Source organism: Mesorhizobium sp. Z1-4 (assembly GCF_004000235.1).
Taxonomy (GTDB): Bacteria; Pseudomonadota; Alphaproteobacteria; order Rhizobiales; family Rhizobiaceae; genus RCIO01.
Genome location: NZ_RCIO01000002.1, coordinates 166132 through 220178 on the forward strand (window position 1 = coordinate 166132; position 54047 = coordinate 220178).

At 63.4% G+C, this 54047-nt stretch carries 60 protein-coding genes and 1 tRNA gene (2 of these 61 only partly in view); 30 read left to right on the forward strand and 31 right to left on the reverse strand.

Annotated features, from left to right (window positions below; all coding sequences use genetic code 11):
- The 3 genes in view from EP165_RS07775 to EP165_RS07785 are tightly spaced (at most 33 nt apart) and all read right to left on the reverse strand, a layout consistent with a single transcriptional unit that may run on beyond the window.
- Nucleotides 1-225, reverse strand: partial view of a 4-hydroxyproline epimerase gene (locus EP165_RS07775; protein WP_127521181.1) — the start only. Its footprint begins 777 nt before the window's first position; the window shows 225 of its 1002 coding nt (coding positions 1-225); the start codon lies at nt 223-225; its stop codon lies off the left edge, out of view.
- Nucleotides 226-233: 8 nt separating this feature from the next.
- Nucleotides 234-1484 carry an NAD(P)/FAD-dependent oxidoreductase gene (locus EP165_RS07780; RefSeq protein WP_127521183.1) on the reverse strand — a complete coding sequence of 417 codons (1251 nt, stop codon included), beginning with the start codon at nt 1482-1484 and terminating at the stop codon, nt 234-236.
- Between the two features lie 33 nt (nt 1485-1517).
- Complete coding sequence (locus EP165_RS07785; RefSeq protein WP_127521185.1) at nt 1518-2411, reverse strand: dihydrodipicolinate synthase family protein; 894 nt, start codon at nt 2409-2411, stop codon at nt 1518-1520.
- 101 nt (nt 2412-2512) lie between these two features.
- Between EP165_RS07785 and EP165_RS07790 the strand changes: the two genes are divergently transcribed.
- Nucleotides 2513-3181, forward strand: a complete 669-nt coding sequence (locus tag EP165_RS07790; protein ID WP_127521187.1) for a GntR family transcriptional regulator — start codon at nt 2513-2515, stop codon at nt 3179-3181.
- A 140-nt stretch (nt 3182-3321) separates the two neighbouring features.
- On the opposite strand, the gene EP165_RS07795 is transcribed toward EP165_RS07790, so the two are convergent.
- A complete protein-coding gene (locus EP165_RS07795) occupies nt 3322-4818 on the reverse strand; it encodes a CoA-acylating methylmalonate-semialdehyde dehydrogenase (RefSeq protein WP_127521189.1) in 1497 nt (498 codons plus the stop codon).
- Nucleotides 4819-4978: 160 nt separating this feature from the next.
- Here EP165_RS07795 and EP165_RS07800 point away from each other — a divergent pair, with 160 nt between their 5' ends.
- Together EP165_RS07800 and EP165_RS07805 are read left to right on the forward strand one after the other, a co-directional pair.
- Nucleotides 4979-5860: a LysR family transcriptional regulator gene (locus tag EP165_RS07800; protein ID WP_127521191.1), complete on the forward strand. Its 882-nt coding sequence runs from the start codon at nt 4979-4981 to the stop codon at nt 5858-5860.
- A gap of 130 nt (nt 5861-5990) precedes the next feature.
- Nucleotides 5991-8195 carry a phospholipase D-like domain-containing protein gene (locus EP165_RS07805; RefSeq protein WP_245440080.1) on the forward strand — a complete coding sequence of 735 codons (2205 nt, stop codon included), beginning with the start codon at nt 5991-5993 and terminating at the stop codon, nt 8193-8195.
- Here EP165_RS07805 and EP165_RS07810 read toward each other — a convergent pair.
- From EP165_RS07810 to EP165_RS07825, 4 genes are all read right to left on the reverse strand, one after another.
- On the reverse strand, nt 8188-9834 hold the full coding sequence (locus tag EP165_RS07810) for an AMP-binding protein (protein ID WP_127521195.1): 1647 nt from the start codon (nt 9832-9834) through the stop codon (nt 8188-8190). The two genes, EP165_RS07805 and EP165_RS07810, sit on opposite strands and share 8 nt — an antisense overlap.
- Nucleotides 9835-9885: 51 nt before the next feature.
- Nucleotides 9886-9970: transfer RNA gene (locus EP165_RS07815), tRNA-Leu, on the reverse strand.
- Between the two features lie 85 nt (nt 9971-10055).
- Nucleotides 10056-12128: a putative bifunctional diguanylate cyclase/phosphodiesterase gene (locus EP165_RS07820; protein ID WP_127521197.1), complete on the reverse strand. Its 2073-nt coding sequence runs from the start codon at nt 12126-12128 to the stop codon at nt 10056-10058.
- A 112-nt stretch (nt 12129-12240) separates the two neighbouring features.
- Nucleotides 12241-13032, reverse strand: coding sequence for an MBL fold metallo-hydrolase (locus EP165_RS07825; protein ID WP_127521199.1), 792 nt, complete (start codon nt 13030-13032; stop codon nt 12241-12243).
- A gap of 199 nt (nt 13033-13231) precedes the next feature.
- On the opposite strand from EP165_RS07825, the gene EP165_RS07830 reads away from it, so the two are divergent.
- Nucleotides 13232-13813 carry a YqaA family protein gene (locus EP165_RS07830; RefSeq protein WP_127521201.1) on the forward strand — a complete coding sequence of 194 codons (582 nt, stop codon included), beginning with the start codon at nt 13232-13234 and terminating at the stop codon, nt 13811-13813.
- Nucleotides 13814-13820: 7 nt separating this feature from the next.
- Entirely contained in the window at nt 13821-14336 is a 516-nt protein-coding gene (locus tag EP165_RS07835) for a disulfide bond formation protein B (RefSeq protein WP_127521203.1), read from the forward strand.
- 101 nt (nt 14337-14437) lie between these two features.
- Here the strand turns inward: EP165_RS07835 and EP165_RS07840 are convergent, their stop codons facing one another.
- A complete protein-coding gene (locus EP165_RS07840; RefSeq protein WP_127521205.1) occupies nt 14438-14617 on the reverse strand; it encodes a YdcH family protein in 180 nt (59 codons plus the stop codon).
- Nucleotides 14618-14851: 234 nt separating this feature from the next.
- On the opposite strand from EP165_RS07840, the gene EP165_RS07845 reads away from it, so the two are divergent.
- The 6 genes from EP165_RS07845 to EP165_RS07870 all read left to right on the forward strand — a co-directional run bounded on the left by EP165_RS07845 (nt 14852) and on the right by EP165_RS07870 (nt 18698).
- Complete coding sequence (locus EP165_RS07845; RefSeq protein ID WP_127521207.1) at nt 14852-15055, forward strand: YdcH family protein; 204 nt, start codon at nt 14852-14854, stop codon at nt 15053-15055.
- A gap of 76 nt (nt 15056-15131) precedes the next feature.
- Nucleotides 15132-15629 (forward strand): 5-(carboxyamino)imidazole ribonucleotide mutase, encoded by a 498-nt coding sequence (gene purE, locus EP165_RS07850; RefSeq protein WP_127521209.1) that lies wholly within the window; start codon nt 15132-15134, stop codon nt 15627-15629.
- Entirely contained in the window at nt 15626-16702 is a 1077-nt protein-coding gene (locus EP165_RS07855) for a 5-(carboxyamino)imidazole ribonucleotide synthase (RefSeq protein ID WP_127521211.1), read from the forward strand. Before purE ends, EP165_RS07855 begins: the two co-directional genes overlap by 4 nt.
- 133 nt (nt 16703-16835) lie before the next feature.
- On the forward strand, nt 16836-16961 hold the full coding sequence (gene ykgO, locus EP165_RS07860) for a type B 50S ribosomal protein L36 (protein WP_127521213.1): 126 nt from the start codon (nt 16836-16838) through the stop codon (nt 16959-16961).
- Between the two features lie 57 nt (nt 16962-17018).
- A complete protein-coding gene (locus EP165_RS07865; RefSeq protein WP_501981663.1) occupies nt 17019-17591 on the forward strand; it encodes a hypothetical protein in 573 nt (190 codons plus the stop codon).
- A gap of 42 nt (nt 17592-17633) precedes the next feature.
- Nucleotides 17634-18698 (forward strand): alpha/beta fold hydrolase, encoded by a 1065-nt coding sequence (locus tag EP165_RS07870; RefSeq protein WP_127521215.1) that lies wholly within the window; start codon nt 17634-17636, stop codon nt 18696-18698.
- A gap of 4 nt (nt 18699-18702) precedes the next feature.
- Here EP165_RS07870 and pyk read toward each other — a convergent pair whose 3' ends face one another.
- Nucleotides 18703-20139 (reverse strand): pyruvate kinase, encoded by a 1437-nt coding sequence (gene pyk / locus EP165_RS07875; RefSeq protein WP_127521217.1) that lies wholly within the window; start codon nt 20137-20139, stop codon nt 18703-18705.
- Nucleotides 20136-20654 (reverse strand): DUF1036 domain-containing protein, encoded by a 519-nt coding sequence (locus EP165_RS07880; protein WP_206075882.1) that lies wholly within the window; start codon nt 20652-20654, stop codon nt 20136-20138. Before EP165_RS07880 ends, pyk begins: the two co-directional genes overlap by 4 nt.
- A gap of 170 nt (nt 20655-20824) precedes the next feature.
- Here EP165_RS07880 and EP165_RS07885 point away from each other — a divergent pair, with 170 nt between their 5' ends.
- The 4 genes from EP165_RS07885 (at nt 20825) to EP165_RS07900 (ending at nt 23503) form a co-directional block, all read left to right on the forward strand.
- Nucleotides 20825-21631: an N-formylglutamate amidohydrolase gene (locus EP165_RS07885; protein WP_127521219.1), complete on the forward strand. Its 807-nt coding sequence runs from the start codon at nt 20825-20827 to the stop codon at nt 21629-21631.
- Nucleotides 21632-21643: 12 nt separating this feature from the next.
- The gene (locus EP165_RS07890) at nt 21644-21952 is read left to right on the forward strand and encodes a DUF1244 domain-containing protein (protein WP_127521221.1); all 309 of its coding nucleotides are present in this window, start codon (nt 21644-21646) and stop codon (nt 21950-21952) included.
- Between the two features lie 108 nt (nt 21953-22060).
- Nucleotides 22061-22327: a DUF2312 domain-containing protein gene (locus EP165_RS07895; protein ID WP_127521223.1), complete on the forward strand. Its 267-nt coding sequence runs from the start codon at nt 22061-22063 to the stop codon at nt 22325-22327.
- A gap of 6 nt (nt 22328-22333) precedes the next feature.
- A complete protein-coding gene (locus tag EP165_RS07900; protein WP_127521225.1) occupies nt 22334-23503 on the forward strand; it encodes a M20 aminoacylase family protein in 1170 nt (389 codons plus the stop codon).
- Here EP165_RS07900 and EP165_RS07905 read toward each other — a convergent pair.
- The 8 genes from EP165_RS07905 to EP165_RS07940 form a co-directional block, all read right to left on the reverse strand.
- Nucleotides 23500-24690: a vWA domain-containing protein gene (locus tag EP165_RS07905; RefSeq protein ID WP_127521227.1), complete on the reverse strand. Its 1191-nt coding sequence runs from the start codon at nt 24688-24690 to the stop codon at nt 23500-23502. The genes EP165_RS07900 and EP165_RS07905 overlap by 4 nt on opposite strands.
- A 41-nt stretch (nt 24691-24731) precedes the next feature.
- Nucleotides 24732-25610: a bile acid:sodium symporter family protein gene (locus EP165_RS07910; protein ID WP_127521229.1), complete on the reverse strand. Its 879-nt coding sequence runs from the start codon at nt 25608-25610 to the stop codon at nt 24732-24734.
- 70 nt (nt 25611-25680) lie between these two features.
- On the reverse strand, nt 25681-26127 hold the full coding sequence (locus EP165_RS07915) for a GNAT family N-acetyltransferase (protein ID WP_127521231.1): 447 nt from the start codon (nt 26125-26127) through the stop codon (nt 25681-25683).
- Between the two features lie 199 nt (nt 26128-26326).
- The gene (locus tag EP165_RS07920) at nt 26327-27169 is read right to left on the reverse strand and encodes a hypothetical protein (RefSeq protein ID WP_127521233.1); all 843 of its coding nucleotides are present in this window, start codon (nt 27167-27169) and stop codon (nt 26327-26329) included.
- A 230-nt stretch (nt 27170-27399) separates the two neighbouring features.
- Nucleotides 27400-27765, reverse strand: a complete 366-nt coding sequence (locus EP165_RS07925) for an endonuclease domain-containing protein (RefSeq protein ID WP_127521235.1) — start codon at nt 27763-27765, stop codon at nt 27400-27402.
- Nucleotides 27766-28083: 318 nt separating this feature from the next.
- A complete protein-coding gene (locus tag EP165_RS07930) occupies nt 28084-28878 on the reverse strand; it encodes a TIGR02391 family protein (protein ID WP_127521237.1) in 795 nt (264 codons plus the stop codon).
- Between the two features lie 243 nt (nt 28879-29121).
- Nucleotides 29122-32382, reverse strand: coding sequence for an aconitate hydratase AcnA (gene acnA, locus EP165_RS07935; protein WP_127521239.1), 3261 nt, complete (start codon nt 32380-32382; stop codon nt 29122-29124).
- Entirely contained in the window at nt 32379-32822 is a 444-nt protein-coding gene (locus EP165_RS07940) for an SRPBCC family protein (RefSeq protein ID WP_127521241.1), read from the reverse strand. The genes acnA and EP165_RS07940 overlap by 4 nt, the downstream gene beginning before the upstream one ends.
- 81 nt (nt 32823-32903) lie before the next feature.
- On the opposite strand from EP165_RS07940, the gene EP165_RS07945 reads away from it, so the two are divergent.
- The 6 genes from EP165_RS07945 (at nt 32904) to EP165_RS07970 (ending at nt 37499) form a co-directional block, all read left to right on the forward strand.
- Nucleotides 32904-33206: an ArsR/SmtB family transcription factor gene (locus EP165_RS07945; protein ID WP_127521243.1), complete on the forward strand. Its 303-nt coding sequence runs from the start codon at nt 32904-32906 to the stop codon at nt 33204-33206.
- A complete protein-coding gene (locus EP165_RS07950) occupies nt 33203-33637 on the forward strand; it encodes an SRPBCC family protein (RefSeq protein ID WP_127521245.1) in 435 nt (144 codons plus the stop codon). The genes EP165_RS07945 and EP165_RS07950 overlap by 4 nt, the downstream gene beginning before the upstream one ends.
- Before the next feature lie 40 nt (nt 33638-33677).
- Nucleotides 33678-34313 carry a heme ABC exporter ATP-binding protein CcmA gene (gene ccmA / locus EP165_RS07955; protein WP_501981664.1) on the forward strand — a complete coding sequence of 212 codons (636 nt, stop codon included), beginning with the start codon at nt 33678-33680 and terminating at the stop codon, nt 34311-34313.
- A gap of 60 nt (nt 34314-34373) precedes the next feature.
- Entirely contained in the window at nt 34374-35039 is a 666-nt protein-coding gene (ccmB, locus tag EP165_RS07960) for a heme exporter protein CcmB (RefSeq protein ID WP_127521247.1), read from the forward strand.
- Nucleotides 35040-35142: 103 nt separating this feature from the next.
- Entirely contained in the window at nt 35143-36384 is a 1242-nt protein-coding gene (gene dinB, locus EP165_RS07965; protein WP_127521249.1) for a DNA polymerase IV, read from the forward strand.
- 95 nt (nt 36385-36479) lie between these two features.
- Nucleotides 36480-37499: an LLM class flavin-dependent oxidoreductase gene (locus EP165_RS07970; RefSeq protein ID WP_127521251.1), complete on the forward strand. Its 1020-nt coding sequence runs from the start codon at nt 36480-36482 to the stop codon at nt 37497-37499.
- A 58-nt stretch (nt 37500-37557) separates the two neighbouring features.
- Here EP165_RS07970 and EP165_RS07975 read toward each other — a convergent pair whose 3' ends face one another.
- The 4 genes from EP165_RS07975 to EP165_RS07990 form a co-directional block, all read right to left on the reverse strand.
- Complete coding sequence (locus EP165_RS07975) at nt 37558-38016, reverse strand: SRPBCC family protein (protein ID WP_164742982.1); 459 nt, start codon at nt 38014-38016, stop codon at nt 37558-37560.
- Between the two features lie 64 nt (nt 38017-38080).
- Nucleotides 38081-38494 carry a GFA family protein gene (locus EP165_RS07980; RefSeq protein ID WP_127521256.1) on the reverse strand — a complete coding sequence of 138 codons (414 nt, stop codon included), beginning with the start codon at nt 38492-38494 and terminating at the stop codon, nt 38081-38083.
- Nucleotides 38495-38529: 35 nt separating this feature from the next.
- Nucleotides 38530-38994, reverse strand: coding sequence for an SRPBCC family protein (locus EP165_RS07985; RefSeq protein ID WP_127521258.1), 465 nt, complete (start codon nt 38992-38994; stop codon nt 38530-38532).
- Entirely contained in the window at nt 38991-39311 is a 321-nt protein-coding gene (locus EP165_RS07990; RefSeq protein WP_127521260.1) for an ArsR/SmtB family transcription factor, read from the reverse strand. The genes EP165_RS07985 and EP165_RS07990 overlap by 4 nt, the downstream gene beginning before the upstream one ends.
- A 152-nt stretch (nt 39312-39463) precedes the next feature.
- On the opposite strand from EP165_RS07990, the gene EP165_RS07995 reads away from it, so the two are divergent.
- The 4 genes from EP165_RS07995 to EP165_RS08010 all read left to right on the forward strand — a co-directional run bounded on the left by EP165_RS07995 (nt 39464) and on the right by EP165_RS08010 (nt 42219).
- Nucleotides 39464-40228, forward strand: a complete 765-nt coding sequence (locus EP165_RS07995; protein WP_127521262.1) for a heme ABC transporter permease — start codon at nt 39464-39466, stop codon at nt 40226-40228.
- Complete coding sequence (ccmD, locus tag EP165_RS08000) at nt 40225-40386, forward strand: heme exporter protein CcmD (protein WP_127521264.1); 162 nt, start codon at nt 40225-40227, stop codon at nt 40384-40386. Before EP165_RS07995 ends, ccmD begins: the two co-directional genes overlap by 4 nt.
- Nucleotides 40383-40958, forward strand: a complete 576-nt coding sequence (locus EP165_RS08005) for a DsbE family thiol:disulfide interchange protein (RefSeq protein ID WP_127521266.1) — start codon at nt 40383-40385, stop codon at nt 40956-40958. The genes ccmD and EP165_RS08005 overlap by 4 nt, the downstream gene beginning before the upstream one ends.
- Before the next feature lie 220 nt (nt 40959-41178).
- Nucleotides 41179-42219 (forward strand): DUF2332 domain-containing protein, encoded by a 1041-nt coding sequence (locus EP165_RS08010; protein ID WP_127521268.1) that lies wholly within the window; start codon nt 41179-41181, stop codon nt 42217-42219.
- A gap of 154 nt (nt 42220-42373) precedes the next feature.
- Here EP165_RS08010 and EP165_RS08015 read toward each other — a convergent pair whose 3' ends face one another.
- From EP165_RS08015 to EP165_RS08050, 8 genes are all read right to left on the reverse strand, one after another.
- Complete coding sequence (locus EP165_RS08015; RefSeq protein ID WP_127521270.1) at nt 42374-42988, reverse strand: pyridoxamine 5'-phosphate oxidase family protein; 615 nt, start codon at nt 42986-42988, stop codon at nt 42374-42376.
- A 4-nt stretch (nt 42989-42992) separates the two neighbouring features.
- On the reverse strand, nt 42993-43649 hold the full coding sequence (locus EP165_RS08020; RefSeq protein ID WP_127521272.1) for a septation protein A: 657 nt from the start codon (nt 43647-43649) through the stop codon (nt 42993-42995).
- On the reverse strand, nt 43646-44482 hold the full coding sequence (locus EP165_RS08025) for a S1 family serine peptidase (RefSeq protein WP_127521274.1): 837 nt from the start codon (nt 44480-44482) through the stop codon (nt 43646-43648). The genes EP165_RS08020 and EP165_RS08025 overlap by 4 nt, the downstream gene beginning before the upstream one ends.
- The gene (ftsY, locus tag EP165_RS08030) at nt 44479-46305 is read right to left on the reverse strand and encodes a signal recognition particle-docking protein FtsY (protein WP_127521277.1); all 1827 of its coding nucleotides are present in this window, start codon (nt 46303-46305) and stop codon (nt 44479-44481) included. Before ftsY ends, EP165_RS08025 begins: the two co-directional genes overlap by 4 nt.
- Before the next feature lie 8 nt (nt 46306-46313).
- A complete protein-coding gene (gene mtaB / locus EP165_RS08035) occupies nt 46314-47597 on the reverse strand; it encodes a tRNA (N(6)-L-threonylcarbamoyladenosine(37)-C(2))-methylthiotransferase MtaB (protein WP_127521279.1) in 1284 nt (427 codons plus the stop codon).
- On the reverse strand, nt 47597-48478 hold the full coding sequence (gene dapF, locus EP165_RS08040) for a diaminopimelate epimerase (protein ID WP_127521281.1): 882 nt from the start codon (nt 48476-48478) through the stop codon (nt 47597-47599). The genes mtaB and dapF overlap by 1 nt, the downstream gene beginning before the upstream one ends.
- 61 nt (nt 48479-48539) lie before the next feature.
- Nucleotides 48540-48701: a DUF1328 domain-containing protein gene (locus tag EP165_RS08045; RefSeq protein ID WP_127521283.1), complete on the reverse strand. Its 162-nt coding sequence runs from the start codon at nt 48699-48701 to the stop codon at nt 48540-48542.
- A 56-nt stretch (nt 48702-48757) separates the two neighbouring features.
- Nucleotides 48758-49759 (reverse strand): MBL fold metallo-hydrolase, encoded by a 1002-nt coding sequence (locus EP165_RS08050; RefSeq protein WP_127521285.1) that lies wholly within the window; start codon nt 49757-49759, stop codon nt 48758-48760.
- 149 nt (nt 49760-49908) lie between these two features.
- Here EP165_RS08050 and EP165_RS08055 point away from each other — a divergent pair, with 149 nt between their 5' ends.
- From EP165_RS08055 to mdh, 5 genes are all read left to right on the forward strand, one after another.
- A complete protein-coding gene (locus EP165_RS08055; protein WP_127521287.1) occupies nt 49909-50250 on the forward strand; it encodes an ArsR/SmtB family transcription factor in 342 nt (113 codons plus the stop codon).
- A complete protein-coding gene (locus EP165_RS08060; RefSeq protein ID WP_127521289.1) occupies nt 50247-51173 on the forward strand; it encodes an SRPBCC family protein in 927 nt (308 codons plus the stop codon). Before EP165_RS08055 ends, EP165_RS08060 begins: the two co-directional genes overlap by 4 nt.
- Nucleotides 51174-51391: 218 nt before the next feature.
- A complete protein-coding gene (locus tag EP165_RS08065) occupies nt 51392-51925 on the forward strand; it encodes an AprI/Inh family metalloprotease inhibitor (RefSeq protein WP_127521291.1) in 534 nt (177 codons plus the stop codon).
- A 37-nt stretch (nt 51926-51962) separates the two neighbouring features.
- Nucleotides 51963-53132, forward strand: coding sequence for a cell division protein ZapE (zapE, locus tag EP165_RS08070; protein ID WP_127521293.1), 1170 nt, complete (start codon nt 51963-51965; stop codon nt 53130-53132).
- 252 nt (nt 53133-53384) lie between these two features.
- A protein-coding gene (gene mdh / locus EP165_RS08075; protein ID WP_127521295.1) for a malate dehydrogenase crosses the window boundary here: on the forward strand, nt 53385-54047 show its 5' portion. Its footprint extends 306 nt past the window's final position; only the first 663 of its 969 coding nucleotides appear in the window; its start codon is at nt 53385-53387; the stop codon falls past the right edge of the window.

The following is a 54047-nucleotide window of genomic DNA, read 5'->3' on the forward strand; positions in this document are numbered from 1 at the left end:
GTCGCAATCCTCTCGCGTCGGCGGGTAGAGGATCGAGCCCGACATGACGTCGTGGCCGCGCGGCTCGAACATCAGTCCTGTTCTGATCCAGTCGAATTCCTTCAGGAAATGGGCCCGGCGGTCCATCATCGTCGCGCCGTCGAGCAGCGGGCCGCCGCCAGCGACGAGGCGGACCGGATTTCCGCAGGTATGGCCGTCGATGCAGAAAAAGGAGTGACGCGCCATCCGACCCCTCAAAACCTGCTGGCGGAAAACGGCGCCAGCGGTATTGCCGGCTTCTGCCCCAGAATGAGATCACGAATCAAGCGTGCCGTAGCGGCAGCTTGCGTCAGACCGAGATGGCCGTGGCCGAAAGCGTACCAGACGCCGGGCTTGTTCGATGCGTCGATGACGGGCAGGGAATCGGGAAGCGAAGGGCGGTGGCCCATCCATTCCTTGCCGCCTTCGGTCTTCAGCCCGGGCAGGAAATCAGCGGCTTTGCGCAGCATCGCCTTTGAGCGCGCAAAGTTTGGCTGGCGCTCCAGTCCGCCGAACTCGACAGCGCCGCCCACCCTGATGCCGGTGGCTAGGGGCGAAATGACGAACCCGTGCCCGGGGAAGGAAATCTGACGGCGCAGGTCGAATGCGTCACCCGGCAGCGTCGTATTATAGCCGCGTTCGGCTTCCAGCGGGATCGTATCGCCGAGCATGGCTGTCAGTCTGTGCGACCAGGCACCGGCAGCTATCACCAGTTCGGGGGTGCGATGTTCACCGCCGCTTTCGAGCCGCAAGCGCTGTTGTCCTCCCTTATGGGTGACAGCGACAACCCGGTCCTGCATCCACTGCGCGCCGAGGCTCTCCGCGTAACGCCAGATGGCGCGCCCGATCTCGGCGGGGTCGGCGACATTGCTCCATCCGGGCACGAAGACGGCGCGAACGAAACGGGGCGACAGCCCGGGCTGGTACTGGGCGATTTCCTCGCCGGCCAGATGGTGGATTTCAATGCCGGCGCGCTCGCGTTCCAGCCAGCCCGGCCGGGAAGCTTCATGTTCGGCCACGCTCTCATAGAGCTCAAGGCAGCCATCCTCGCGCAGCATTGTCCGCGTACCGGAGGCGTCCATCAGGTCCATCCACTCGCCGCGCGCGAGATCCATCATCGCGGTTTGGGCGGCTACGGCCTGGTTGAATTTCGCGGCGCTGCCGGCGCGCCAGAAGCGGTAAAGCCAGCCTGCCAGCGATGGCAGGTAGGCCGGCGGGATCGCGAGCGGTCCGAGCGGATCGAGCAGCCAGCGCGGCACCTGGGCCACCATACCCTTGTGCGCAAGCGGCAGAATTTCCGAAAAGGCCAGGGCGGCGGCGTTGCCGGAGCTTGTTTCGGCACAGATACCGGTGCGGTCGATGACCTTTACCCTGATGCCGGCCTCGGCAAGGCGCGCCGCAATACAGATGCCGACGATGCCAGCACCGATGATTGTGACGTCCCTTGCCGCCCCGGCCTCAGCCATGCGCACCATCACTGCTCACGTTGCTCAACGCTCCTACAGTGCCGGCAGCTCCGGCCGGTTTGCCATTGCTTCGCGGACCGTCTTTTCCGCTGCCTTTCGCCGCTCGCCCTCCAGCGGCAACCGCGGCATGCGCACCCGGTCACTCGAACCGAGGGCGAGGACTTCGGCCAGCTTGATGTTCTGGACGAGATATGTCGAGACGTCGAGGTCGAGCAGCGGGCGGAACCAGCGGTAGATCGCCAGCGCCTCGGCATTGCGTCCGGCCTGCATAAGCTTCCATATCGCCACCGTCTCCGCCGGGAAGGCGCAGACCAGGCCGGCCACCCAGCCGACGGCGCCCACTGAAAGCGCCTCATAGGCGAGGTTGTCGACGCCGGTCAGCACGCTGAAGCGGTCGCCGAACGCATTGATGATCTCGGTCGTGCGGCGGATGTCGTCGCAGGATTCCTTCACCGCGACAAAAAGCGGATCGTCCGCGAGTTCGGCCATCGTTTCGACCGTCACGTCGACACGGTATGCCACCCGGTTGGAGTAGATCATGACCGGCAGCCCGCCGGCGGTGGCCACCGCTTTCAGGGTCGCTACCGTTTCCTTCGGGTTGGTGTGGTAGATCGGGCTGGGCACCACCATCAGGCCATCGGCGCCGGCCTTTGCCGCCTTTTTGGCGAGTTCGGCGCCGTCGCGTGTGGCGGCTTCGTTGATCGTCAGAAGCACCGGCTTGCCGTTCGCCACCTGGCGCGCTGCCCGGAGCACATCGAGCTTTTCCTCGGTGGAAAGCATCGGTCCCTCGCCAAGCGAGCCGCAGACAATGAGCCCGTCACAGCCGGCATCCATCATCAGCCCGAAGCAGCGCTCCATCTCGGCATGATCGAGCCGGTCGTCAGCGGTGAATTTGGTCGTGACAGCCGGGAGAACGCCGGTCCACATATGAGCCTCCATGCTTGATATGCATCTGATATATCAATTTCCGGCGCGTTTTGTCAACGGGATTCCGATCTGATATATTTGGCGTACATCAGGAGCGGCAAATGATTTCAGATGCAGTTGCAGACGTGCCATTGCGCGAGGAACCGGCCTCGGCGCGCGCCTACAGGGCACTGGAACGCATGATCGTCACCCTTGAGCTGCCGCCGGGATCGGTAGCCACGGAAGGTTCGCTGATCACGCGGCTGGGGCTTGGGCGTACGCCGGTGCGCGAGGCGATCCAGCGGCTTGCCTGGGAAGGCCTTGTCGATGTGCGGCCGCGCGCCGGGCTTGGCATCGCGCCTTTGCATGGCGGCGACTGGGTGAAGGTGATCGATGCGCGGCGCGGCGCCGAGGTCGTGCTGGCGCGCTCGGCCGCCCGGTTCGTGACCCACGAAGCCGCGGCGCTTTTCCGCGATGCAGCGCTGGCGATGCAGAAAGCTGTCGTCACTGGAAACGTGATCGCCTTTCTGGAAGCGGACAAGCAGCTCGATGCGGCGATGGCCGTTGCATCCGACAACCCTTTCGCCGCGCAGCTCGTGGCGCCGCTGCAAACCCATAGCCGGCGTTTCTGGTACCGCTATCAGAGCGACACGGGCCTGGCGGATGCCGCGGCAGGTCATCTGGGTATTATCCGCGCGGTGACAGAAGGCGACGTTGAGGGAGCCGGCGCCGCCATGGGCAGCCTCATGGATCTGCTCAGGGCCAATGCGGAAGCAGTGATGCGCGCATAAAAGACCGCCCGCGCGTCGGCGCGGGCGGTCCGGTTCTGAAGATTCATCGTCGCGACGGGAACTCGGCGCCGTCTTTGATGCCCAGCCGCCCGCCCGCAGCCGTCAAACGGCGAGGACGGGCAAACAGGCAAACTGTCGGGCTAGTTCATCGTCGGGATGACGAACTCGGCGCCATCTTTGATTCCTGACGGCCAGCGCGAAGTGATTGTCTTCGTCTTGGTGTAGAAGCGGAATGCGTCTGTGCCATGCTGGTTGAGGTCGCCGAAATGCGAACCCTTCCAGCCGCCGAAGGTATAATAAGCGATCGGCACCGGGATCGGCACGTTCACGCCGACCATGCCGACCTCGACGCGCGCGGCGAAGTCGCGGGCGGCATCGCCGTCGCGGGTGAAGATGGCAACGCCGTTGCCATATTCGTGTTCATTGGGAAGGCGGATCGCCTCCTCATAGTTCGCTGCACGCACGACCGACAGAACCGGGCCGAAGATCTCTTCCTTGTAGATCTTCATGTCCGGCTTCACATCGTCGAACAGGCAGCCGCCCATGTAGTAGCCGTTCTCATAACCCTGCATGGAGAAGTCGCGGCCGTCGACGACGAGCTTGGCGCCTTCCTTGACGCCGAGGTCGACATAACCCTTCACGCGTTCAAGCGCCTGGGCGGTGACCAGCGGGCCGAAATCGGCACCGGCATCGGTAGAAGGCCCGACCTTGAGGCTTTCCACCCGCGGGATCAGCTTCTCGACCAGGCGATCGGCGGTTTCCTTGCCGACCGGCACCGCCACCGAAACCGCCATGCAGCGCTCGCCGGCGGAGCCGTAGCCGGCCCCGATCAGTGCATCGACCGTCTGGTCCATGTCGGCGTCCGGCATGATGATCATGTGGTTCTTGGCGCCGCCGAAACACTGGGCGCGTTTGCCGTTGGCGGTGGCGCGGGAATAGATGTACTGCGCGATCGGCGTGGAGCCGACGAAGCCGACGGCCTTGATGTCCGGATCGTCGAGAATTGCGTCCACCGATTCCTTGTCGCCGTTGACGACATTGAGCACGCCGGCCGGCAGGCCCGCCTCGACAAAAAGCTCGGCGATGCGCATCGGCACGGAAGGGTCGCGTTCGGACGGCTTCAGCACCATCGCGTTGCCGGCTGCAAGTGCCGGCGCGATCTTCCACAGCGGGATCATGGCCGGGAAGTTGAACGGCGTGATGCCGGCGACGACGCCGAGCGGCTGGCGCATGGAATAGACGTCGATGCCGGGTCCGGCACCTTCGGTGTATTCGCCCTTCATCATGTGCGGCGCGCCGATGCAGACCTCGACAACTTCGAGGCCGCGCTGGATGTCGCCCTTGGCATCCGGAATCGTTTTGCCGTGCTCGCGCGCCAGCGTTTCGGCCAGTTCGTCATATTCGGCGTGCACGAGCTCGAGAAATTTCATCAGCACGCGGACACGGCGCTGCGGATTGGTCGCGGCCCAGGCCGGCTGAGCGGCCTTGGCGTTTTCGACAGCGGCGCGCAGCTCGGCGGCCGAAGCCAGCGCGACCTTGCCGCGCACCGATCCGTCCATGGGCTGCATGATATCGGCAGTGCGGCCGCTTTTGCCGGGCACGCGCTTGCCGCCGATGAAATGACCGACTTCGATCATGGCCTATCTCCCTTGTTCCGTTGGCAGCATTGAACGCCTTCGCATTGCTGAATGCAACGCGAGCCCAAAATCAGCAGATGTGCAGAATTTAATGTACGATCGCAGATGTGCATGATTTCGTGCAAATGATAAGGATCTGAAGTCCAATCGGGAGGTAGCGATGAACTGGGACGATGTGCGGGTATTCCTTGCCGTTGCCCGCGCCGGACAGATCCTCGGCGCGGCACGCAGGCTCGGCCTCAACCATGCCACGGTGTCCAGGCGGGTGGCGGCGCTGGAGGAGGCGCTCGGCGCGAAGCTGTTTCAGCGGCTGACGACGGGCACCGAGCTGACACCAGCCGGCCAGCGCTTTCTGCCGGTCGCGGAACGCATGGAGACCGACATGATCGCCGTGCGTGCGGATCTCGCCAGCGAGGGCGACGAGATCGCCGGTCCGGTCCGCATCGGCGCACCCGACGGGTTCGGGGTTGCGTTTCTGGCCTCCAGGCTTGGCGAACTGACGGCGAGGCATCGCGACCTCACGATCCAGCTGGTGCCGGTTCCGCGTTCGTTTTCGCTGTCGCGGCGCGAGGCCGACATTGCGATCACCGTCGAACGCCCGGCCGAGGGGCGGCTGGTGGCGGGCAAGCTGGTCGATTATTCGCTCGGTCTTTATGCCTCCAAGGATTATCTGGAGCGGTTCGGGCGGCCGGAGGCGGCCGAGGCGCTCGCCGGTCACAGGCTGATCGGCTATGTGCCCGACCTGATCATCAACCCGTCGCTCGACTATGCCACCGAGTTCTGGCGCGGCTGGGAAACGAACTACGCGATCTCCTCCGCACTGGGGCAGGTGGAGGCGGTGCGCTCGGGTGCAGGCATCGGTATCCTGCACACGTTTATCGCGCGCTCGCTGCCAGAACTCGTGCCTATAGAGGCGGTTGCGCCCATTCGCCGTGCCTACTGGCTTGTTTATCACGAGTCGGTACGGCCCATGCGCCGTATCCAGGCTGTGTCGAGCTTTATCTCCGAGGTTGTGGACCGCGAGAGAGGCCTGTTTCTCTGACCTGCCGGGCGGGTGCTTGGCACTGCCTCCTGCGATGGGGTAGTTTTCGCGGCTGTGATCGAGCGCGGGAAACCAATGCGGCCGGCTGGGGATGAGTTCAGTTACGCATAGTACGGAAACGGGGCGTACCGTGCAGCCGTGCAAGGCTGGCGCGGGAGCGCGACTGGGCGTGCTGCTGGGTGCACTTCTTGTGCTCGCTGCCTGCGGCACGCGCCTCGACGTGCTTGTGTCCTGTGCAGACGAGCCCGGCAGCTTCGACTGCGTTGCGCCGACGCCGTCCACGAGTGGATATGCGGAGGCGACCACGGTTGCGGTGCCGTCACGCTCACCGCGTCAACGCGATGCCATCGACAGCGAATACGAGCGGCGTTTCGTTGCACTTCTTGCGGCCAACCGCCTGTCGCACATGAACGAGGCCAATGGCATCGGCCCACATGGCAGATCCTATCTCGACGTCGGCAGCCACAGCTTCCAGACCGACTACCGTGCGGTTCGCGACATCGCGTCCGCTGTCGGCGCGCCGCTCGAGCCGCTTGCGATTGCCGCGGGCAAGCGCCCGGCAGTCCGCTATTTCACGTACCCGTGGCGCACATCGCGCAATGTGATCTACCTCGGCAAAGGCAGCAGCCTCACAAGACAAAAGACCTTCTTCTTCTCCGGTTTGCAGGCAAGAAGGGTTCTGATCGAGCTGGTGCCCGTCGACAATATGCCCGGCAGCATCACGGGCAGTTGCGACGGCGCGATGGCCTTGCGCGCGGCCGGCCGCGCCCGCGATTTTGCGGCAGGTTCGCGCATTCGCATCCCGGTCGGCGGTGCCGAGCGCGGCACAGTGCTGGAACCCGATGTCGCGCTGACGCGCTGCGATTTTACCTATGAGACGCAAGCCGGCACCTATGCCGCCCCGCTCACCCTGCTGCGTGAAGAAACGTCGGACCCGACCCTGGCCGCTTTCGACAGCCGCTACGAAGTGTGCGGCGAGCCCAAAGAAGAGCGTCTGAGCGCACTTCAGAAAGCCTTCTTCAAGAGCAGCTGGCTCTCGCAGACTTGTGCCATACCGGCGGGGCGACCGGAGCTGCTCGACGATGAACGAGCCGGATTCAACGCCAAGGTGAAGGCGCTGCTCGGCCGGCCGCTGCCTGCGCGCGCCTATGAGGAAGCCAATCCCGAATGGCCGCTCAACTTTTCCCGCGCGCCGAAGCTTTCGCTGATCTACGTGTCATACCTCGACATCAAGGCCGATTTCTCGGGCCGGGTGATCGAGCGGCTGCTGCGCTGGCACGCGGCGCGCGGCACCAAAATCCGCGTCATGGTGACCGATATTTTGCAGCGCGAGAAAGACAAAGCGCTGCTCTACAAGCTTGCCGCCGATTACCCCAATGTGCGGCTTCAGGAATTCGCCTGGACACCACCTGCGGGGTCAGCGGCGGAGCAGCAGATCTACCGTCTTTTGCGCACGCATCACGTCAAGATGCTCGGCGCGCTGTCGACGGAGCCCGGGCGATCGGCCGCGATCATCGGCGGGCGCAACATCCATGACGGTTTTCTGTTCGACGCGCCGGTCGACCTTACGGGTTTCGAGGGGCTCTACCAGCACAGCAGCGGGGAATCATCGCTCAGCCTGCATTACTACGCGAACTACAATGATTTCGAGGTCGCCTATCGCGATGAAGTCACTGTACGCCGCCTGATGGCGCAGCTTTCCACGCTTTGGCACCGCGACACCGAAACGACGATGGTGCGGCCCTACAGCGTTGCCGTGGAAGGCTACTCGGACGGCACAAGGCAACGGGCACGCCATTTCCTGTCCGTACCGTATGCGGACGGGCGCGCGCTCGAGCGCTCCTATGTCGAATTGATCGACGCCGCGCGCAAGACGATCGAGTTCGTCAATCCCTACCTCAACCCGACACCGGCGATTGCCGCTGCGATCGACCGCGCGCTCGAGCGCGGGGTTCGGATCACGGTCATAGGACGCATCGATCTCAAGGGCGATCTCGGCGGCACGGTACTGACCGCGCTCAACGAGCTGTTCGTGGAAAAATATGCCGACCGCATCGCGCTTTACGAATACAGGGTTCCCGACCTACTGCTGCACGCCAAGCTGATGATGATCGACCGTGAATTCGTGTCGATCTCGTCGGTCAATCTCAACCACCGCTCATTCATTCACGACACCGAGAACGGAATGGTCGCGCTCGACCGGCGGCTTTACCGCCGTATTAAGGCTGTGTTCGAGGGCTACCGCGCCAAGTCGGTGCGGCTCTCGTCGGATGTCGAGATTCCAAGCCTCTACCGGGCGCTTTTCCGCAAGAAGCTGATCCGCGAAGCTATGTAGCCGTCTCGGCGGCGGCTTCTTCTTTCGCGCGGTCACGGAAGATGCGGCGGATGACCTTTCCGGTCGTGGTCAGCGGCATCGATTCCACGAATTCGATCTCGCGCGGATATTCGTGCGCGGACAGCCTGGTCTTCACCCAGTCGCGGATTTCCGCTGCCAGTGCATCACCCGGTGCATGGCCGCTTTTCAGCACCACATAGGCTTTGACGATTTCGGTGCGTAGCGCGTCGGGTTTCCCGACCGCCGCAGCCAGTGCGATCGCCGGATGACCGGTCAGGCAATCCTCGATTTCGCCCGGCCCGATGCGGTATCCCGCCGAAGTGATCACGTCGTCGTCGCGGCCGAAGAAATGAATGTAGCCGTCTTCGTCGACGATGCCCTGGTCGCCGGTAGTCATCCAGTCGCCGATGAATTTCTTTTCCGTCGCTTCCGGGTTCTGCCAGTATTCGAGGAACATCACCGGGTCAGGCCGCGCAACCGCGATCTGCCCGGTCTCGCCCTGCTTCACGGGCTGGCCATCCTCGTTGATGACGGCGACGCGATGGCCCGGCACCGGCAGGCCGATTGCGCCTGCGCGAGTCACGCCGAGTGCCGCGCAGGACGAGAGCACGATGTTGCATTCGGTCTGGCCGTAAAACTCGTTGATGGTGAGCCCGAGCTCGGCCTCGCCCCACTCATAGGTTTCACGTCCAAGCGACTCGCCACCCGAAGCCACGGTGCGGAATGAGAGGTCGTAGCGGTCACGAATCCTGCCGATGGATTTCAGCATGCGAAGTGCTGTCGGCGGTATGAATGCATTGCGCACCTTGAAGCGCTCCGCCAGCGCCAGTGCCGCTTCCGGGTCGAACTTCTCGGCTGGGCTCGCCACCACGGTGACGCCGAAATAGAGGCTGGGCAGCAGTATGTTAAGCAACCCGCCGGCCCAGGCCCAGTCGGCGGGCGTCCAGGTGCGGTCGCCGGGCTGCGGGAAGAACTCGTGATGGTACTGGACGCCGGGCAGGTGGCCGAGCAGCACCCGATGGCCATGCAACGCGCCCTTGGGCGGTCCGGTGGTTCCGGACGTGAAGATCATGAGAGCCGGGTCGTCGGGGCCGGTATCGCGCGCCGCAAAGACCTTGTCATGGTCTGAAATGAGCTTGTCGAATTCCTCGACGCCCGGCGAGCCGCCGTCGACCGAGATCACGCTCGTGAGTCGTGGCAGGCGGTCGCGGATGCCGGCAATGCGCGCCGCACCGTCGGCATTGGTCACAACTGCGCTGACGCCGGCGGTGTGCAGGCGGTATTCGAGCGCTTCGGCACCAAAAAGCAGGGCCAGCGGAACGGCGACGGCTCCAGCCTTGTAGATCGCGACATGAGAGATTGCTGTCGCGAAGCCCTGAGGCAACAGCAGTGCCACGCGATCGCCGGGGCGAATACCGAAGCCCGTGAGCGCATTTGCCAGCGCGTTCGAGCGCGCCGCAAGTTCGCCGAACGTCAGCTCAGCCGCCGGGCCTTCCGCACGGCCGGCGATGATCGCGACGCGTTGCGGGTCCTGCATAGCCCACCGGTCGGAAACGGCGACGCCGATGTTGAACCGGTCGGGTATCTGCCAGCGGAAATCGCGATAAAGCTCGGAATAGGTGTCACGCCGCTCCAGCATGCGTCGAAACAGTCCTTCGTGTGTGCGCCACGCGTGCCCATGGGCGTAGCATGGTGCCCCTGGCCGGGCTCGAACCAGCACTCCTTGCGGAACTCGATTTTGAGTCGAGCGCGTCTACCAATTCCGCCACAGGGGCACGACGAAGCAGGAAGCCCGCCGAACGGCTGCGGACTATAGGGAGAAGGCGCCCGGCGTCAATAAGTAGCGAAGGTCAATTGCGCTCACGCGGTACGACGAGCTGCTTCAGATGACGCCCGGTCGTTGGCTGCACGCCATTGGAACAGAAATCGGCGGAAGCTCTCTGCGGGCATCGGTCTGGCGAAAGCATAACCCTGCAGATCGTGACACCCTTCGTCCCGCAGGAAAGTGGCCTGAGCGGCGGTTTCCACGCCTTCGGCGGTAACGTCCAGACCCAGATTTCCGGCCATCGCGATAATCGACCGGACAATCGCCGTGCCCTCCGAATCGCGGGTATCGACCATGTTGGCGAGGAAACTGCGGTCTATCTTGATGCGGGTCAGCGGGTAGCGCGTCAGGCAGCTGAGGGAAGCGTATCCCGTGCCGAAATCGTCGAACGCAATTCCCACGCCTCTGGCGCGCAGTTGCACCAGCGGCTCGAGAACCGCGTCGTTCTGTTCCAGCGCGATGTTTTCGGTGATCTCAAGCTCCAGACCGGATGCAGGCAGGCCACTGCGTTGCAGTGCGTCATCAACATCGCCGAGCAGAGAGTTGGCGCGAAACTGTGCCGGAAACAGGTTTACAGCGACCGTAGGCCCCCAACCGTCCCGGGTACGCCAGCTCGCGGCCTCCTTGCACGCCGTCGTCAGGATCCAGCGACCCAGCTCGGGTGCACCGGAGCTTTCGGCCAGCGCTTCTATGAAGGCAGCGGGCGCAAGCAGCCCGCGCTGCGGATGGCGCCATCTGAGCAACGCCTCGGCGCCCACGACCGCGCCGTCGGTCGATCTGATCTGAGGCTGAAAGAAGAGCTCGAATTCGTTTCGGGAAACAGCCTGGCGCAGCTCGGCGTGAAGGTTGCGCCGGGCTTCCGCGCGAGCTCTCAACTGCGGCATGAAGAGACGGCTGGTTCTGCCGCCGTCGCCCTTTGCCTCGTAGAGGGCGAGGTCGGCGCTGGACACAAGCTCATCGACGCTCGTGCCGTCGTTTGGCGCGATCGCAATGCCTGCGCTGGCGGAAACAAGCAAGTTGTGGCCGTCAATGCTGAAGTGCTCCGAAAGCCGGTTCAGCAGCCGGTCAACAATACCGCCGATTTCCAGGGGGTCGCCGCAATCGGCCAGCACCAGCACAAACTCGTCGCCGCCCAGCCTGTAGAAACTTGCACCGCCCGCCGCTTCGCACATCCGTATGGCGACCGCCTGCAGGAGCGTGTCGCCAACCGAATGGCCGAGCGTGTCGTTGATATCCTTGAACCCGTCCAGGTCGAGCAACGCGATTGCCGTGCTGCCGCCGCGGCCAAGCTGCCGTCCCAGATCCTCGTGCAGCCGCGGGCGATTTCCCAAACCGGTCAGGGGATCGTTTAGCGCAAGATGTTTCAGCCGGCTTTCAGCGGCAACCTGTTCGGTCATGTCGCGGCCGATGAAATAGAAGCGCTGTTCGTCATTCGACCAGACGCCGGACCAGTCGGTCGGCACCAGCCTGCCGTCCTTGTGACGGCAATTGCATTCGAAATTGCGGATGTGCCCGGTTTCGCGCAGATGGCGCAGAGCGGCCTTCGCCTGCGGCATGTCCTCGGCACAAATCAGGTCGGCGGCGCTGGAGCCGGCAAGATCGGAAGGGGCGTAGCCCAGTGTCTGTGCCACGCTGGGGCTGACGCGCCGGAAGATGCCGTCATGATCGGCGATGATGATCATGTCGACAGAGTTTTCGAACAGCCTGCGCCTCTCTTCGGCTTCCTGGCTGAGCGCTTCGCCTTTTTGCCGAAGTTCCTCTCCGGCGGCTCTCCACTCACGGCTCGCCTGGGGCAACCAGCGGATGGCAAGCAAAAACAGCACAGCCGCGGCGGCGACGACCGTGAGCCCCTTCATGGACATGACGTAGACGGGGTTGCCCAGTACAGACGTCCATTCGGGAAGCATGCCGTAGCGGCCGCTCCAGTAGACGCCGAAATAGATGTTCTCCAGCAGGTTGCGCACTGTATCTATCAGCAACACAGCCAGGAGCAGGCGCATCGCGCCGAATTCTCTTGGGTTGCGCAGATAGGACGCGCAAAGCGTGACGAGTACCGCAAGCCAGAGAGCCGCGATAAGCAAGTAGGTGAACGTTGCGGCCAGATTCATTACGTAGTTCGCCCCTATGGGACGATGAACTAACCGCCAAATAATCAACAATTAGTTGAAACTTTAGGCGTCGGGGCGCGACACATTGCGGTCTGTGCCGCGCCCCGACCGGTTACCCGTACCAGGGGCCTAACATCACTTCAGCCTTGCCGCCTGCCTCATTGAGCAAACGGGCAAATTCGGCCGGGTCCTGGGTGCCGTTGTCGCGGCCGCGATAGTGGTAAGGATAGACCACCGAGGGCGCAAATTCCGCGACTGCCGAGGCCGCCTGTCTGGCGTCCATCGTGAAGGGCAGGTTCATGCATACGAAAGCGACGTCGATGTTCGACAAGGCGCGCATTTCGGGGATGTCTTCGGTGTCGCCGGAGATGTAGAATCGCTTGCCGTCGACGGTGACCACATAGCCGTTGTCGCGGCCCTGCGGATGAAACTGGGTTCGGCCCTCCGACATGTTGTAGGCCGGGATCGCTTCGACGCCGACATTGCCTTCGGTGTGGCTGTCGCCATTGCCGATTGCGATGGCTTTGGCCTTCAGCTCGTCAGGCAGCATGGCGTGAACCGCAGGATTGGTGACGAGCCTGGTATTGTCGCCCGCGAGCGCGGCCAGCGTTTCCGCCTTGTAGTGGTCGCCATGCTCATGAGTGACCAGGATGAGGTCCGGCGCCGGATAACCCTCATATTGTGCGGGTTCGCCGACCGGGTCTGCGTAGATGACCACGCCTGGTGCTGTCATCACGAAAGACGCATGCGAGATCGGGTGAATGGTTATCTCCCCGCTTTCGCCCATGTAACTGTCGCCCTTGTTCATTGCCGCGCGGGCCTCAAAGGGCACCACGAGCATTGTGCCGACGCCGGCTGCGCCTGCAAGACCGTATTTCAACGTGTCGCGTCGCGTTAGGTTCATTGCTCCCTCCAATCGATGTCTCGATCATTGCGTTGCCACCCCCGACCATTCTCAACTAGGTCAGCCGGCCGAAAGCAGAAGGCAGGCGGTGGCGGCAGGGCGCTCACAATCGTTTGAACGCGATCGCGCGCACCAGGCCGCATTGCAACCGAGAGGCGTTGCCCGTACAGAACGGCCAACCGCACCAGGGTTCAAATCCATGCTTCGACGCCTCTATGACTGGACGATGTCACTCGCGCGGACGCGCTATGCCGAAGGCGCGCTTGCCGGCGTTTCTTTCACCGAGAGTTCGTTCTTCCCGATTCCGCCGGACGTGCTGCTTATCCCGATGGTGCTCGCAAAGCGGAGTGCCTGGATCCGTTATGCTTTTATCTGCACGGTGGCGTCGATCGTCGGCGCTCTGCTTGGCTATGCGATCGGGGCACTTCTGTACGAGACAATCGGCAAGCCGATCCTGGCGTTCTACAATGCCGAACAGTCATTCGAGCAGCTTGCCGAGTGGTACAATCGCTGGGGCGGCTGGGGCGTGCTTGCCGCCGCGATTACGCCGTTCCCCTACAAGGTGCTGACGATCTTTTCCGGCGCAACCGGCCTCAACCTCTTCGTTTTCATCATTGTCTCCATCATCGGGCGGGGACTGCGCTTCTTTCTCGTCGCCGGCCTGCTCTACCGCTACGGCGAGCCGATCCGCGAGTTCATCGAGGCGCGGCTCGGCCTCCTTTTCACCCTATTCATGGTGCTGCTGATCGGCGGTTTCGTCGCCGTTCGCTATGTTTTCTGAGGTTCCCATGACGCTCACCCAACCTGCCGGCCGGACACAGCTCATAGCCGCGATCCTGCTGGCGGCCGGGATGGCGGTTACGGTGGGAACCGCGCTCGGGTTCCAGCACATCGGCGGTTACATTCCCTGCAAGCTGTGCCTGGGGCAGCGCACGCCCTATTATCTCGGCGTGCCGCTGATGGCGCTGGCTGCGGTGTCGGCGGCGCTCAAGTTGCCCGGTGTTCTGACACGCAGCCTGCTTCTGGCCGGCGGAGCGCTGATGGCCTATGGCGCGTATCTCGGCGGATTTCATGCCGGCGTCGAATGGGGTTGGTGGGAAGGTCCTTCGGATTGCGGGGCGGTCGCAGCGCCGGAGACCGGCGGATCCGGCGGCATTCTCGATTCCATCAACACGGTCATCCCGCCTTCGTGCAACGAGGCCGCTGGCCGTTTTCTGGGATTGTCGTTCGCGGGATGGAATTTCGTTGCAGCCGTTGGGCTGGCGCTGATTGCATTTTACGGCGCGTTCGCCCGCAAAAGGTAAGGTCGTACCGCTCAGACGGGCGTTGAATTCGGCATATCAGCGCACCGTCGTCGCGGGATGGCGGCGGCGCCTCGCTTGGCACCGCCGGGAGGATGCATCGCCTAATGCCTGGTTGGCGCGGCCCGCATTTTGAAGATTTCGTCCTTGATGGCCAGCTTGCGTCGCTTGAGTTCGGCGATTTCGGAATCCGAGGCCGACGGATGCGTCATCGCTTCGTCGATTTCCTGTTCGATTTCGCCATGCTTGCGTTTCAATTCCGCAAGGTGGGATTCAAGTGGCATGCTCGCTCTCCCTTCCTGTTTCCTCGTTGGTGCCAGGCACGGAGGTTGTTCCGCCGGAAAAGGCCCCGTGACGGCTGTATGACAGTGTGCCACCAAAGTTTGTAGCTGTCGAACGCTGGATGGTAGCATTTCGTAAAGCTGTGAAATGTGATATGGGCTCGGCGCCGGTCGCGGCGGGCGGCACCGGTCCGCTTTCCGTGCCGCGCTTGTGGTCATCAACGGTCAATTTGCTGAATGTCGGATCAGGAACAGGCGGATATTCGTCTCGAATTTGCGCGGCTCAAGCAGGAACACGCCGACTTCGACAGCGCCATCAATGCGATGATCGCAACCGGCTGCGATCCCCTGCAAATCCAGCGCATGAAAAAGAAGAAGCTGGCCGTCAAGGACAAGCTTTCCAAGCTGGAAGACCGAATCATTCCCGACATCATCGCCTGACCTGCCAAAATCGCGCGCTTGTGAGCGCAGCCGAATTCGGTTAAGCGGCCGGCACGTTTCACGGAGCCTGACAACCATGAACGATGCTCCGCCCGAAGTGGCGATCATCATGGGCAGCCAATCCGACTGGGCGACGATGCGCCATGCAGCCGAGGTGCTGGACAGTCTCGGCGTCGGCCATGAGAACCTGATCGTGTCGGCGCACCGGACACCGCAGCGCCTCTACGACTTTGCCCGCAGCGCGCGTGAGACCGGCTACAAAGTGATCATCGCCGGAGCGGGAGGCGCGGCGCACCTGCCGGGCATGGCCGCCTCGATGACGACGCTGCCTGTGCTCGGCGTGCCGGTTGAATCGAGGGCGCTGTCCGGCGTCGATTCGCTCTATTCCATCGTGCAGATGCCGGCCGGCGTGCCTGTCGGTACGCTGGCGATCGGCAAGGCCGGTGCGGTGAACGCCGCGCTGCTCGCTGCCGCCATCCTCGCCACGTCCGATGCCGATCTCGCCGTGCGCCTCGCGGACTGGCGTGCCAGGCAGACGGAGAGCGTGGCGTTCGAACCATCCGACGACGCATGACGCTGCCCGCCGGCGCAACCATCGGTATCATCGGCGGCGGCCAGCTTGGCCGCATGCTGGCAATGGCAGCGGCGCGACTGGGCTATCGGACGATCGTGCTCGAGCCGCAGGCCGATTGTCCGGCCGCCGCAACATGCAACCGCCATATTGAAGCAGCTTACGACGACGCAGCCGCGCTGGAAGAGCTGGCCCGCGCTTGTGACGTCGTCACTTACGAATTCGAGAATGTGCCGGTCGAAGCAGCGCGCTCGCTCGAAAATGCCGTTCCGGTGTTCCCACCGCCGGCCGCACTCGATGCCGCACAGGACCGGCTTGCGGAAAAGGATTTTCTCACCGCTGCCGGACTGGCGACCGCGCCCTATCGCGCCGTGGACAGCGATGGCGAGCTTGCCGCCGCGCTTGAGGCGTTTTGCGGCAATGGCGTGCTCAAGACGCGCCGTCTCGGTTACGACGGCAAGGGCCAGAGGGTCTTCCGCAATGCCGGAGCTGCCGACACGGAGGGTGTGTTCGCCGATATGGGCGGTGTGCCGCTCATATTGGAGGGCTTCGTCGCTTTCGAGCGAGAGATTTCGGTGATCGCCGCGCGCGGGCAGGACGGCGCGATCCTGGCCTATGATCCGGCCGAAAACACTCACCGAGAAGGCATTCTGCGGAGCTCCACTGTGCCGGCAGGCATCGGTCCGGCCACAGCGAATGCGGCACGCGAGGCGGCCTCGGCGGTCCTGCATGCGCTCGATTATGTCGGCGTCATCGGGGTGGAGTTCTTTGTGCTCGGCGACGGTGCGCTCATCGTCAATGAAATCGCGCCGCGCGTGCACAATTCCGGCCACTGGACCGAAGCCGCCTGCCATGTCCCGCAGTTCGAACAGCATATCCGCGCCATTGCCGGTCTGCCGCTCGGCGCAACCGCGCGTCATAGCCACTGCGTGATGGAAAACCTGATCGGCGACGAGGCTCTTGCGGCGCCGCGCCTGCTGGAGGAGCCGAACCTCGTTCTGCACCTCTATGGCAAGGCCGAGGCGCGTCCCGGCCGCAAGATGGGGCATTTCACACGGCTCAAACCGAAGGATTGACGCCGGTTGAGGCCTGCTTCCGGTTGACATCGACCGTGGCTGTCGTCTAAGAGCCCACAATCCATTTCTTGGCGCGCCTTCGGGGCGCGTTTTTATGTCTGGCCACTGGCCGGCAGCGACGGACAGTAAGACAATGAAGATCAAGAACTCGCTCAAAGCGCTTAAGAGCCGTCACCGCGAAAACCGTATGGTTCGTCGCAAGGGGCGCATCTACATCATCAATAAGACCGCCCCGCGCTTCAAAGCACGCCAGGGCTGATCGCCTTCACGCGATTTTCAGTTTGACGTTTGGCTCGGCGGGCATAGATTCCCGCCGATGCTGCGGATTCTCATATCCTTCTTAGCTATGCTGCTGCTGGCGGTGCCGCCGGCGAGTGCCCAAACGGCCGACGTTTCGGCGTTGCAGGGGCCTTCCCGTCTCGACAAGCTGTTCGAAGACCTGAAACGCGAGCGCAACGAAGCGGCCGCGAAACGCATTGCCAATTTCATCCGCGAGGAGTGGGGCCGATCCGGCAGCGCCACCGTCGACCTGATGATGCAATGGTCGCAAAAGGCGATGTCGGAAGAACGCTACGATGTCGCGCTCGACTTTCTCGATCAGATAACGGTGCTGGCGCCTCAATTCGCGGAAGGCTGGAACCGACGCGCGACCCTCCATTACGCGATGGGTTCCTACTCCAAGTCGATGACCGATATTGAGCATGTGCTGCGGCTTGAGCCGCGCCATTTCGGCGCTTTGTCGGGCATGGCCGCCATTTTCAAGACATACGACATGAAAGAGCCGGCGATGCAGGCTTTCCAGCGCGTGCTCGATGTCTACCCCATGCTGCGCAGCGCGCAGGAAGAAGTCGCCGACCTAGCCGAAGAGCTCGCCGGCGAAGGTATCTGACCGAGCAGCATCTCCTCAAACCTCCTCTGCCAGCCGGACTTCATGAACGTTTTCACAGCAGCTCTCGCCATCATTGCCGGCCTGGTGCTCGTTCTTGCGGGAACGACACGTTTCGGCGTCTGGCTGATTGAGAAGCGCAATCCGCCAGTCGGTAGTTTCGTCACTGTGCGCGACACCCGCGTGCACCATGTGCATGTGCCTGCCGAAAACCCGACACTCCCGCCTGTGGTCTTCGTTCACGGTGCCAGCGCCAACCTGCTCGACCAGATGTTGCCGATCCGGAAAGAGCTGGAAGGAAAGGCGGAAATGCTCTTCTTCGACCGCCCGGGGCACGGGTGGTCGACGCGCGGGCCGGACAACGCCACCCCTGACGCGCAGTCGCATACAATCGCTGCGCTGATGGACGCGTTGGGCATCGACAAGGCGATCATCGTCGGACATTCCTTTGGGGGTGGCATTGCGGCTACCTTTGCGCTGGAGCATCCGGGCAGGACGCTGGGGCTGGTGTTCGTGGCCGCGGCGAGCCATCCCTGGCCGGGCGGCGGAACCTCCTGGTATTACGATCTGACAGCGATGCCGGTGATCGGCCGCCTTTTCTCCGAAACGATTTCGTTGCCGGCGGGCTGGCTGCGGATGGCTGCTGCCACCGATTGTGTCTTCGCGCCCAATCCGGTTCCCGAGCGCTACAATCATGATGCGGCTATCGAGCTGGTGCTGCGCCCCTCTGCCTTCCGCGCCAACGCTGCCGATGTGAAAAGCCTGTTCCCGCACGTCAGCCAGGCGGCGCAGCGCTACGGCGAAATCGGCGTGCCCACGGTCGTAATCTCCGGCGACAGCGACACAGTGGTCTATGAAGAAATTCACTCGGTGGGGCTCGGACGCGATATCCCGGATGCCGAGCTGGTCTGGGTCGGAAATCTCGGCCACAAGCCGGACTGGATCGCGCCGGACCTCGTTGCCGCTGCGATCACGAAGGTGGCCGGTCAGGTGATCGATCTCAGAACCGCTGCGTTGGCTGTGGAAAGCCGGATTGCCGGACACGCGTTCGGGCCAATCGAGCGCTGTCACGACGAGAAGCCGCCGGTCGAGGCGGCATCGGGCGGCTGAAGCGTCAGGCGCTGCTCAACCCGTCTGAGCCGATAAAGGCGATGCGCAGCATGTTGGTAGCGCCTGGTGTTCTCAATGGAACGCCGGCGGTGATGATGACGCGGTCGCCCGGGCGGCCGAATTCTTCCTCATAGGCAATACGACATGCGCGATCGACCATGTCGTCGAGATCGACGGCGTCGGGCGAAATCACGCAGTGCGTGCCCCATACCAGCGACAGGCGGCGCGCGGTGTCCGGCACCGGCGAAAGCGCGATGATGGGCACGAGCGGACGCTCGCGCGCTGCGCGCAATCCCGTGGTGCCAGATGATGTGTATGTCACGATCGCGGACAGGTTCAGCGTTTCGGCAATCTGCCGCGCACCGGCCGAAATGACATCGGCGCCGGTTGCCTCGGGCTCGGAGCGCTGGGCGTGAATGATGCCGGGATAAAGCGGATCGCGCTCAACCTGTTCGGCGATTGCATTCATCATCTGTACGGCTTCGACCGGGTATTGCCCGGCGGCCGATTCCGCCGAGAGCATGATTGCGTCGGCACCCTCGAATACGGCAATCGAAACGTCGGATACCTCGGCGCGCGTCGGCACGGGCGCGCTGATCATCGATTCCAGCATCTGAGTTGCGATGACCACCGGCTTGCCGGCCTTGCGAGCGGCGCGGGTAATCTGCTTCTGGATGCCTGGGACCGATTCCAGCGGCATCTCGACGCCGAGGTCGCCGCGCGCCACCATCAGCGCGTCGGACAATTCGATGATCTCTGCAAGCCGGGCTACAGCCTGCGGCTTCTCGATCTTGGAAAGGAGCAGTGCGCGGCCACGGGCGATCTTGCGCACTTCCGCCAGATCCTCCGGGCGCTGGATGAAGGACAGCGCTACCCAGTTGACGCCGGTTTCAAGCACCGCCTCAAGGTCGGAGCGGTCCTTGTCGGTCAGTGCACCGACCGGCAGGTCGGTGTCAGGCAGGCTGACGCCCTTGCGGTCGGAAATCCTGCGGCCGGTGACAACACGAGTGCGAATGCTCCTGCCATCGGTTTCCTCGCAGACGAGGTGCAGCCTGCCGTCGTCGACAAGCAGCCTGTGCCCGGCCTCTACCGAACTCAGGATTTCGGGATGCGGCAGGTGAACGCGCGTGGTGTCGCCGGGCGCGGGATTGTCGTCGAATGTGAAGGTCTGCCCGGGCTCAAGCTCGACCGCACCTTCGGCAAAGGTGCCGACGCGCAGCTTGGGGCCCTGCAGGTCGGCCAGAATGCCAATAGGGCGCCCGACCTCCTTCTCGACGTTGCGGATGCGCGATACCAGGGTGCGCATCAGCTTGTGGTCGGCGTGGCTCATATTGATGCGGAAGACATCTGCGCCGGCTTCGAACAGTTCGCGGATTTTCGGCTCTTCCGAAGAAGCCGGCCCCAGCGTTGCGAGAATCTTGACCTTGCGGCTGCGCCTCATTCCGTTCCTGCTCCAGCCAGGCCAGCTGCGCCGGTGCCTGCGGGCCCGTCTGTCAGCTGCACCATCCAGCTTGTCTGTTCGCCTGTATCATACTCTTCAAAGCCGGCGCGCTGGAAGCCGCGCGCGAAGCAGTCATTGACACCGGCTATCTTGAATTCGCGCTCGGCCACACACATGCTGATCGCCCCTTCCCAGCGGCCGCCACGTTCGGCGTCTTCCGCGTACAGATAATAATACCGCGAAGCCAGCGGCCCTTCGATGAGCGTCTTGCAGGTGGAGGCGTCGACGTGCCACCAGCCTTCGGTGATCCAGCCAGTGCTCGCGCGGTAACCGATCGCAACGCCAACAAGTGCCTGCGTGGCGTTGCAGACACGGAAGTCGGCCCGTGCATTGTCCGTGTTCGCGATCAGCGCCGCGCCGGCAAGCAACGACAGGCAGGCCGCTCCGGCCAATCGGACCAGCACCGCCCTCAAGAACGGGACCATGCGCAAACCTTTGGAATTCGAAACCTGCATTCGTGACGAATCCTTTTCTGCAAAGTACCGGAACATGTCAACGCGGCGCACCCCAAGCGGCCATGCCAATTCCCCTGTTGCGGCACAAGCTTGGCCAAACAACGGCATTGCGCGCAAGGCCCGATCATGGGAATGAAGCGCATTCCCCACGCCAAGAGTTGCCACGCCAAATGGACGCGACTGCCGAATTTGCGCCCTTCGAAACGATTGCCGGCGATGCGTCGCTCGGTCTCGTGCTCGTGGCCGATCATGCAAAGCGGGCGCTGCCGGCGGAGTATGGCGATCTTGGGCTGCCGGCCAGTGAGTTCGACCGGCACATCGCCTATGATATCGGCGTCGAAGCTGTAACGCGCAGGCTTGCGGAGCTGACCGGCGCGCCGGCTGTGCTCGGCGGCTTCTCTCGGTTGCTGATCGACCCGAACCGTGGCGAGGACGACCCGACGCTGATCCGGCAGATCTATGACGGGACGATCGTTCCTCACAATTATCCGATGTTGCCGGAAGAGCGCGAAAGGCGGCTTGAGCTCTACTACCGGCCCTATCATGCGGCCGTCGCGGCGCTTGTCGGACAAGTCGCCGAGGCTGCGCATTGCGCGCCGTTCGTATTTTCGATCCATTCTTTCACGCCACGCATGTTGAACCGGCAGCGGCCCTGGCAGGTCGGCGTGTTGTGGGACAGCGATCCGCGGGCGCCGAATGCGCTGCTCGACATGCTGGCAGCCGACGGTTCGCTTACGGTCGGGGACAACGAACCTTATGACGGGGCGCTGCGCGGTGACACCATGTTCCGCCATTGCATCGTGCCGGGTATCGCGCATGCCCTGATCGAGATCAGGCAGGACCTGATCGCAGACGAAGCGGGTGCGGCGGAATGGGCCGAGCGGCTTGCGCCGATGCTTGACGCCATCAACCGGCAGCCCGATATCCATGAGTACCGGCAATTTGGCTCGCGAACGGGGCCAGTGCCGCAGATTTGAAGGGAGGCTCAAATGGCCGAACTGACAAAAGAACAGCAGACCGAGCTGGAAGCCGCGGCATTCCGCAGGCTTGTCACGCATCTGCGCGAACGGACGGACGTTCAGAATATCGATCTGATGAATCTTGCCGGCTTTTGCCGCAACTGCCTGTCCAACTGGTACCGCGATGCCGCGGAAGAAAAGGGCATTGAACTCGACAAGGCGGAATCGCGTAAGATCATCTACGGCATGCCCTACGAGGACTGGCGGGCGAAATACCAGACCGAGGCATCGGCGGAAAAGCAGGACGCATTCGAGCAAAACCGGCCAAAAGAACACTGAATTGTAGAAGCTTTGCCCGCCGCCTTGACCGCGCCGGTTCGCTGCGGCAATCCGGGTGGCGAATTGGCCGCGTGATACACGTGGCAGGCACACATTTCGGAGCATGAAGTGGCAGACGACGAGATCACCAACGAGACAGCGCAGACAGTTGCCGCCGGTCAGCTGCGGGCCTTCATCGAACGTATCGAGCGGCTCGAGGAAGACAAAAAGACCGTCTCGGACGACATCAAGGAAGTCTATGCCGAGCTCAAGGGCAATGGCTACGACACCAAGGCCGTTCGAACCCTTGTGCGGCTGCGTAAGAAGGACCAGGCGGAGCGGCAGGAGGAAGAGGCAATGCTCGACCTCTACAAGGCCGCACTGGGTATGGCCTGACGCCTCATGCCGGTCCTTAACCGAGCCGCGGAACTGCATGACGAGGTGGCCGGTTGGCGCCGGCATATTCATGCACATCCCGAACTCGGTTTCGATCTCCCCGGGACGGCGAATTTCGTCGCCGAAAGGCTGCGTGAATTCGGCTGCGATCAGGTTGAGACCGGCATCGGGCAATCGGGCATCGTCGCCGTCATCAAGGGCAATCGCGGCGATGGTCCCACAATCGGCCTGAGGGCCGACATGGACGCGCTGCCGATCGTCGAAACAAGCGGTGCGGGGCACGCGTCAGGCACGCTGGGCATCATGCATGCCTGCGGCCATGATGGACACACCGCCATGCTGCTGGGCGCCGCGAAATATCTCGCCGAAACCCGCAATTTCAGCGGGACCTGTGTACTGATCTTTCAGCCGGCCGAGGAGATCGGCCAAGGCGCCAAGGCGATGATCGACGACGGCGTGCTCGACCGGTTTGGCATCGACCGGGTTTTCGGCATGCACAACATGCCGGGTCTCAAGGCAGGCAGCTTTGCCATCAAGCCCGCCGGGATCATGGGGTCGGTCTCGCGCTTCACGCTCAGGGTGATTGGTGTCGGCGGTCATGCGGCGCGGCCCAATGCGACCGTCGATCCCATCGTGATCGCAAGCCAGATCATCACTGCGCTGCAGACGATTGTCGGGCGCAACACGGACCCGGTATCGTCCGTTGTCGTGTCGGTGACCAGCATGGCGGCCGGTACGGCGTTCAACATCATTCCCGAACAGGCGGAGATGCTCGGCACCGTGCGTACGCTGGAGGCCGCCCAGGTCGAGGAGACGCGTGCTGCAATCGAACGGATCGCGCAGGGTATCGCCGCGGCACATGGTGCGACCGTCGAGTTCGAGTTCGACAATCCTGCCACCGTGACGTTCAATCACGGCGCCGAAACCGACCTTGCGGCGAATGTCGCTGCCGACATTGCCGGCGAGGCCGGGACCGACCGCGACGCAAAGCCGGTTCTGGCGGGCGAGGATTTCTCGCACATGCTCAACGCCCGGCCCGGCGCCTTCATCTTCATCGGCAATGGCGAGAGCGCCGGCCTGCACCACCCCGCGTACGATTTCAACGATGCGATCATTCCGCAGGGGATCAGCTACTGGGTGCGGCTGACCGAGACGGCGCTGAAGCCGGCGACCTAGTGTTTCCTTGAAAGTTCCTTCGTCGCCCGTTCCAGACCGGACAGGGTGAGCGGGTACATGCGATTGGCAAAAAGCTCGCGGACCATCTGGATGGAGTGCGTGTAGCCCCAGTGCTTCTCGCGGACCGGGTTGATCCACACTGCATTCGGCCAGTGCTCGAGCACCCGGTTCAGCCACACGGCCCCCGGCTCGGCGTTCCAGTGTTCCACCGAACCGCCGGGATAGGCGATCTCGTAGGGGCTCATGGAGGCGTCGCCGACAAAGACCACCTTGTAGTCGGAACCGTATTTGTGAAGCACGTCGAGGGTGGGCGTGACTTCGGCATGGCGGCGGCGATTGTCCTTCCACAGCCCCTCGTAGAGGCAGTTGTGGAAGTAAAAATATTCGAGCTGCCGGAACTCGGCGCGGGCAGCCGAAAACAGCTCCTCGACAACGCGGATGTGGTCGTCCATCGAACCGCCGACATCGAAAAACATCAACAGCTTCACCGCGTTGCGGCGCTCGGGCCGGGTCTTGACGTGGAGATAGCCATGCTCGGCCGTGGCGTGGATGGTGCCCGGCAGGTCGAGTTCCTCGTCGGCGCCTTCGCGCACCCAGCGGCGGAGCCGCTTCAGCGCCACCTTGATGTTGCGGGTGCCGATTTCGACCTGGTCGTCGAAGTTCCTGAACTCGCGCTTGTCCCAGACCTTCACCGCGCGGCGATGGCGCGATTCATGCTGGCCGATGCGGATGCCTTCGGGATTGTAGCCATAGGCGCCGAACGGAGACGTGCCGGCGGTGCCGATCCATTTCGAGCCGCCCTGGTGACGGCCTTTCTGCTCTTCCAGCCGTTTCCGCAGCGTTTCCATCAGCTTTTCGAAACCGCCGAGAGATTCGACCAGCTTCTTTTCTTCCTCGGTCAGGTGTTTTTCTGCGAGCCGCCGCAGCCATTCCTCGGGCAGGTTCTCGACGTCGATGGCGGCTTCGCCGGAAACGGCCTCCAGGCCCTTGAAGACATGGCTGAACACCTGATCGAAACGGTCGATATGGCGCTCGTCCTTGACCAGAGTGGAGCGGGCGAGGAAGTAGAAACCCTCGACATCGTAGTCGACGAGCTGCGCGTCCATGCCTTCAAGCAAGGTCAGGTATTCGCGCAGCGAGACCGGCACCCTGGCAGCCTTGAGCTCGAGGAAGAAGGGAATGAACATCAGAACCGGTTAGCACAGCCCGGCCACGCGGCGAAGCCTCTTTACCCCTGCTCCGGCGCGCCCTGCCTGCGATTGGAAGCCCAGACGAAAGCGGCCGCGGTGATATAGGCAATGACGCCGTAAAGGGCGGGCGGGATCGCCATTTCGGCATTGTTGAGCAGATATTCGCTGAGCGCCAGGGTGATGACGATCGCGGCATTGTGAATGCTGATGCTCATGGCCAGTGCCACGGCCTGCGGGCGGTCCACCCCGGCCATGCGCGGCACGAGGTAACCGACGGCAAGCGTGGCCAGATTGAACAGAAGAACGATTGCGCCCAGCACCGGTGCCCAGACCAGCACAACCGACCACTGGCCGACGATGGCGAAGACGACGACGGCGGCTAAAAACACCATGGCAAGCACCTTCACCGGCCGGTCGAGGCGCCGCGCAAGCGCAGGATAACGGCTGTTGATGAGCACACCGATCATGGCCGGCAGGATGGCGACGGCGAAGAACTGCAGGATCTGCATGACGCCGAGATAAACGGCGCCGCCCTCGCCATAGAACAGCAGCATGGAGCCGTTGGAAAACAGCGGGATGGTGGCGATGGCAAGCAGCGTGGTCACCGCCGCGAAGGTGAGGCTGAGCGCGACATCGCCGCGAGCAAGGTGCGTGTAGATTGTCGCCGAGGTGCCGGCGGGGCTCGCGGCCAGGAGCATCATGCCCACCGCGGCCGCGGCGGAGAGGTTCATGGCCCACACCAGAGCCAGGCAGACAACCGGCAGGATGAGGAGGTGGCAGGCAAGGCCGACAACGACAGGTTTCGGCCGCGACAGGAACTTGGTGAAATCCTCGAGCTTCAGCGATAGGCCAAGGCCCAGCATGATGATGATGAGTGCTACGGGAAGGCCGATGGTGAGGAGCGGGCTGGCTTGCATGGGATCACCGAATCGCTGCGCAGGCAACAGTATACCACGCTACCTCAAGGCGCGGGATCGGCTCGATGCTTTATGCAAGGTTGTAACGAATGAAGCCGTGATGTCTGGCCACCCGGTCGTAAAGCCGGCGCGCGGTGGCGTTGTTGTTTTGCGTCATCCAGTAGACGTTGGTGATGCCGCGTTCGGCGGCTGCCCTGCCGACAGCAGAGATGAGGGCCGCGCCGACGCCCGAGCCGCGCGCCTCAGGCGCGGTGAACAGATCCTGCAGGTAGCAATTGTTGGCGACGGTCCATGTGGTGCGGTGGTCCATGTAATGCACCAGGCCGACCGGCTTGCCGTCGAGTAGTGCGATGAACCCGCGCGGCTCGTATTCGCCCGGCGTGAACAGCCGCTCCCAGGTGGAGGCGAAAACCTCCTCGGGCTTCTCGGTCTCGTAGAAGGTCAGATAGTCGGTCCACAATTCGTGCCAGGCGGCGTGATCGGCCTTTTCCAGCGGGCGGATGACGAGATCGGGCATGGCGGGGGCTCCTTTCGGCCTTTTTTGTCGCTCACGCGCTATTCGTTGCTTGGCAACGGCGCTCCGCGCGGGCGCCGGATTTCCGGCGGCGGTCGCCGGCTTGTTGGCGGACAATCGGCACCGTTAGGACGCATGGCACAACGACCATCTCTCCTTTTCTGTTGCACCACCGCTCTGCCCTGCCGGGTTCCGCCGCCGGTCACGAGGTGTCGGGGCAGGTGAGCGCGTCGAAGGCGAGTTCGTGGGCGTGGGCGAGGATCAGGTCGATCTCGCGGACGGGGCGCCCGCCTAAGGCGCGCGCCCGTGCGGCTGCGGCGTCGCGGGCGGAAGCGTCCCAGCCGGAGAGCCGGCCGCCGGGCGGCCGTCCGGCCCGCAGCGGCGAGTTGCGCCGGACCCGGCCGGCATTTCCGCTCCCCGCATTGAGGTGTGCCTTCCAGCGGGCGAAGCGCCGCGCGTGGCCCGGCAGATCGTCGAGCACGGCGGCGAGGGCGGCAAGCCGCTGGCCAAGGCGCGCCGCGCTGACGGCATCGTCAGGCGCGGGCGGCGGCGGCGGGCGAAAAGGTTCGATGACGCCTGGCAGCATGATACGCGGGGCGGCGTATGGCGGCGTCATGCAGCGGCGCTGCCTTAGCGGATCGCGCAGCGGGTCGAGCAGGGGAAAGGTGAGAGTGCGCGGGGCGGATGCCGCGTGCTTTGTGCCGTTTGCCTTGCGGGGCAGGACCGCACTCGTCCCGTTGGCAGATGGCACCGTGACGGCGATGCCGCGCGCGGCGGCAATGATCAGCCGCCGGGCGGCGGATTCGGCCGGGCGCAGAAGGCGCAGCACGGCGCACCAGAGATGGCGGGGGAGAGACGCCGGTATCGGGCGAAGCCCGAAATCCGTCATGCCGGTGGCATGACGGAAGGCGTCGAGCGGGCGGGAGCTGCCGGAGGCAGCGGGCCCCGCCCCGGGGATGCCAGCTTCGGCCAGCATGGCGAAGAGCGACAGGACGATGCGCCGCAGCGCCACCCGGTTCCGCTCGATCGCCGCACTGCCGTCCATCTGCCGCCTCCTTTCGTGGCGGGAGGATTATCGCGAAGGTGGCGAGGGGCGGGGATAAGTCGGTGGGAGAAAAAGCGCAGAGGGTTGGGGAGTGGAGGTGTGGGCGGTTTGTCCACGTGGCAGACCACCCCCTCTCTTGCAAATTCCAAGGACTTGGCATTGCCAAGCCCAGGAATTTGCTTTCTCCCCCGTCAAGGGGGAGATAGAGGAGCGCGGCATCGCCGTTGCGGTTAATCGCTGGTGTTTGTGCCAGGCTTTGCTTCGAGAAGGATGGTCCGGCAGACGCTGTCGAGATTGCGCTCGACTTCGTCATTCCAGAACCTGAGGGTGCGAAAGCCCTGCGCTGCGAAGTGGCTGTCGCGCGCGGCATCGCGCTGCGATTCAGCATGTTGGCTGCCATCCACTTCGACAATCAGCCGCGCATCGAAACAGACGAAATCAACGATGTAGCCGTCCATCGGCACCTGACGCTTGAATTTCAGACCTTCAAGCTGCTTGTTGCGCAGCGCCTGCCACAACAGGTTCTCCGCCTTCGTGGAGTCGGCCCGCATTTCGCGGGCAAAGCGGCGGTGGGTCGGTGGAACGCGCTGGCGCATGGCTCTTCCGGTGCTGAGGTCCAGCCTCAGCGTAGCGCAAACGCCAGTGATTTATGAAGGCGGCCGATGCCGGCACTATCTCTCCCCTTGCGGGAGAGAAAGCTATTTCGACATCTTGGGCGAGCGTAGCGAAGCCCAAGTGTCAGAAATTGCAAGAGAGGGGGTGGTAGAGCGCTCTGATCGACCCCCTCTCTTGTCTTTTCCAAGCACTTGCTCGGGGACAAGCCCACTCGCAAATGCGGGAAAAGATTTTCTCCCCCGCCAAGGGGGAGATAGGGCGCGCTCCGCTGTGCTTTCGAGTTGTCCTTCGGAACGCGGCTACTTCTTCGCTTTATCCACCAGCTTTGCCAGAAGGCTGATGAAAGCGATGAACTCCAATGCGCTCTCGGGGTCGTCCTTTATGATCCGATGTGCTCGAGGATTTCTCAGACCAGCGACTGCGCCTGAAAACATCATCATGAAACCCTTCTGTTCATCGATGTCGCTTTGGTCAGCGAGCGCATTGAACTTAAGGATCGGGTTCTTGGGGCTGAACACGAACTCCATCAAGGCAGTCCCGTCCTTGGCGTCTTCGCCGCTTCTGAGACGCACTAGCGCATTAAGTGCCTTCACGGCATCCTCAATTGCGTTCGCGTAGTGACCATCTTGATAGAGCTGACCAGCAGCTCGCTGGATTTCGGGGTGGAGATCAAGGTTCTGATAGGCTTTGAGCGCTTGCCCTTCACTTGTTGCTCCACGATCCCCCAGTTCCTCCTCGAACTGGGAAATTATTTCGTTCAAATGGTGGAGTACGGCGCGCTTACCCTCATTGAGACCCTGGATAACCTCCGACAACGAAGTGTCGTAGAAGCCATATGAAGCGCGATCGATTTTCGCAGCATCGTAGGAATATCGTCTATGCTCGATAGTTCCCGGGCCAAAAACACCTTCGAGCAAAGCATCGAGCTTGTGCTCCAGAGAAGATATTCGCGGGTCACTCGAATCTCTTACTGAACCTGGGTCGAATGCTTCGACATCAGCAATTCGTCGCCTGATTTTTGGAATCGCTTCCTGCATCTGCGTTGCCGACAGACTGGCAGGTCGGGGCTCTGGTGGAGAAGGTTTACGTGCCATCTATTGATCCGACTCAGGTGTGCTTTCGGAATAATACCGCAAAAACCGTTCGGAACACTTTTCAGTCAGTTACATCTTAACGACGCTGGCGCCTGATCCGCCCCCTCCACCGCCTTCGGCGGTCCCCTTCCCCGTGAAACGGGGGAGGATCAAGGCGTCGAGCGCGGCCGCGCTACCCCCACCCCGCTCCGCAGTGCGGAGCGACCCTCCCCTCGTGGGGGAGGGTAGGCGGCAGCCCGCCGCCTAAGCCGCCAGATCCCGCAGCACGGCCTGCAGGATGCCGCCGTTCTTGAAGTAGTCCAGCTCATCGAGCGTATCGATGCGGCACAGGATCGGGACGTCTTTCACCGTGCCATCGGCGAAGGTGACTTTCGCCACCATCTTCTGGCGCGGCTTGATGGTCTCCAGACCCTCGATGGTGACCAGCTCGTCGCCCTTCATGTCGAGTTGGGCCCAGCTGTCGCCGCCTTCCATGACGAAGGGGATGACGCCCATGCCGATCAGGTTCGAGCGGTGGATGCGTTCGAAGGACTGGGCGATGACGGCGCGGACGCCGAGCAGGTTGGTGCCCTTGGCCGCCCAGTCGCGCGATGAGCCGTTGCCGTATTCGACGCCGGCGAAGACGACCAGCGGCACGCCTTCTTCCTTGTAGCGCATGGCCGCGTCGTAGATCGAAAGCTCGTCCTTTGACGGGTAGTGGATGGTGTAGCCGCCCTCGCGACCGTTTTCGCCCAGCATGTGGTTGCGGATGCGGATGTTGGCGAAGGTGCCGCGCATCATCACCTCATGGTTGCCGCGCCGCGTGCCGTACTGGTTGAAGTCGGCAACGCCGACGCCGTTCGAGGTGAGGTATTCGCCGGCGGGCGAGGCCGCCTTGATGGAACCGGCTGGCGAGATGTGGTCGGTGGTGATCTTGTCGCCGAAGAGACCGAGCACCCGGGCGCCCTTGATGTCGGACACGGCGCGCGGGGTCTTTCCCATGCCTTCGAAGTAGGGCGGGTTCTGCACATAGGTCGACTGGTTGTCCCAGGCATAGGTCTGACCCGAAGGAGCCTGGACCTTGGCCCAGTTCTCGTCGCCCTTGAAGACGTCGGCATATTTGCGCGCGAAGAGATCGCGGGTGACGAATTCGGCGATGAACTCCTGGATCTCCTGGCTGCTGGGCCAGATGTCCTTCAGGTAGACCGGCTTGCCGTCGGCACCTTCGCCGAGCGGCTCGGTGGTGAGGTCCTTCGTGACCGTGCCGGCGAGCGCATAAGCGACGACCAGCGGCGGCGAGGCCAGATAGTTGGCCTGCACGTCTGGCGACACGCGGCCCTCGAAGTTGCGGTTGCCGGACAGGACGGACGCCGCGATCAGGCCCTTGTCGTTGATGGTCTTGGAAATCGCCGGCGGCAGCGGACCGGAATTGCCGATGCAGGTGGTGCAGCCGAAGCCGACCAGGTTGAAGCCGATAGTGTCGAGCTCCTTCTGCAGGCCGGACTTTTCCAGATATTCGGCGACGACCTGCGAACCGGGGGCCAGCGAAGTCTTGACCCAGGGCTTCTGCTTGAGGCCGAGGCGGTTGGCGTTGCGGGCGAGCAGGCCGGCGCCGATCAGCACCGACGGGTTCGAGGTGTTGGTGCAGGACGTGATGGCGGCAATCGCCACGTCGCCATGGCCGAGATCGAAATCCTCGCCCTCGACCGCGTAGCGGTTATCCACGCCGGCGGTCTTCTTGTAGACGTCGCCGAGCGCCTCGGCGAAGCCGGGTGCGATGCCTTCGAGCGGGATGCGGCCCTCGGGACGCTTGGGGCCGGCCATGGACGGCACGACGTCGCCCAGCTCAAGCTCCAGTGTGTCGGTGAAGACCGGGTCGGGCGAGCCGGCGACGCGCCACATGCCCTGCGCCTTCGCATAGGCCTCGACGAGCGCGATGCGCTCGTCTTCGCGGCCCGACGTGGTGAGGTAACGCACTGTCTCGCCATCGACCGGGAAGAAGCCGCAGGTGGCGCCGTATTCGGGCGCCATGTTGCCGATCGTTGCGCGGTCGGCCAGCGTCATGGAATTGAGGCCGTCGCCGAAGAACTCGACGAACTTGCCGACGACACCCTTCTTGCGCAGCATCTGGGTGACGGTGAGCACCAGATCGGTGGCGGTGACGCCTTCGCGCAATTTGCCGTTGAGCTTGAAGCCGATGACCTCGGGCAGAAGCATGGAGACCGGCTGGCCGAGCATGGCGGCCTCGGCCTCGATGCCGCCGACGCCCCAGCCGAGCACGCCGAGGCCGTTGATCATGGTGGTGTGGCTGTCGGTGCCGACGCAGGTGTCGGGGTAAGCGACGGTCTCGCCGTCCTCTTCCTTCGTCCAGACGACCTGGCCGAGATATTCGAGATTCACCTGGTGGCAGATGCCGGTGCCGGGCGGCACGACGCGGAAGTTGCGGAATGCCTGCTGGCCCCATTTGAGGAATTTGTAGCGCTCCTCATTGCGCTTGTATTCGAGCTCGACATTGCGGTCGAAGGCCATCGGGGTGCCGAACTCGTCGACGATGACGGAGTGGTCGATGACAAGATCGACCGGCACCAGCGGGTTGATCTTCTCCGGGTCGCCGCCGAGCGCCTTGATGCCGTCGCGCATCGCGGCAAGGTCGACCACGGCGGGCACACCGGTGAAGTCCTGCATCAGAACGCGGGCCGGGCGATAGGCGATCTCGACGCCGGCCGAGCCCTTGTCGGTCAGCCAGGCGGCGACAGCCTCGATGCTCTCCCTTGTGACGGAGCGGCCATCCTCGTTGCGCAACAGGTTCTCAAGCAGCACCTTCATGGAGAAGGGCAGGGCGGCGATGCCGGCAAGCCCGTTCTTCTCGGCTTCCTTCAGGTCGTAATAGACATATTCCGTCGATCCGGCCTTCAGGGTGCGGCGGCAATTGAAACTGTCGAGCGATTTGGGCATGGCGTTCCCTAGCTGTCTTATGCCGATGAGGAACAGGACGCCACTCGCATGCCTAACACGCGCAAGGGTGCGGGTACGGTCATTTCCGCTGTCCGTTCCTCGCGACCAGCCAAAAAAGGCGGCGCTGGGTTCGGCGCAAATTGGAGAACGTGCCGACCGCTGGCACGGTTGCCCGCCGTATAATGAATTTCGTTCAAGAGTTCCAGAGCGCGGCGGCGCAAAAATGCTGCATTGCGGTGGTGGGCCGCAGGCCGCGTCTGCCGGCGTCAGCCTCCGCGCGTAGTCTAGCGCCTGACCGGCGAGATTGCTCCATGTCGCGTCCCGTTCAGCCGCGATCGCGATCCACTGCTTCATGGGGCGGCCGTGGCCCGGATCGAATGTTTGGGCGGTACCGGAGGCAACAAGCTCCGCCGCCTGGGATGCTCCAAGTTTGACGACAAGCTCGCCCTTCACCTCCATCGCGAAGACCTTGCCGGCGCAGGAAAGCGCGGTCGAGCCGAACATGCGCGAGGTGGTGACTTCGGGCTCGGCGAGCAGTTCGGCCGCGATCGCCTCGAATGGCGCGCTCATGCCTGTTCGGCCCTGGCGATCAGGCCTGACAGCGCCTTGCCGACATTGACGGAGATGTTGCGCCGCATGGCCAGACGGTCGAGCAGCTCGCCGAGCGGGCCGAACTTCACCTTGTATTCGAGGCGCTGGGTGAGGCGGCTGCCGGTGCCGCGCGGCTCGATGCGGGTGACCCAGCGCATGTAACGAACCGGCCAGTCGCTTTCCACGACCTCGAGGCCGAGTGCGCGGCCAGGCTCCCAGACAGTGACGCGTTCACTGACCTTGCCTTTGGGCAGGAGATCGCATTCGCGCATCGCGCCGACCTCGCCCTGCCTGGTACCCAGGACGCGCGCCTTGGCGACTGCCGGGTTGTAGCTGCTGACAGCAGTCAGATCAGACAAAATTGCCCACAGCGCCTCAGGGGCGCATTTGGCCTCGAACTCATGATCGATGGTCGTCATTGCACAGGTCTCCACAAGCGAGTACTTGTGATTATCGCAAGGCGATTTGTTCCACAAGTTTAAACTTGTGAAAGGAGATTCATGGGCGCTCAAGCCGCACTCAAGGCAATCGCGGAACCGAGGCGGGTGGAGATCCTCTCGATCCTGCGCGATGCCGGCACGCTGTCGGTCGGAGAACTTGCCGAGCGGGTGCAAGTTACGCAGCAAGCGGTGAGCCTGCATCTCAAGGTGCTCGAGGAGGCGGGTCTGGTGGCGGCGCGCAAAGAGGGCGTGCGCCATCTCTATACGGTGAAGCCGGAGGGCTTCCGGCCGGTGCAGGAGTTTGTCGCCGGCTTCTGGTCGACGCATCTCGATGCACTGAAGAAATCGGCGGAGGGCGAATGAGCGAGAGCTATTCGACAAGCCTCTTTATCGCCGCTGCGCCTGAGACCGTTTTCGACCATTTCACCCGGCCGGACCTTCTCGTGCGCTGGATGGGCGATCACGCGCGGCTGGCGGCGAAAGAAGGCGGCCTGTTTTCGGTCGACATCAACGGTGTGCTGATCCGCGGTTCATATGTCAGCCTCGACCGGCCGAGCCGCATCGAAATCGCCTGGGGCGAAGCCGGCAATCAGATGATGCCGCCCGGTGCAACGCGGCTGGTGGTGACGCTGGCCGAGGAAGCGGGTGGTACGCGGCTCAATTTGCAGCATTCAGGGCTTATGCCCGAGGAAGCCGCCAAACACGCAATCGGCTGGCCGCACTTCCTCTCGCGGCTGGCAATCGCCGCTGCAGGCAGCGATCCGGGCCCCGATCCCTTTGCCAATGCCGGCTAAACGGCTATCCGGTTGTAAATGAATCGAAGAAATTCGGACGATGGCTGAATCCGGACCTGACAAACTGTGCCTTGTTGCGAATGACCTAGCGGGCGAGCGTGGCGGTGAGCCGGTGTTCGCCGGTGTTTCGTTTTCGCTTGAAGAGGGCAAGGCACTGACGGTGACCGGGCCGAACGGTTCGGGCAAATCGACGCTGCTGCGCGTCGTGGCCGGACTGCTGCCAGCGGCCGCAGGGACGATCACTTTCGAGGGCGGCGGTGAGGAGTGGCCGACGCCGCGGTCGGCGGCGCATTTTCTCGGACATCAGAACGGCATGAAGACCGCGCTGACGGTCGAGGAAAACCTTGTCTTCTGGCGCCAGTTCAACGGCGAACCGCATCTGGAACCTGACGAAGCATTGGAGATGGTGGGGCTTGGCGATATCGGCCATCTGCCGTTCGGCTATCTGTCGACCGGACAGAAACGGCGCGTTTCCATCGCGCGGCTGCTCGTCAGCTACCGGCCGCTCTGGCTGCTCGACGAGCCGACTGCCGGGCTGGATGCCGCATCGGAAGCACAGTTCGCGGAACTGATGCAGGTGCACCTGGAAGATGGCGGCATGATCATGGCCGCCACGCATCTGCCGCTCGGACTGGACGGGGCGCAGGAGTTGCGGATGGAGGAGGGATTTCGGTGATGTTGACCACCCCCACCCCGGCGCGTGCCGCGCCGACCCTCCCCACGAGGGGAGGGTAAGGTGCTAGCCCTCTACCTTCGCGATGTGAAGCTCGGCATCCGCGCCGGCGGCGGGGCGCTGGTCGGCATCATCTTTTTTCTGGCCGTGGTGGCCGTAGTGCCGTTCGGCGTCGGTCCCGACCTCAATCTGCTGGCGCGCATCGGACCCGCGATTTTGTGGATCGCGGCGCTGCTTTCCGTGCTGCTCGGCCTCGACAGGCTGTTTCAGGCCGACCGCGAGGACGGTTCGCTCGACCTGCTGCTGATCGCGGGTGACCGGCATATGAGTGCGCTGACCATTTTCGTGAAATGCCTGGCGCACTGGACGGCAAGTGTTGCGCCGCTGGTGATCGCAACGCCGCTGCTCGGGCTCTTCATGAACATGGAGCCTGACGCGATAGGCGCTGCTGCGCTCACGCTTCTCGTCGGTACGCCGGCGATCACCTTCATCGGAGCGGCGGGTGCGGCGGTCGCGGTTGCCCTGCCGCGCGGCGGACAGCTGGTTTCCGTGCTTGTGCTGCCTCTGGCGATCCCGGTGCTGATTTTCGGCGTGTCGGCGAGCTATGGCGCGGTGACCGACCCGGCGCCGTTTCTGCCGCCGTTCCTCATCCTCACCGCGCTGACGCTCTTCTTCGCCGTCATCGGCCCGCTGGGTGCGGCGCTGGCGTTGAAATGGGGTACCGACTAGCAGTCGCGCCGGCCTGGTCCGCCCCGAAATCGGCGAATGTTCGAATTGACATCCATCCAATTTGTTCATCTTATGTTCCGTTCGGGAATCTGGATGCGCAGCGATGGAAGCCACCATTCTTCATGCCGATCTCGATGCGTTTTACGCTTCGGTGGAGCAGCTGCTCAACCCGTCGCTGCGCGGCAAGCCGATCGCCGTGGGCGGCGGGGTGGTGCTGGCGGCATCCTACGAGGCGAAGGCGTTCGGCGTTCATGGCGGGATGACCGGCCGGCGAGCGCGCGAACTGTGTCCCGAGCTGATTTTCACCGGCGGTCATTTCGGCGACTACCAGCGGCTGGGCGATGCGGCGATTGCCGTGCTTGGCGATTTCACGCCCCTGGTGGAGCGTATCTCCATCGACGAGGCCTTCGCCGATGTCGCCGGCTGCACCCATCTTTTCGGTACGCCGGCGCAGATCGCGGCCGAAATCCGCCGCCGTGTGCGCAGCGAGCTTGGCCTGCCGATCTCGATTGGCGTGGCGCGCACCAAACATCTTGCCAAGATCGCCTCGCAAGTCGCGAAGCCTGACGGTCTCACCGTCGTCGATCCGGCAAAAGAGCTCGAGTTTCTGCACGATCTGCCGGTGGGGCTGATGTGGGGTGTGGGGCCGGTTACGCGGCTCAGGCTGGCGGATGAGGGCATTCTCACAATCGGCGAGCTGGCGCGGGTGCCCGGCCGCTCGCTGGAGCGGCTGCTCGGGCCGGCCGCCGGCGAGAAGCTATCGGCGCTCGCATGGAACCGCGACCCGCGCGCGATCAACACGAAGAGCCGTGGACGCTCGGCTGGAGCCCAGGCCGCTCTTGGGCGCAAGCCGGTGGACGCCAACGTTATTCAGCCGACGCTGCGGCGGCTCGCCGACCGTGTGGCGAGCCGGTTGCGCGCGAAGTCGCGGCCGGGCCGGACGGTGACCATACGCGTGCGCTTTGCCGATCTGCGCGCCGTGACGCGTTCCATAACCCTCGATACGCCGATTTCGGCGACCGGCATTCTGGCCGAGATCGCCGAAGAGCTGGTGTGGGCCGCCCTTGCCGACCACCCTGAGGAGAAGGAGATATCGCTGCTCGCCATTTCGGTCTCGCATCTGGAAGAAGCGCCGCCCATGCAGCTCGAATTTTCGATGGGGCTGGCGGACGAAAAGCGGCGGCCCGGCACCCTGCGAGGTGCCGCGCGCTGGAGCGCGGACCGGGCGGTCGACGCGATTCGCGACCGCTTCGGCTGGGAGGCCGTCGGCTATGGCGCTACTGCGCTGGAATCGGAAGGCGCGATACCCGATGCATTCCGCGAGCTGGCGGAAAAGGAGCTGTGATAGGGAGCCGGTATCGAAATTGTGTACGCACTGTCGCCATATCAGCCGGCAGCCGTGCATTGATTTTCAGGCGCCGAAGCCTCACTTGAGCGACCATGAAAAAGATCGGATTTCTCTCCTTCGGCCACTGGTCGCCCTCGCACGGGTCGCAGACCCAATCGGCATCTGACGCGCTGCTTCAATCGATCGACCTCGCGGTCGCGGCGGAAGAGCTGGGCGCCGACGGCGCCTATTTCCGCGTGCACCATTTCGCGAGGCAGCTTGCCTCGCCCTTTCCGCTGCTGGCGGCGGCCGGTGCCAAGACCAGCCGTATCGAGCTCGGCACCGCCGTTATCGACATGCGCTACGAAAACCCGCTCTACATGGTGGAAGACGCAGGCGCGGCCGATCTCATCGCCGGCGGCCGGCTGCAACTCGGCATTTCGCGCGGCTCGCCCGAGCAGGTAATCGATGGCTGGCGCTATTTCGGTTACCAGCCGCAGGAAGGCGAGACCGACGCCGACATGGCGCGCACAAACACGCAGATATTTCTGGAGGCGCTGAAAGGGCAGGGTTTTGCGCAGCCCAATCCGCGACCGATGTTTCCCAATCCGCCCGGCATGCTCCGCCTGGAGCCGCACTCGGACGGCCTGCGCGAGCGCATCTGGTGGGGTGCGGCGTCGAACGGCACCGCCGAGTGGGCGGCGAAGCTCGGTATGAACCTGCAAAGCTCGACGCTGAAATTCGACGAAGGCGGCAAGCCGTTCCACGTGCAGCAGGCGGAGCAGATTCGCGCCTACCTTGCGGCGTGGAAAGAGGCCGGGCACGGGCGCGAGCCGCGCGTTTCCGTCAGCCGCTCGATCTTCGCGCTGGTCAACGACATGGACCGCGCCTATTTCGGCGGCTCTGACAGCCAGGACCATTTCGGCTATATCGAGCCGGAAAAGGTGGCCGTATTCGGCCGCACATATGCGGCGGAGCCCGACGTGCTGGTGGAGCAGCTGAAGGAAGACGAGGCGATTGCCGAGGCCGACACGCTGCTTCTGACGATCCCCAACCAGCTTGGCGTGGATTACAACGCGCACGCGATCGAGAGCGTGCTGAAGCATGTCGCGCCAGGGCTCGGCTGGCGCTAGGCGCGGCGATTTCAGATAGCTGCTTCCAGCGTTTCGCGGCAGGCCGGAGCGCAGGGCGTTATGCGTCAGGATGCCCGGTTATGGGTTCTTGTGCCAAACGGGCGAGCCGCTCGAGATGACTGGCCCAGCCCTGCGCATGAGCGTCGACGAGGGCGGGTGTTCTTTCCGCCGGGTGTACGCTCCAGCCTGAGTGAATGAGAAGCAATTGCGTGCCGGCCGGTATTGGATCGAGGCTGAAACGGACCTGCGTGTCGCCAGGCCAGTCGTGGTCAGCCCAGCTCATCGAAAGCAGCCGGGGCGGCACGAACTGCTTCACAATGCCGGCGGTGACCACCTCGCGCCCGCCATCCGACCAGATTTCGCGCAGCGTACCACCGGGCCTGGCGTCGAGTTTCACATGATCGCCCCACCAGACCCGGATGTGGTCCATGTCCGTCAGGAGCCGCCAGACCCGGTCTTGCGGCGCGGCGATGAGGGCCGAAATCTCAATGCGGTCGTGGGCAATGGCGGTTCGCATTATTGCCGCCTGCCCGGTTTCATGGCCGGCGTCGGTCGGCAGCACGCATGAAGCATAAGCGGTTTCATCCCGGCATTCGTTCAAAAACAGGAAGTGTCGGATCGACGGCATCCCAGCCATGCCCGCGGGCGCCATATGTGATGGCCTGCGGTGCGAATGCCGCGGGATCGTCCAGGCTCGCGGCATGAATTGCGATCACGTCCGGCATCGCGACGATGGTCAGGTACACCGGGGTGCCGCAGGTCGGACAGAAGGCATGAAGCTTGTCGTTGCCGCTGTCGGCCGTGATGCGCCACTTCGATGCCTCGCCGGTGATCTCGACATGCGTGCGGCCGGCAAAGCTGAGATAGGAGCCGTGCCCGGTACCGCTCCGTTTCTGGCAGTCGACGCACTGGCAGTGGTTCTGGAAAACTGGTTCGCCGCGCGCCGCGTAACGGACCGCGCCGCAGGCGCAGCCGCCGCTGTATCTGGTGGTCATCGATGTTTCCTTCGAGGTTCGTGACGTACGGGCGTTCACGCCGCTTTCGGTTCTGCGAAAACGTCGAGGCCGCGGCCGGTTTCCAGGAATGATTTCAGGCTGGAGAGGACCACCGGCCAGCCTTTGGCGATGCCGTTGGCCATGCCGCTGCCGGCGATGAGTTCGTCATGCGATACAGTCAGGCGCACCATATCCTCGTATTCGGCGATATCGAATGTCACGCGGCTATGCGCTGCCGGATCGTCGGCCTGCGAGGCACTCGCCCAGGTTATGACCAGCCGGTTCGGCGGCGCAGTCTCCACCACGTTGCCGACAAGCTCGACAGTGCGGTCATTGTTCGCGCGGATGTGCTGCCACTTCGAACCCGGTTTCCAATCCGACACGTTCTCGTGCCCCCAGTAGCGCGCCGCCAGCTCGGGTTTTGTGATCGCCTCGAAGACTTTTTCGGGCGTGGACGCGATGTAGGTGACGTAAACGAAGCTGGTTGTCTCGCCGGTCATGAGCGGTCTCCTTCAAGTTCCCGTTTCAGGTCGTGCAGCAGGCTGAGCCGCTGCCGTTCGAATTTGCGGACCCACCGCTCGTAAACCTCGTGCAGCGGGACCGGATTGATGAAATGCAGTTTTTCGCGCCCGCGCCGGACGGTGCTCACCAGATTGGCATCCTCCAGGATGCCGAGATGCTGGGTCGCCGACTGGCGGGCCATGTCGAGGTTTGCGCAAAGCTCACCCAGGGTCTGGCCATTCGTCTCGCACAGAAGATCGAGCAGCTTCCTGCGGGTCGGGTCTCCCAGCGCCCGGAAGACACTGTCATCGTCCATCGTTGTCTCTCATGAGGCAATAATATGCAGGTAAATACCTGCATGTCAATCGTGGCGATGCGCCGACGGCAACTTACCCGCGACACTGTCCCTCACGTTCCTTTGATCCGCGTCAATTGCACGCCATGATTGCCCGGTCTATTTGAGAGGTTATGAGCGACGCGACCACGCTGCCCCGCAGGATTACCGATCTCGCAAACCCGACGCGGTTCATCGCGCTGGCCGACAGGCTGGTGCCGTGGCTTGCCGGGCTGGCTGTGGTTGTGCTCGGCGTCGGGCTTTGGATGGGCTTCAACGCGCCGGAAGACTATCAGCAGGGTACAACGGTGCGGATCATGTACCTGCATGTGCCGTTCGCCTGGCTGGCGATGTTCATCTACATGGTGATGGCCGCAGCGGCAGTGGGTACACTCGTTTGGCGGCATCCGCTCGCCGATGTATCGCTGAAGGCGGCTGCTCCCATAGGCGCGGTGTTTACAGCACTAGCGCTGTTCACCGGGTCGGTCTGGGGCAAGCCGATGTGGGGCACCTGGTGGGTCTGGGACGGGCGGCTGACCTCGGTCTTTGTGCTCTTCCTGATGTATCTCGGGCTCATTGCGCTGACGCGGGCGCTGGACGACCCGTCGCGCTCGGCGCGGGCGGCGGCGGTGCTGACGCTGATCGGCGTCATCAATATTCCGATCATCAAATTTTCGGTCGAGTGGTGGAACACGCTGCACCAGCCGGCATCGGTGGTGCGGCTCGACGGGCCGACGATCCATCCGAGCCTTTTGTGGCCGCTGCTGATTTCCGCGCTTGGCTTCACGCTGCTCTATGCGACGCTCCACCTGATGGCGATGCGCACCGAAATCTGGCGGCGGCGGGTGATTTCGATGCGGCGCATGGCGGCGCGCGGCGCGGAGCCGGCGAAGCCATGACCCACACATTCTTCGTTTCGATGGCCTATGGCATTTCCGCGCTGGCGCTTTGCGGGCTGGTTGGCTGGATCATGATCGACCAGGCGGCGCGCAAACGCGAGCTGGCCGAGCTGGAAAAGCGCGGCGTGAAGCGGCGCTCTGGAGGCGGCAAAGCGTGAGCGCGGCAGACGAAGCGGGAAAAAAACCGAGCAAGGCGCTGTGGGCGCTGTTGCCGCTCATCGTTTTTGCCGTGCTGGCCGGCATATTCCTGCTGCAGCTCCTGTCAGGCCGCGACAACTCGATCATCCCCTCCGCACTCATCGGGCAGGCTGCGCCGCAGACCGTGCTGCCGCCGCTCGAGGGCAGCGGCCTGCCGGGGCTCGACCCGGCGTCGTTTGCCGGCAAGGTGACGCTGGTGAACATCTGGGCATCCTGGTGCGCGCCATGCCGCGAGGAACACCCGGTGCTGATGCAGCTCGCGGCGGATGGCCGGTTTGGCATCGTCGGGCTGAACTACAAGGACAAGACCGAGAACGCGCTGCGCTTCATCGGTAATCTGGGCAATCCCTATGCGGCGATCGGTACCGACGAAGCAGGCCGCGCGGCGATACAATGGGGCGTTTACGGCGTGCCGGAGACCTTCGTCGTCGGCAAGGACGGCACCATTCGCTACAAACATGTCGGGCCGATCACGCCACAGGCGCTGGAGCGCGGCCTGATGCCGGCGATCGAGGAAGCACTGGGCGGCTGATGATGGTCGACGCGGAAGGCAAAGCTACTTTCGCTCGCTCCGCTCACCCCTCTCCCCGCCCTTCGACAAGCTCAGGATGAGGGGAGAGGAGGGCTGCCGAGCAGTCGGGCTACCCTCTCATATCGCCTCCGTTCCGGAATGGATCCCGGCTCGTGGTCGCAAGCTCCCGTAGCCGGGATGACGGCTTTCCGGGGCGCGTTCACGAAGCTAATGTCGGCCCATGCTTTCCTCGGAACTTCTCGACCATTTCGAACATCAGGCCGAGGCCTGCGACAGTTTGGGTTCGCCATTCACGGCGCGGGTCTGCCGGCTGCTGCCAACGCTGCTCGACGACAGCAGTGCAACCGGCCGGCGGGTCATTGAATGGCCAGGCCATTTCCGCGCGGATGCGCTGTCGCTGAGGCTGACCGGCGGGCTGCACGCGCTCGTTCTGGCCGGCGCCGACGATGCCCTAAAGGCCGCCTATCCGCCTAACGAAGCGAGCGACGCCGGACTTGCCGACGCTCTTGGCGGCGCGATTTCGCGCAATGACGGCTTCCTGCACGACTATCTGAACTCGGCCCCGCAGACCAACGAAGTGGCGCGGTCGGGCATGCTGCTGCCGGGGTTTCTGACGATCGCGCGCGAAACCGGCCTGCCGCTCGCCATCCGCGAGATCGGATCGAGTGCAGGGCTGAACCTCGTCTTCGACCGCTTCCGCTATGTCTATGGCGAGGCGGCGTGGGGAGATGCCAACGCGCCTGTGGTGCTGTCCCCCGAAGTGCGGGGCGAAATTCCGGTGCCGCTTGAGGGCGATCTCAGGATCGTTTCGCGCGCCGGCAGCGATATCTCCCCGGTCGACATTACGAGGGAGGCGGAGCAAAACCGGCTGCTTTCCTATGTATGGGCGGATCAGGCGCTGCGGCTCGGCCGCATCGAAGCCGCGATAGGTCTTGCGAAGGAAGCGCGGGTGAGCGTGGCAAAAGCGGACGCCGCCGACTTCGTGCGCCAGGAACTCGCGAACCGACGCGACGGCGAGGCATTCGTGCTGTTCCATTCGATCATGTGGCAGTACATGCCGCAGGCTTCAAAAGAGGCAATCCATGCCGCGCTGGTCGAGGCAGGGAAGGGTGCGAGGCGCGACGCGCCCATTGCACGGCTCAGGATGGAGCCGCTGGGCGATGCGCCGCATGCGACGCTCAGCCTTACCTCATGGCCGGGCGGCGAAACGCGGCGGCTGGCGAAATGCGACTATCATGGGCGTTGGATCGAGTGGACGTAGACTGCTCGATATTCGCGCCCGCGCGGTCTGCAAATGGCGAGTGCTGCGCTTCCGGTGCTCACGTACCTGAACGTACGCTCCGCTCCGGTTCTCGCACTTACCATTTTCGACTCACGCTGACACGAATATCGAGCAGTCTACCCCGTTGATGGCTTCACCACATCGACTTCGCGTAGGATTTGTCGAGGCTGTCATCGAGTTCGCTGGCGGACTCCGCGAGGCCGATCTGGTCGCGCAGGATAGCGCCCAGCGTCGGCATATCGGCGCGATCGGGCCAGCTTTCCGGGCTCCACAATTCGGAGCGCATGAAGGCCTTGGCGCAATGCATGTAGACAGCCTTGATCTTGACGACGAGGACCGTGGCCGGCTCGCGGCCGTCGACCGCGAGCCGCGCGCGCAAGCCGGCATCGGCGGTGATGCGGCCCTCGCCGTTGATGCGCAGCGTCTCGTTCATGCCCGGAATGAGAAAGAGCAGGCCGACGGCCGGGTTCGCGACAATGTTTTCCAATGTGTCGAGGCGGTTGTTGCCGGGGCGGTCGGGGATGGCGATGGTGACATCGTCGAGCACGGAGACGAAGCCGGGCTTGTCGCCCTTGGGTGTGACGTCGGCATTGCCGTTGACGTCCTGCGAACCGATTAGGACGAAGGGGCTTCTGGCGAGGAAATTGCGCGCGTGCGGATCGAGGAAAGGCAGTTCCTTTTTCACCGCGCGTTCGCTGGCCGCCTTGTAGTGCGCACGAAGTTCTTCCACCGAATTGACGAATTCCATGGCGCTACTCCCCGGCTTCGGCAGCCTTGTCCTCGATTGAATGCTTCATGATCAGCGGCATTTGCGAGACGGTGAACAGGAAGGTTATGGGCATGATGCCCCACACCTTGAATGCGACCCAGAAGTCGGTGGTGAAATTGCGCCACACCACTTCGTTGGCGATGGCGAGGAAAAAGAAGAAGAAACCCCAGCGCCAGGTGAGCTTGGTCCAGCCCTCGGCGTCGAGCTTGAAGGCGGAATCGAAGACGTAACCCAGCAGCGATTTGCCGAAGGCAAGGCCGCCGAGCAGCACCACGCCGAAGAGCGTGTTCACGATGGTCGGCTTCATCTTGATGAAGGTTTCGTCCTGCAGCCAGAGCGTGAGCGCACCGAACACGAAGACAATGACGCCGGAGACCAGCGGCATGATGGGGATGGTGCGGGTCAGGAACCATGAGACGACAAGCGAGACGGCAACGGCGGTCATGAAGAGCGCCGTGGCGACGAAGAGCGGCCCGCCAAGGTCGGCCAATATTGGCCACAGGCTGACCAGCCACTCGCCGCGCGCATTGGCGAAGAAGAAGACGAGCAGCGGACCGATCTCAAGGACCAGTTTCAGCCCGGGGCTGATGTGCTTGCGTTCGGGGTCCGCGGGGTCGCGTTCCATAATGGGGTCGGTCATTGTCGGCTTTCTTGCTCATTGAACATTATCGTGTTTTGGATTGCCGCCTTATTGTAGACTCTCCCTAGGCTGAAGTCCTGGGACCCATCAGCGCCTTCTCTACCTACGTACAATCCCACAACTCGAAACTCCTGTTCCCGACCACCTTGGTATTGGCGACCTTCCTGATCGTAGAGTTCTATTGTGCGGCTGAGGACAGGGCTGCCTGATAGTCCGGGACGTCCCAGTGTATCGATTAGAAAAACAGGCGACCCATCGTGCTGAAAATGAGGTTCAGTGGCGATGGATGCCCTTTTCCACATAGGAAAACCGTCCGGGTCAACGCGGCCGACACCCATAGGATATCCGACCACAAATACCTCTTCGCCTACCCTAGGCAAATACTGATCCGCCTCGGCCGCGTAAGCATCTCCTCTATTGTCAAAAAGTAACGTTGCTTCAGAGATATCGAGACTCGGCACGACTGCGCCGCTGCGTGAGACCTTTGACGTTACGTCGATCACGCCGACATCCCAATCGGACCTTTCCTGCCAAACCTGCATACCATTTTCGTAAAGCTCGATAGTGAGCGCGCAGTTCTCAATAGTGTCGGTGGTTACGCTGAAAAAGTTGGTATTGAGGTATCTGGGCAGCCACTTTCGTTGATCAAAGTGATGTGGTGCAAAGCCGGCGAGCCCTAGGAGGGCGTGTTTCGCGGTAATTAAAAAAAGATGGCCAGCAAAAGCGGCGAAAAAGCCAGTGGCCGACGCTTTCCTCCCTTCTCCATCGCCAAGGCGTAGTGGGACTACGGTCAGGCTTTCCCGTCTAATAGACTTGATTGGGAACGAGTTCATACTCCTGCGATCGCGGCGGCGAAATCGGTCGCCGAGAAGGGTTCGAGGTCGTCGACCTGTTCGCCGACGCCGATGAAATAGACCGGCAGTTTGTGCTTGGCGGCTATGGCGACAAGGATGCCGCCGCGCGCGGTGCCGTCGAGCTTTGTCATCACCAGGCCGTTGACGCCCGCCACATTGCGGAAAATCTCGACCTGATTGAGCGCGTTCTGGCCGGTGGTCGCATCGACGGTCTGCAGCACGGTGTGCGGTGCTTCGGGATCGTGCTTGCCTAGCACGCGGACGATCTTCTCAAGCTCGTCCATCAGCTCGGTCCTGTTCTGCAGGCGGCCGGCGGTGTCGATGATGAGGACATCCGAACCGGCTTCCCTGGCCTGTTCGAAGGCATCCCAGGCGAGGCCGGCTGCGTCGGCCCCGAGCTTGGAGGAGACGACCGGCGAGCCGGTGCGCTCGCCCCAGATCTTGAGCTGCTCGATGGCGGCGGCTCGGAAGGTGTCTCCCGCGGCAAGCGTGACCGACAGGCCGCCGCCGACCAGTTTCGCCGCGAGCTTGCCGATGGTCGTGGTCTTGCCGGTGCCGTTGACGCCGACCACAAGAATGACATGCGGCTTGTGCGAGAGGTCGAGCTCCAGCGCCTGCGCGACCGGCGACAGGACTTTCTCGATCTCGGACGCCATCACACCGCGGACTTCCGCATCGGAGACGTCACGGCCGTAGCGGCTGGCCGACAGCGTGTCGGCAATGCGCATGGCGGTTTCGGCGCCGAGGTCGGCGCGGATCAGCACGTCCTCCAGATCCTGCAGCGTGTCTTCGTCTAGCTTGCGCTTGGTGAAGACGCCGGAGATGGACGACGACAGCTCTTTCGACGAACGCGACAGGCCGGAGCGCAGCCGTTGCAGCCACGAGGTTTTCGGCTGTTCGGGCTCGGCTGCTGGGGCGGCTTCGGCAGCGCGCTCGACCGATTTGGACACTGTGACTTTTGAGGCGGGCGAAACGCCGCTCCCTCCAGCGTCGCCGGGCTCCGCGACCTGCTCTGCCGGCGGGGAGGTGGGAGCGGTATCTGGTTGCGGCTGAGCCTTGGCTTCAACCGGCTCGGGCTTTTCCTGGCCTACATCTCCCCGGGGGGGAGAGGAGCTGTCTTTCGACGGGGCGATTTCCGGATCAGGAAGCTCAGCCAGGTCCTGCTCGATCTCGTCCAGCCGGGCATCGATAGAGGAGGCGATGTCGTCCTCAGGTTCGACCCAGGGCTCTGCCGCCTCGAGCGCGGCAGCGTCTTCGGGCGTGACGTCATCGGAAACGACGGACGCTTCATCCTCGCCCTTCGCAGGGGCGGCAGGCGTGGGCGCCTTGGGCTTTGAGACCTTGGCCTTAGGCTTGGTGGGCTTTGCCTCCGATCGCGGCTCGGCAACAGCCTCGCCGGCCTCTTCCTGCGGGGGAGAGGGGCTATCCGCAGACGGCTTTGCCTCAGGCTTGGGCGGTTTTGCCGGCTCCGAGGGAGGCGGAACCTCCGGCGCGGGCGGCTCGGGCTCCGGCTCGGGCTGTACAGGTTGCGGCTCGGGCTCAGGAGGCGCGGGGGGCGTTTCAGGCGGCTGCGGAAGTTCGACGGGCTCAGGCTGAGGCACTTCCACGGGTGCAGGCGCTGGTACTTCCGCCGGCTGCGGCGGCACCCCGGTCGGAGCGGGCGTGGCAGCAACGCCACCCGCATCAGCGCGCGCTGCAACGTCCGAAGGGGGCGTCAGTGCCTCGGTTTCCGCCTCTGCGGGAACTTCCTCGACCTCCTTCTTTCCGAAGGAGAAGATCTTCTTGATGAATCCGAATGCCATCAGGGAACTCAGGCGGCTGCGATTGTCTGGGTGGCGGCTATCAGGCAGTCGCCGTCATGGCCGGTGATGCGGGCTTCGACGATTTCACCGGGCTGGCCCCGGTCGACTGCCGCGAGCGTGAAATCCTCCGTGCGGCCAAGCCCCTCGCGCTCGACCAGAACGCGCTGGCTGGTGCCGGCGAGCGCCGAGAGATGGCGGGCATGGGCGGCGTCTCCGGCAGCACGCAGCCGAGCTGCGCGCTCTTTGACGATGCCGCGACCGACCTGCGGCATGCGGGCGGCGGGCGTGCCTTCGCGCGGGCTGAACGGAAAGACGTGGAGGTGGGTCAGGCCGCATTCCTCCACGATGCGCAGCGAATTTTCGAACATCGCGTCGGTCTCGGTCGGGAAGCCGGCGATGATGTCGGCGCCGAAAACGATGTCGGACCGCAGGCTGCGGACGTCCTCGCAGAACCGGATCGTGTCGTCGCGCAGATGACGGCGCTTCATGCGCTTCAGGATCATGTCGTCGCCCGATTGCAGCGACAGATGGAGATGCGGCATGAGGCGCGGCTCGGTGGCGATGACCTCCATAAGGTCGTCATCGGCCTCGATGGAATCGATGGAGGAAAGGCGCAGGCGTGCAAGGTCCGGCACTTGCATCAGGATCGTGCGAACCAGCTTGCCGAGACGCGGGGTACCCGGCAGTTCGGCGCCGTAGCTGGTGAGATCGACGCCCGACAGAACCACCTCCGCATAGCCGTTGCCGGCCAGCCGCGCGATCTGGTCCACCACCGCGCCCATGGGCACCGAACGGGAGTTTCCGCGGCCATAGGGGATGATGCAGAAGGTGCAGCGGTGGTCGCAGCCGTTCTGCACCTGTACGAAAGCGCGGGCGCGGCCCTCGATCGCATCGACCATGTGGGAGGCCGTCTCGCGCACCGACATGATGTCGTTGACGCGTGCCTTCTCGTAATCGTTGACGCCGAAATCGGGCAGGGCGCGGTAGTTGTGCGCGGCAAGCTTTTCCTCGTTGCCAAGAACGAGATCGACCTCGTCCATCGCGGCGAATGTGTCGGGCTCGGTCTGCGCCGCACAGCCGGTAACGACGATGCGCGCATCCGGATTTTCACGGCGCGCCTTGCGGATCGCCTGCCGGGCCTGACGCACGGCCTCGCCGGTGACGGCGCAGGTGTTGACCACGATTGCGCCGCCCTTCAGCCCGCCAAGACCGGCGGTTTCGGCCTCGCGGCGAATGACTTCTGACTCGTAGGTGTTGAGCCGGCAGCCGAATGTGACGACGTCGAGGGGCATCAGGCCGCGCTCTCGTTGTCGCGCTGCCAGGCGCCGGTGGCGGGGTCGAAAGTGCCGGAGAATTCCCATTCGGCGGGGCCGGTCATCATAACATGGTCGTTGGCGAGCCATTCGATGCCGAGCGGGCCGCCGGGTACATTGACGGTGACCTTGCGGCCGGTGCGGCGAGTGCGCGCCGCGCACACTGCGGCGGCGCAGGCGGCAGAACCGCAGGCCCTGGTGAGGCCGGCACCGCGCTCCCATGTGCGGATCGCGAGTTCGGTGCCGGATACCGTATTGGCGATGGTGATGTTGGCGCGCTCGGGAAAAAGCGGATGATATTCCAGCATCGGGCCGAGACGCTCGAGGTCGTAGGACCACACGTCTTCATCGACCCAGAACACCGCGTGCGGGTTGCCCATGGAAGCGACCGAGGGCGAATGCAGAATAGGCGCATCGATCGGACCGACCTGCAACTCGATCATGCGGGTGTCGTGGAACTCTTCCGACAGCGGGATTTCCTGCCAGCCGAAACGCGGCTTGCCCATGTCGACCGAGATCAGCCCGTCGGCATGTTCCTCGGCGGTCAGGATGCCGGCAACGGTTTCGAAGGTGAAGGCGGAGCGACCGGTTTCGGCCGACAGCGCCTGAACAACGCAGCGCATGCCGTTGCCGCAGGCCTGGGCCATCGAGCCGTCGGAATTCAGGATCTCGACGTAATTTTCGGTGCCGCGCGTGCGTGGATCGTGGATGGCCATGATCTGATCGAAGCGCGTCGCCGGATCGGCATTGAGCGCGATGGCCGCAGCCGGCGAAACGCGTTCCGCGCGGCCGCGCATGTCGGCAACGATGATCTCGTTGCCGAGGCCGTTCATTTTGGCGAATTGCGCACGTTGGCTCATGCGGCGCTATATGGCCGAAACGACCCGCAATTACCAGTGTTGGCGGCCGGTTCGCGGGCGATCAGGCGATGGCGAACACGCCCAGCAGCATGAGCAGGAACAGCACAAGCACTATGCCGATAAGGAGTTTGGCGCCGGTCATTGCGGCGCCCGAGATCGAATTGAAGCCGAGCAGGCCAGCTACGGCGGCAACGACGAGGAGGATCAGGATCCATTTGATCATGACAAAGTCCTTTCTTCTGTTGTGCCCACTGCCCTGAAATTGCGCCTTGGCCTCCGTCAGCCTTCGACCAGCGGGACATCCCAGACCTCGCCTGCCCGCATGGGGCGGAAGCGCTCTTCCGGAATGCCCTTCCCGGCGAGTGCCGCCTTGAGCTTCTGGCGCGGCTCATCGATGGGCTCATCCGTAAGCTGGAAAGTGGCCCAATGATGGCCGGCAACATGCGCTGCATCGCACAGCAGCATGCCTTCGACCGCTTCTTGCGGGTTCTGATGCTGGCCTTTCATGAACCAGCGCGGCTCGTAGGCGCCGAAGGGAAGGATGGCGAGGCGGAAGCCGCCGAACTTGTCGCGGACGCGGCGGTAATTGATGCCGTCGTGAAAGCCGGTATCGCCGACATGGTAGATGCGCCCGGCCGGGGTTTCGAGCACGAAACCGGCCCACAGCGCCATGCGCCGGTCGCCCAGACCGCGCGCCGACCAGTGGTGCACCGGCTCGAAATGGATGACGGCGGCGCCGACCTCGATACGGGCGCCCCAGTCATGCGCGGAGATGCGCAGTTTCGGCAGGCGCTTTGCGAGGATCGCGTCATTGCCGAGCGGGGTCAGCACCAGCGGGTCGAAGGACTTTTGCAGCCGGTCTAGCGTGGCGATGTCCATATGGTCGTAATGATTGTGGCTGAGCAGGACGAGGTCGATCTCCGGCAGGTCCTCGAAGGCGATGCCGGGCGGTGCGACACGCTTCGGCCCGGCGAAGGAGAACGGCGAAACGCGCTCCGACCAGACCGGATCGGTGAGGATGTTCATGCCCGCTGTCTGGACCAGCATTGTGGCATGGCCGACCATCGTGATGCGCAAGTCGGTGCCATGGACCTGTTTTTCGGGGACGGCGGCCGGAAAAGGGCTCGGCCAGCTTTCCGGCCATTTGTTGCGTTCGCCGTTAAAGCGCCATTTCAGCAGATCGCGGAAGCGGCCCGGCGGCGTGCCACCCGGATTGAAGAAGATGCGGCCGTCGAAATGATCGCTGTCGGGCCCGGAGTAATAGCGATTGCCGGATTTCATGGCGTCCTGAAGCAAGTGAGCGGTTTTGGTCGGTCGAAGATAGGCCGTCGGACGCTTGCCGCAAGGCCGCGGGCGTGCCTTCGGATAAAACTTAGCAATATTGCGAAGTTTTGCTTGCATGACCACCGAAACAGGTGATAGTTAGCAGTATGGCTAAGCATGATACCGACCTGTCGCTGCTCTTTCACGCTCTGGCGGACCCGACCCGCCGGTCGATCCTGACGCAGCTCGCTGAAACGCCGGCGCGCGTGACGGACCTGGCCGGCCCGACGGGACTGCGGCTGCCGACCGTGATGCGGCATCTCTCCGTACTGGAGGAGGCGGGGCTGATCGCAACATCGAAAGACGGGCGCGTGCGCACATGCGCCATCGTGCCGGAAGCATTCAGTCCGGTGCGGACATGGCTGGATGAACAGCAGGCGATCTGGGAAGCCCGCCTCGACCGGCTGGATGCATTTGTAATGAATGTGATGAAGGAGCGCGGGAAATGACACAGAACCTTGCCGCCACCGAAACGCCGCTTGAGGCTGCGAACGACGGAACGAGCCGCGTTGCGACGCTGTCGTTTCAGCGCGAGATAGCCGCACCCGCCTCCGTGTTGTGGGCGGCATGGACGGCGCCGGCAGCACGGGCCGTATGGGCGGCGCCAACCCCGGCGGTCACGGTGGAGTTTCTGGAGGCCGACAGCAGAGTGGGCGGGCGCGAGGTCTCGCTGTGCAAGGTGGACGGAGAACCGGACATTCGCTGCGAATGCGGCTGGCTGGAAATGCAGCCCGAAAGATGCAGCGTGAATTACGAGGTGATATCGCGCGAAGGGGTTACGCTATCGGCAGCGCTGGTGACGGCGAATATTTCCGGCGCAGGCGACCGCAGCCGGCTGGAAGTGACCGTGCAGCTCTCCTCGCTGGGCGAAGACATGGAAGCGGGATACCGGCAGGGGTTCGGTGCCGGGCTGGACAATCTCGCGGGTGTCGCCCAGCGCACGATGCTGCTGCAAAAGGTGATCCGTGCGCCGCGCCCGGTTGTCTGGGGTGCTTGGGTGAATAACGAGACGCTGCCGCAATGGTGGGGTCCGGAAGGTTTTTCCTGCCGCACGCAGCGGATCGACCTCAGAAGCGGCGGCGAATGGCTGTTCGACATGATCGGGCCGGACGGAACAGTTTTTCCGAACCACCATCTTTATCGCGAGGTGATTCCCGAGGAGCGTCTCGGCTACTCACTGCTTTGGGGCGAGAACGGCCCGAAACATGCCGATGCCTGGGCCTCGTTCGAGGACCAGGACGGCGCGACGAAAGTCACGCTGGGCATGGTGTTCAGCACGGCTGCCGAATTCCAGGACGCGAAGGGGTTCGGCGCTATCGAGCTGGGGATGGAAACGCTGGGCAAGCTGGAGCGGTTCGTCGCACCGGCCTGACGGGCAATTATACGTAACGCTGCCAAACCGTGCCGGGACCGAAGCGTCACCGGCACGGTTTGCGCAGGTCGTAATGACGGTTGCGGTGACTTATTGCCCGCAATAAACCGGGCATTAACCATAAACGGCCGATTCTTCCGCAAGATCGCCATGATTGTCCGGCTTGAACGGGGCCGTGATACCAGAAATACGGGGCAGTCCCCGGAGGACAATACACAATGACGAAAACTGGCATCCTCGCTCTGACGGTTGCGGCGCTGGTAATGGCGGGCTGTTCGAGCTCGCGATTTTCGTCGCTGAACACGCGCTCGCCTTCCACTGTGGCCGAACCGCTCCAGCCCGCGCCGGCAGGCACGGTGACGGCCGGACAACTGCCCCCGCCACCGGGAACGACCGACCCGACAGCATTCCCCGATGCGCCGACAGGACCTGAAAACACCATGCCGGTGGATGTTGCTTCCGCCAGCGGGCCGGAACTGACGGCCGGTGCGGTTGCGGGCGTGTGGAACGCCACCGTTTCGGGACAGGGTTGCCGCATCGCGACGCCGCAGACCAAGTTCGGCCAGGGCTTCCGTGCCGGACCGCTGCGCTGCCCCGCGCCACTCGACACAGTCAAATCGTGGAACGTGGAAGGCAAGCAGCTGGCGCTCTACGACCAGAATGGCGGGCTTCTCGCACGGCTTTATTCGACCGGATCCGAGCGCTTCGATGGCCAGACGAGCTCCGGCCTGCCGGTTTCGCTGACCCGCTAACGCGTCCGTCCGGGAGGACACAGGGGAGGGGCACGCCATGCCGCTGGGCGATGGGCTGACCAACCATCCCTCTCTGGTTCAGCGCTACAACGATCTTGCCGAACAAGGAAAGCTGGCGCCCGATCCGCGCCAGGTGGAAATCGCACGCGCCTTCGATGCGCTGCTTGACGAAATCACCACAAAACGTCTTGCCGCCAAAAAAAGCTCGCTTGGCTGGCTGTTCGCCAAACGCACGGAAAAGGAGCCGATCCGCGGGCTCTACATTCATGGCGGCGTCGGGCGCGGTAAGACGATGCTCATGGACATGTTCTTCGAGCTTCTGGCCGCAAAGCGCAAAAGGCGCGTGCACTTCAACGTGTTCATGGCCGATGTGCATGACCGCATTCACCGGCACCGACAGGCACTGAAGAAGGGCGAGACGAAAGAAACCGACCCCGTACCGCCGATCGCCAAGGCGCTGGCCGATGAAGCGTGGGTGCTGTGTTTCGACGAGTTTTCGGTAACGGACATCGCCGATGCAATGATCCTGTCGCGGCTGTTTTCAGCGCTGTTCGGGCATGGCGTGGTGCTGGTTGCGACCTCCAACGTTGCGCCCGACAATCTCTACAAGGACGGGCTGAACCGCGGGTTGTTCACGCCGTTCATCGGGATACTGAAAGAGCATGCGCGCATTCTCAATCTCGATTCCGAGACCGACTACCGGCTGCTGAAGCTCAACCGGCTGCCGGTCTATGTCACGCCGCTCGGGCCGCAGGCCGACGAGGAGCTGGACCGGGCCTGGTCAGCGGTCACCGAAGGCAAGGACGTTGCGACGGCTGAACTGGAGCTGAAGGGCCGCAGCATTCAGGTGCCACGCGCCGCCGGGCGCGCCGCCCGGTTCGATTTCGCCGATATCTGCCGGAAAGCGCTGGCTGCACGCGACTACAACCTGATCGCCGACAGCTATGACACCATTTTCATCGACAATATTCCGGTCATGAACCGCGCGACACGCAACGAGGCGAAGCGGTTTATCCTGCTGATCGACACGCTTTACGACCGCGGCAAGCGACTGATTGCCAGCGCTGCAAGACCGCCGGCGGAGCTTTATGCCGAAACCAGCGGTACCGAAGCCTTCGAGTTCGATCGCACCGTTTCGCGGCTGATCGAGATGCAAAGCCATGACTGGCCGGACGGTGGCGATGCGGCCAATCGCGCAGCGGAATGAAGCCCTCAGGCAGCCCAGATGCGGAAAAGCTCACGCGCGAGTGAATAAACTTTGACGTTTACGTAAATCCCGAACGATCTAAACGATTGAAAACATTAGCGCGGCAATAATCGGTTGAGTTTTTACGTTGCCGCAGCTATGGCCTAGTCACTCGGGGCGCTTGGAGACGGCCCGCGCGGTCATGCGCCCTTGTGCAATTTTTGGTTCCGCGCCGGCAATCGTATTTCAGCGGCTCAGGGGATTTCACACACAATGGCACGCAGCAAGATCGCCCTCATCGGCTCGGGCATGATCGGTGGCACGCTCGCTCATCTGGTCGGGCTCAAGGAACTCGGTGACGTCGTACTCTTCGACATCGCGGAAGGCATTCCGCAGGGCAAGGGCCTCGACATCGCGGAATCGTCGCCGGTCGACGGTTTCGACGCCCGCTACACCGGCGCCAACGACTATTCGGCGATCGAAGGCGCGGATGTATGCATCGTGACCGCCGGCGTGCCGCGCAAGCCGGGCATGAGCCGCGACGACCTTCTGGGCATCAACCTCAAGGTGATGGAGCAGGTCGGCGCGGGCATCAAGAAATACGCCCCCAAGGCATTCGTGATCTGCATCACCAACCCGCTCGACGCGATGGTGTGGGCGCTGCAGAAGTTTTCGGGCCTGCCGAAGAGCCACGTCGTGGGCATGGCCGGCGTGCTGGACTCCGCCCGCTTCCGCTACTTCCTGGCCGAAGAGTTCAAGGTTTCCGTCGAAGACGTCTCGGCAATGACGCTTGGCGGCCATGGCGACGACATGGTGCCGATGGTGCGCTATTCCACCGTTGCCGGCATTCCGCTGCCGGACCTTGTGAAGATGGGCTGGACCTCGAAGGAAAAGCTCGACGCGATCGTTGAACGCACCCGCAAGGGCGGCGGCGAG

Bases quoted from the DNA above. Each gene is read 5' to 3' on its own strand.
- EP165_RS07780 (WP_127521183.1), bottom strand. From the start codon at position 1,484: ATGGCTGAGGCCGGGGCGGCAAGGGACGTCACAATCATCGGTGCTGGC.
- EP165_RS07785 (WP_127521185.1), bottom strand. From the start codon at position 2,411: ATGTGGACCGGCGTTCTCCCGGCTGTCACGACCAAATTCACCGCTGAC.
- EP165_RS07790 (WP_127521187.1), top strand. From the start codon at position 2,513: ATGATTTCAGATGCAGTTGCAGACGTGCCATTGCGCGAGGAACCGGCC.
- EP165_RS07795 (WP_127521189.1), bottom strand. From the start codon at position 4,818: ATGATCGAAGTCGGTCATTTCATCGGCGGCAAGCGCGTGCCCGGCAAA.
- EP165_RS07800 (WP_127521191.1), top strand. From the start codon at position 4,979: ATGAACTGGGACGATGTGCGGGTATTCCTTGCCGTTGCCCGCGCCGGA.
- EP165_RS07810 (WP_127521195.1), bottom strand. From the start codon at position 9,834: ATGCTGGAGCGGCGTGACACCTATTCCGAGCTTTATCGCGATTTCCGC.
- EP165_RS07820 (WP_127521197.1), bottom strand. From the start codon at position 12,128: ATGAATCTGGCCGCAACGTTCACCTACTTGCTTATCGCGGCTCTCTGG.
- EP165_RS07825 (WP_127521199.1), bottom strand. From the start codon at position 13,032: ATGAACCTAACGCGACGCGACACGTTGAAATACGGTCTTGCAGGCGCA.
- EP165_RS07830 (WP_127521201.1), top strand. From the start codon at position 13,232: ATGCTTCGACGCCTCTATGACTGGACGATGTCACTCGCGCGGACGCGC.
- EP165_RS07835 (WP_127521203.1), top strand. From the start codon at position 13,821: ATGACGCTCACCCAACCTGCCGGCCGGACACAGCTCATAGCCGCGATC.
- EP165_RS07840 (WP_127521205.1), bottom strand. From the start codon at position 14,617: ATGCCACTTGAATCCCACCTTGCGGAATTGAAACGCAAGCATGGCGAA.
- EP165_RS07845 (WP_127521207.1), top strand. From the start codon at position 14,852: ATGTCGGATCAGGAACAGGCGGATATTCGTCTCGAATTTGCGCGGCTC.
- purE (WP_127521209.1), top strand. From the start codon at position 15,132: ATGAACGATGCTCCGCCCGAAGTGGCGATCATCATGGGCAGCCAATCC.
- EP165_RS07855 (WP_127521211.1), top strand. From the start codon at position 15,626: ATGACGCTGCCCGCCGGCGCAACCATCGGTATCATCGGCGGCGGCCAG.
- ykgO (WP_127521213.1), top strand. From the start codon at position 16,836: ATGAAGATCAAGAACTCGCTCAAAGCGCTTAAGAGCCGTCACCGCGAA.
- EP165_RS07865 (WP_501981663.1), top strand. From the start codon at position 17,019: ATGCTGCGGATTCTCATATCCTTCTTAGCTATGCTGCTGCTGGCGGTG.
- EP165_RS07870 (WP_127521215.1), top strand. From the start codon at position 17,634: ATGAACGTTTTCACAGCAGCTCTCGCCATCATTGCCGGCCTGGTGCTC.
- pyk (WP_127521217.1), bottom strand. From the start codon at position 20,139: ATGAGGCGCAGCCGCAAGGTCAAGATTCTCGCAACGCTGGGGCCGGCT.
- EP165_RS07880 (WP_206075882.1), bottom strand. From the start codon at position 20,654: ATGCAGGTTTCGAATTCCAAAGGTTTGCGCATGGTCCCGTTCTTGAGG.
- EP165_RS07885 (WP_127521219.1), top strand. From the start codon at position 20,825: ATGGACGCGACTGCCGAATTTGCGCCCTTCGAAACGATTGCCGGCGAT.
- EP165_RS07890 (WP_127521221.1), top strand. From the start codon at position 21,644: ATGGCCGAACTGACAAAAGAACAGCAGACCGAGCTGGAAGCCGCGGCA.
- EP165_RS07900 (WP_127521225.1), top strand. From the start codon at position 22,334: ATGCCGGTCCTTAACCGAGCCGCGGAACTGCATGACGAGGTGGCCGGT.
- EP165_RS07905 (WP_127521227.1), bottom strand. From the start codon at position 24,690: ATGTTCATTCCCTTCTTCCTCGAGCTCAAGGCTGCCAGGGTGCCGGTC.
- EP165_RS07910 (WP_127521229.1), bottom strand. From the start codon at position 25,610: ATGCAAGCCAGCCCGCTCCTCACCATCGGCCTTCCCGTAGCACTCATC.
- EP165_RS07915 (WP_127521231.1), bottom strand. From the start codon at position 26,127: ATGCCCGATCTCGTCATCCGCCCGCTGGAAAAGGCCGATCACGCCGCC.
- EP165_RS07920 (WP_127521233.1), bottom strand. From the start codon at position 27,169: ATGGACGGCAGTGCGGCGATCGAGCGGAACCGGGTGGCGCTGCGGCGC.
- EP165_RS07925 (WP_127521235.1), bottom strand. From the start codon at position 27,765: ATGCGCCAGCGCGTTCCACCGACCCACCGCCGCTTTGCCCGCGAAATG.
- EP165_RS07930 (WP_127521237.1), bottom strand. From the start codon at position 28,878: ATGGCACGTAAACCTTCTCCACCAGAGCCCCGACCTGCCAGTCTGTCG.
- acnA (WP_127521239.1), bottom strand. From the start codon at position 32,382: ATGAGCGCGCCATTCGAGGCGATCGCGGCCGAACTGCTCGCCGAGCCC.
- EP165_RS07940 (WP_127521241.1), bottom strand. From the start codon at position 32,822: ATGACGACCATCGATCATGAGTTCGAGGCCAAATGCGCCCCTGAGGCG.
- EP165_RS07945 (WP_127521243.1), top strand. From the start codon at position 32,904: ATGGGCGCTCAAGCCGCACTCAAGGCAATCGCGGAACCGAGGCGGGTG.
- EP165_RS07950 (WP_127521245.1), top strand. From the start codon at position 33,203: ATGAGCGAGAGCTATTCGACAAGCCTCTTTATCGCCGCTGCGCCTGAG.
- ccmA (WP_501981664.1), top strand. From the start codon at position 33,678: ATGGCTGAATCCGGACCTGACAAACTGTGCCTTGTTGCGAATGACCTA.
- dinB (WP_127521249.1), top strand. From the start codon at position 35,143: ATGGAAGCCACCATTCTTCATGCCGATCTCGATGCGTTTTACGCTTCG.
- EP165_RS07970 (WP_127521251.1), top strand. From the start codon at position 36,480: ATGAAAAAGATCGGATTTCTCTCCTTCGGCCACTGGTCGCCCTCGCAC.
- EP165_RS07975 (WP_164742982.1), bottom strand. From the start codon at position 38,016: ATGCGAACCGCCATTGCCCACGACCGCATTGAGATTTCGGCCCTCATC.
- EP165_RS07980 (WP_127521256.1), bottom strand. From the start codon at position 38,494: ATGACCACCAGATACAGCGGCGGCTGCGCCTGCGGCGCGGTCCGTTAC.
- EP165_RS07985 (WP_127521258.1), bottom strand. From the start codon at position 38,994: ATGACCGGCGAGACAACCAGCTTCGTTTACGTCACCTACATCGCGTCC.
- EP165_RS07990 (WP_127521260.1), bottom strand. From the start codon at position 39,311: ATGGACGATGACAGTGTCTTCCGGGCGCTGGGAGACCCGACCCGCAGG.
- EP165_RS07995 (WP_127521262.1), top strand. From the start codon at position 39,464: ATGAGCGACGCGACCACGCTGCCCCGCAGGATTACCGATCTCGCAAAC.
- ccmD (WP_127521264.1), top strand. From the start codon at position 40,225: ATGACCCACACATTCTTCGTTTCGATGGCCTATGGCATTTCCGCGCTG.
- EP165_RS08010 (WP_127521268.1), top strand. From the start codon at position 41,179: ATGCTTTCCTCGGAACTTCTCGACCATTTCGAACATCAGGCCGAGGCC.
- EP165_RS08015 (WP_127521270.1), bottom strand. From the start codon at position 42,988: ATGGAATTCGTCAATTCGGTGGAAGAACTTCGTGCGCACTACAAGGCG.
- EP165_RS08020 (WP_127521272.1), bottom strand. From the start codon at position 43,649: ATGACCGACCCCATTATGGAACGCGACCCCGCGGACCCCGAACGCAAG.
- EP165_RS08025 (WP_127521274.1), bottom strand. From the start codon at position 44,482: ATGAACTCGTTCCCAATCAAGTCTATTAGACGGGAAAGCCTGACCGTA.
- ftsY (WP_127521277.1), bottom strand. From the start codon at position 46,305: ATGGCATTCGGATTCATCAAGAAGATCTTCTCCTTCGGAAAGAAGGAG.
- mtaB (WP_127521279.1), bottom strand. From the start codon at position 47,597: ATGCCCCTCGACGTCGTCACATTCGGCTGCCGGCTCAACACCTACGAG.
- dapF (WP_127521281.1), bottom strand. From the start codon at position 48,478: ATGAGCCAACGTGCGCAATTCGCCAAAATGAACGGCCTCGGCAACGAG.
- EP165_RS08045 (WP_127521283.1), bottom strand. From the start codon at position 48,701: ATGATCAAATGGATCCTGATCCTCCTCGTCGTTGCCGCCGTAGCTGGC.
- EP165_RS08050 (WP_127521285.1), bottom strand. From the start codon at position 49,759: ATGAAATCCGGCAATCGCTATTACTCCGGGCCCGACAGCGATCATTTC.
- EP165_RS08055 (WP_127521287.1), top strand. From the start codon at position 49,909: ATGGCTAAGCATGATACCGACCTGTCGCTGCTCTTTCACGCTCTGGCG.
- EP165_RS08060 (WP_127521289.1), top strand. From the start codon at position 50,247: ATGACACAGAACCTTGCCGCCACCGAAACGCCGCTTGAGGCTGCGAAC.
- EP165_RS08065 (WP_127521291.1), top strand. From the start codon at position 51,392: ATGACGAAAACTGGCATCCTCGCTCTGACGGTTGCGGCGCTGGTAATG.
- zapE (WP_127521293.1), top strand. From the start codon at position 51,963: ATGCCGCTGGGCGATGGGCTGACCAACCATCCCTCTCTGGTTCAGCGC.